General features: G+C 48.1%; 42 protein-coding genes and 1 pseudogene (1 of these 43 running past the window's edge). 39 read left to right on the top strand and 4 right to left on the bottom strand.

Going from position 1 to position 57,671, the window contains the following annotated elements; genetic code table 11:
* The 6 genes from AC58QM_RS28380 to AC58QM_RS28355 all read left to right on the top strand — a co-directional run.
* On the top strand, nucleotides 1-1,864 hold the 3' portion of the coding sequence (locus AC58QM_RS28380) for a fibronectin type III domain-containing protein (protein WP_497288152.1). The gene continues 1,178 nt to the left of window position 1, outside the view; 1,864 of the gene's 3,042 nt are visible here — the last part of the coding sequence; its start codon lies beyond the left edge, outside the window; it ends in the stop codon at nucleotides 1,862-1,864.
* A gap of 97 nt (nucleotides 1,865-1,961) precedes the next feature.
* A complete protein-coding gene (locus AC58QM_RS28375; protein ID WP_497288151.1) occupies nucleotides 1,962-2,918 on the top strand; it encodes an ABC transporter permease in 957 nt (318 codons plus the stop codon).
* An 11-nt stretch (nucleotides 2,919-2,929) separates the two neighbouring features.
* Nucleotides 2,930-3,820, top strand: a complete 891-nt coding sequence (locus tag AC58QM_RS28370) for a carbohydrate ABC transporter permease (RefSeq protein WP_497288150.1) — start codon at nucleotides 2,930-2,932, stop codon at nucleotides 3,818-3,820.
* A 26-nt stretch (nucleotides 3,821-3,846) separates the two neighbouring features.
* On the top strand, nucleotides 3,847-5,436 hold the full coding sequence (locus AC58QM_RS28365; RefSeq protein ID WP_497288149.1) for a type 2 periplasmic-binding domain-containing protein: 1,590 nt from the start codon (nucleotides 3,847-3,849) through the stop codon (nucleotides 5,434-5,436).
* A 163-nt stretch (nucleotides 5,437-5,599) separates the two neighbouring features.
* A complete protein-coding gene (locus AC58QM_RS28360) occupies nucleotides 5,600-7,429 on the top strand; it encodes a cache domain-containing sensor histidine kinase (protein WP_497288148.1) in 1,830 nt (609 codons plus the stop codon).
* Entirely contained in the window at nucleotides 7,419-9,059 is a 1,641-nt protein-coding gene (locus AC58QM_RS28355; RefSeq protein WP_497288147.1) for a response regulator transcription factor, read from the top strand. The genes AC58QM_RS28360 and AC58QM_RS28355 overlap by 11 nt, the downstream gene beginning before the upstream one ends.
* Before the next feature lie 75 nt (nucleotides 9,060-9,134).
* On the opposite strand, the gene AC58QM_RS28350 is transcribed toward AC58QM_RS28355, so the two are convergent.
* The gene (locus AC58QM_RS28350; protein ID WP_497288146.1) at nucleotides 9,135-9,971 is read right to left on the bottom strand and encodes a helix-turn-helix transcriptional regulator; all 837 of its coding nucleotides are present in this window, start codon (nucleotides 9,969-9,971) and stop codon (nucleotides 9,135-9,137) included.
* Between the two features lie 133 nt (nucleotides 9,972-10,104).
* Here AC58QM_RS28350 and AC58QM_RS28345 point away from each other — a divergent pair, with 133 nt between their 5' ends.
* Both AC58QM_RS28345 and AC58QM_RS28340 read left to right on the top strand, forming a co-directional pair.
* Nucleotides 10,105-11,376 (top strand): alpha-L-fucosidase, encoded by a 1,272-nt coding sequence (locus tag AC58QM_RS28345; RefSeq protein WP_497288145.1) that lies wholly within the window; start codon nucleotides 10,105-10,107, stop codon nucleotides 11,374-11,376.
* Nucleotides 11,377-11,389: 13 nt separating this feature from the next.
* A complete protein-coding gene (locus tag AC58QM_RS28340) occupies nucleotides 11,390-12,409 on the top strand; it encodes an SGNH/GDSL hydrolase family protein (protein WP_497288144.1) in 1,020 nt (339 codons plus the stop codon).
* Between the two features lie 102 nt (nucleotides 12,410-12,511).
* On the opposite strand, the gene AC58QM_RS28335 is transcribed toward AC58QM_RS28340, so the two are convergent.
* A complete protein-coding gene (locus tag AC58QM_RS28335; protein WP_497288143.1) occupies nucleotides 12,512-13,777 on the bottom strand; it encodes a TolB family protein in 1,266 nt (421 codons plus the stop codon).
* 151 nt (nucleotides 13,778-13,928) lie between these two features.
* On the opposite strand from AC58QM_RS28335, the gene AC58QM_RS28330 reads away from it, so the two are divergent.
* The 16 genes from AC58QM_RS28330 (at nucleotide 13,929) to AC58QM_RS28255 (ending at nucleotide 36,470) form a co-directional block, all read left to right on the top strand.
* Nucleotides 13,929-14,795 carry a helix-turn-helix transcriptional regulator gene (locus AC58QM_RS28330; protein WP_497288142.1) on the top strand — a complete coding sequence of 289 codons (867 nt, stop codon included), beginning with the start codon at nucleotides 13,929-13,931 and terminating at the stop codon, nucleotides 14,793-14,795.
* A 536-nt stretch (nucleotides 14,796-15,331) separates the two neighbouring features.
* On the top strand, nucleotides 15,332-15,991 hold the full coding sequence (locus tag AC58QM_RS28325; RefSeq protein WP_497288141.1) for a cyclase family protein: 660 nt from the start codon (nucleotides 15,332-15,334) through the stop codon (nucleotides 15,989-15,991).
* A gap of 178 nt (nucleotides 15,992-16,169) precedes the next feature.
* Entirely contained in the window at nucleotides 16,170-17,054 is an 885-nt protein-coding gene (locus AC58QM_RS28320) for a dihydrodipicolinate synthase family protein (protein ID WP_497288140.1), read from the top strand.
* A 17-nt stretch (nucleotides 17,055-17,071) separates the two neighbouring features.
* Nucleotides 17,072-18,091 carry a zinc-dependent alcohol dehydrogenase gene (locus AC58QM_RS28315; RefSeq protein ID WP_497288139.1) on the top strand — a complete coding sequence of 340 codons (1,020 nt, stop codon included), beginning with the start codon at nucleotides 17,072-17,074 and terminating at the stop codon, nucleotides 18,089-18,091.
* A gap of 227 nt (nucleotides 18,092-18,318) precedes the next feature.
* Entirely contained in the window at nucleotides 18,319-20,637 is a 2,319-nt protein-coding gene (locus AC58QM_RS28310) for a helix-turn-helix domain-containing protein (RefSeq protein WP_497288138.1), read from the top strand.
* 55 nt (nucleotides 20,638-20,692) lie between these two features.
* Nucleotides 20,693-22,273: an extracellular solute-binding protein gene (locus AC58QM_RS28305; RefSeq protein ID WP_497288137.1), complete on the top strand. Its 1,581-nt coding sequence runs from the start codon at nucleotides 20,693-20,695 to the stop codon at nucleotides 22,271-22,273.
* A gap of 165 nt (nucleotides 22,274-22,438) precedes the next feature.
* The gene (locus AC58QM_RS28300; RefSeq protein WP_497288136.1) at nucleotides 22,439-23,755 is read left to right on the top strand and encodes a neutral/alkaline non-lysosomal ceramidase N-terminal domain-containing protein; all 1,317 of its coding nucleotides are present in this window, start codon (nucleotides 22,439-22,441) and stop codon (nucleotides 23,753-23,755) included.
* 84 nt (nucleotides 23,756-23,839) lie between these two features.
* A complete protein-coding gene (locus AC58QM_RS28295; protein ID WP_497288135.1) occupies nucleotides 23,840-25,489 on the top strand; it encodes a type 2 periplasmic-binding domain-containing protein in 1,650 nt (549 codons plus the stop codon).
* Between the two features lie 80 nt (nucleotides 25,490-25,569).
* Nucleotides 25,570-26,532 carry an ABC transporter permease gene (locus AC58QM_RS28290; RefSeq protein ID WP_497288134.1) on the top strand — a complete coding sequence of 321 codons (963 nt, stop codon included), beginning with the start codon at nucleotides 25,570-25,572 and terminating at the stop codon, nucleotides 26,530-26,532.
* 15 nt (nucleotides 26,533-26,547) lie between these two features.
* A complete protein-coding gene (locus AC58QM_RS28285) occupies nucleotides 26,548-27,423 on the top strand; it encodes a carbohydrate ABC transporter permease (RefSeq protein ID WP_497288133.1) in 876 nt (291 codons plus the stop codon).
* 16 nt (nucleotides 27,424-27,439) lie between these two features.
* Entirely contained in the window at nucleotides 27,440-28,348 is a 909-nt protein-coding gene (locus AC58QM_RS28280) for a right-handed parallel beta-helix repeat-containing protein (protein ID WP_497288132.1), read from the top strand.
* Nucleotides 28,345-30,342: an Ig-like domain-containing protein gene (locus tag AC58QM_RS28275; protein WP_497288131.1), complete on the top strand. Its 1,998-nt coding sequence runs from the start codon at nucleotides 28,345-28,347 to the stop codon at nucleotides 30,340-30,342. Before AC58QM_RS28280 ends, AC58QM_RS28275 begins: the two co-directional genes overlap by 4 nt.
* Nucleotides 30,343-30,487: 145 nt before the next feature.
* Nucleotides 30,488-32,587, top strand: a complete 2,100-nt coding sequence (locus AC58QM_RS28270; protein ID WP_497288130.1) for a choice-of-anchor Q domain-containing protein — start codon at nucleotides 30,488-30,490, stop codon at nucleotides 32,585-32,587.
* 105 nt (nucleotides 32,588-32,692) lie between these two features.
* Nucleotides 32,693-34,006, top strand: coding sequence for a neutral/alkaline non-lysosomal ceramidase N-terminal domain-containing protein (locus AC58QM_RS28265; protein WP_497288129.1), 1,314 nt, complete (start codon nucleotides 32,693-32,695; stop codon nucleotides 34,004-34,006).
* A gap of 16 nt (nucleotides 34,007-34,022) precedes the next feature.
* Nucleotides 34,023-35,693, top strand: a complete 1,671-nt coding sequence (locus tag AC58QM_RS28260) for a glycoside hydrolase family 3 protein (protein ID WP_497288128.1) — start codon at nucleotides 34,023-34,025, stop codon at nucleotides 35,691-35,693.
* A gap of 18 nt (nucleotides 35,694-35,711) precedes the next feature.
* A complete protein-coding gene (locus AC58QM_RS28255; RefSeq protein WP_497288127.1) occupies nucleotides 35,712-36,470 on the top strand; it encodes a sugar isomerase domain-containing protein in 759 nt (252 codons plus the stop codon).
* On the opposite strand, the gene AC58QM_RS28250 is transcribed toward AC58QM_RS28255, so the two are convergent.
* Nucleotides 36,467-37,249 (bottom strand): IclR family transcriptional regulator, encoded by a 783-nt coding sequence (locus tag AC58QM_RS28250; RefSeq protein WP_497288126.1) that lies wholly within the window; start codon nucleotides 37,247-37,249, stop codon nucleotides 36,467-36,469. The two genes, AC58QM_RS28255 and AC58QM_RS28250, sit on opposite strands and share 4 nt — an antisense overlap.
* Before the next feature lie 106 nt (nucleotides 37,250-37,355).
* Between AC58QM_RS28250 and AC58QM_RS28245 the strand changes: the two genes are divergently transcribed.
* The 13 genes from AC58QM_RS28245 to AC58QM_RS28185 all read left to right on the top strand — a co-directional run bounded on the left by AC58QM_RS28245 (nucleotide 37,356) and on the right by AC58QM_RS28185 (nucleotide 53,514).
* Complete coding sequence (locus tag AC58QM_RS28245; RefSeq protein ID WP_497288238.1) at nucleotides 37,356-38,948, top strand: gamma-glutamyltransferase family protein; 1,593 nt, start codon at nucleotides 37,356-37,358, stop codon at nucleotides 38,946-38,948.
* Nucleotides 38,949-38,983: 35 nt separating this feature from the next.
* Entirely contained in the window at nucleotides 38,984-40,087 is a 1,104-nt protein-coding gene (locus AC58QM_RS28240; protein WP_497288125.1) for an alanine racemase, read from the top strand.
* Nucleotides 40,084-41,382: a M20 family metallopeptidase gene (locus AC58QM_RS28235; RefSeq protein ID WP_497288124.1), complete on the top strand. Its 1,299-nt coding sequence runs from the start codon at nucleotides 40,084-40,086 to the stop codon at nucleotides 41,380-41,382. The genes AC58QM_RS28240 and AC58QM_RS28235 overlap by 4 nt, the downstream gene beginning before the upstream one ends.
* Nucleotides 41,383-41,410: 28 nt before the next feature.
* The gene (locus AC58QM_RS28230) at nucleotides 41,411-41,794 is read left to right on the top strand and encodes a RidA family protein (RefSeq protein WP_497288123.1); all 384 of its coding nucleotides are present in this window, start codon (nucleotides 41,411-41,413) and stop codon (nucleotides 41,792-41,794) included.
* Nucleotides 41,795-41,796: 2 nt separating this feature from the next.
* On the top strand, nucleotides 41,797-42,549 hold the full coding sequence (gene budC / locus AC58QM_RS28225) for a meso-2,3-butanediol dehydrogenase (protein ID WP_497288122.1): 753 nt from the start codon (nucleotides 41,797-41,799) through the stop codon (nucleotides 42,547-42,549).
* Nucleotides 42,550-42,566: 17 nt separating this feature from the next.
* A complete protein-coding gene (locus AC58QM_RS28220) occupies nucleotides 42,567-43,913 on the top strand; it encodes a DegT/DnrJ/EryC1/StrS family aminotransferase (RefSeq protein ID WP_497288121.1) in 1,347 nt (448 codons plus the stop codon).
* A 552-nt stretch (nucleotides 43,914-44,465) separates the two neighbouring features.
* Entirely contained in the window at nucleotides 44,466-44,846 is a 381-nt protein-coding gene (locus AC58QM_RS28215) for a MerR family transcriptional regulator (RefSeq protein ID WP_497288120.1), read from the top strand.
* A gap of 2 nt (nucleotides 44,847-44,848) precedes the next feature.
* Complete coding sequence (locus tag AC58QM_RS28210; RefSeq protein ID WP_497288119.1) at nucleotides 44,849-45,820, top strand: oxidoreductase; 972 nt, start codon at nucleotides 44,849-44,851, stop codon at nucleotides 45,818-45,820.
* Nucleotides 45,821-46,729: 909 nt separating this feature from the next.
* Nucleotides 46,730-48,460, top strand: a complete 1,731-nt coding sequence (locus tag AC58QM_RS28205; protein WP_497288118.1) for a sensor histidine kinase — start codon at nucleotides 46,730-46,732, stop codon at nucleotides 48,458-48,460.
* A 4-nt stretch (nucleotides 48,461-48,464) separates the two neighbouring features.
* A complete protein-coding gene (locus AC58QM_RS28200) occupies nucleotides 48,465-49,817 on the top strand; it encodes a response regulator (RefSeq protein ID WP_173120182.1) in 1,353 nt (450 codons plus the stop codon).
* 163 nt (nucleotides 49,818-49,980) lie between these two features.
* Complete coding sequence (locus AC58QM_RS28195) at nucleotides 49,981-51,654, top strand: extracellular solute-binding protein (protein ID WP_497288117.1); 1,674 nt, start codon at nucleotides 49,981-49,983, stop codon at nucleotides 51,652-51,654.
* A gap of 66 nt (nucleotides 51,655-51,720) precedes the next feature.
* Nucleotides 51,721-52,611, top strand: a complete 891-nt coding sequence (locus AC58QM_RS28190; protein ID WP_497288116.1) for an ABC transporter permease — start codon at nucleotides 51,721-51,723, stop codon at nucleotides 52,609-52,611.
* Between the two features lie 18 nt (nucleotides 52,612-52,629).
* Nucleotides 52,630-53,514, top strand: coding sequence for a carbohydrate ABC transporter permease (locus tag AC58QM_RS28185; RefSeq protein ID WP_497288237.1), 885 nt, complete (start codon nucleotides 52,630-52,632; stop codon nucleotides 53,512-53,514).
* A 221-nt stretch (nucleotides 53,515-53,735) separates the two neighbouring features.
* Here the strand turns inward: AC58QM_RS28185 and AC58QM_RS28180 are convergent, their stop codons facing one another.
* Nucleotides 53,736-54,773, bottom strand: a complete 1,038-nt coding sequence (locus tag AC58QM_RS28180) for a YheC/YheD family endospore coat-associated protein (protein WP_497288115.1) — start codon at nucleotides 54,771-54,773, stop codon at nucleotides 53,736-53,738.
* A 203-nt stretch (nucleotides 54,774-54,976) separates the two neighbouring features.
* Here AC58QM_RS28180 and AC58QM_RS28175 point away from each other — a divergent pair, with 203 nt between their 5' ends.
* Both AC58QM_RS28175 and AC58QM_RS28170 read left to right on the top strand, forming a co-directional pair.
* Nucleotides 54,977-56,452: a collagen-like protein gene (locus tag AC58QM_RS28175; protein WP_497288114.1), complete on the top strand. Its 1,476-nt coding sequence runs from the start codon at nucleotides 54,977-54,979 to the stop codon at nucleotides 56,450-56,452.
* Between the two features lie 688 nt (nucleotides 56,453-57,140).
* Nucleotides 57,141-57,671, top strand: a pseudogene (locus AC58QM_RS28170) (hypothetical protein); the annotation flags it as partial.

Below are 57,671 nucleotides of genomic sequence, written 5' to 3'. Positions count from 1 at the left end.
TCTTTTTTTCTTAAGCGGGAGCGCTCTCCAAGGTGTTGGAAGAACAGGCATTAACGCTGCTAATCCGAGCCTTACTGGCACGGGTGAAGTGCGCCGGCCGCAATCCTATAGTGTTATAAGCAACTATGGGAATACAGTTACCGGACTGAGCACGGACATGGACGGGCAAACACGCAGCGGTAACCCGGATACAGGAGCAGATGAAATTTCGGGTAGCTCGGTTATATATGGGCCAAGAACCGCAGCAAATACGGGGGCATTATGGGCAAATGGGACGGATCTTCAGGCACCTACGGCTCCAGTAAATGTTACTGCGTCCAGTGTGACTGACACTAGTGCAGTCTTATCATGGACTGCTTCAACAGATAATACGAGTGTAACCGGCTATGATATCTACGTGAGTTCTGTACTCAAGGCAACATCAACAAGCCCCACATACACGATGACTGGTCTTGTGGCCAACAAAACCTACCAAATTACTGTGAAAGCTAAGGATGCTGCAGGCAACCGTTCCCCTGCATCCAATGTAGCGACGGTTGTCACTGCCGCATCGTCCATTGTGGACACGGTTGCTCCAAGTGCGCCTACCAATTTTAAAGCCTTTATGAGAGAGCCTGCCTATATCAGCTTTACATGGTCATCCTCGACTGACAATGTAGGGGTGAGCAGCTATGAAATGTACGATAACGGGGTGTTCGTCTCTTCAAGTGGCTCCTCCGTTAGTTCTATGCAATTAAGAAATGTGGATCCCGATACACACTACTATTCGATTAAAGCCAAGGATGCGGCAGGCAATTTGTCTGCAGAGAGCAACGTAGTATGGGTAACTTCATCCGGGCGTACCATCGCTCTGAATGGAAGCGCCGATCGCTATTTAGAGTCAGAATGGAATAGCTTTAAGACAGGTAACATTTCTTTAGTCAGCGATTCCGCTACTTCCAGCGGGAGCTACATGAAGATCAATAACGGAAACGGGGATGAGAATACAAACGTTCGGATGGAATATAGCCTCAATGTCAGCAATGGGGGCACTTTTTATTTATGGCTGTTGGGCAAAGGTGTCGACGCTAGCAGCAATAAGGTTTATGTCCAGGTTGATGGAGATACGAGAATTGAACATACACTAACGACCGCAGCATGGGGATGGACAAAGTCAGCCTCACCAATTACATTACCGGATGGTTGGCACTCGTTGAAAATCATTAATAAATTGGACGGCACTCAGATTGATAAGCTGATGCTGACCAAAAGCAGTGTGACTGTACCTAGCGGAATAGCGGATACGCCACTGGCTGTCGTTAATGATGGCGTCGCACCAACGGCACCTGCCAGCTTGGCTGCCACCTCAATTACAAGCAACTCGGCCCAGCTGAATTGGACCAGCTCTACAGACAATGTAGCCGTAAAACGTTATCTTGTCTCTAACAATGGAACCGAACTCATAGCCTCTACGACAGTAAATTCCTTGGCTTTGACCGGGTTGACTGCTAATACAACTTACAGTCTGACTGTATTGGCAAATGATGCCGCAGGCTTCATCTCACCCAATAGCAATACCTTGACGTTTACTACGGCTGCAGATTCAACAGCACCAACCGTTCCAACCAATCTGGTGTCGGATTCCCAAACCTCTACGAGTGTACACATTCATTGGACGTCATCCATCGATGATACCGGAGTCAAAGAATACGACATATACCGTAACGGAGTTAAGGTGAGCACGACCTCAACACCATTGGTTTACAGTTCTACGTTCTCTGGACTGACACCGAACACCAGCTATACCTTCAAGGTAGTCGCCAGAGATTTTGCCGGGAACGTGTCCGCTGCTAGCACGACCATGACTGTTTCAACGTTGCCTTGATCTAAGATTATTACACATTTTTGAAGAATGCATGGCTAGTTCCTCCTGTAGTCCCATCTTATAATTGAGATAGAAGATGACAAACAGGAGGGACGAAATGCTTAGTGAACGCACAAGTACGATGAAAATATCGAGTGTCACCAAAATAAAAAGAACCTACTCTCGAAGCTTAATACAGAACAAATGGCTATACCTGATGATGGTTCCTGGCGTTGCATTTTACATTATCTACAAGTACATCCCGATGATGGGATTATTGATTGCCTTCCAGGATTACAACATTATGAAGGGCATTATGGGCAGCCCTTGGGTAGGTTTTAAGCATTTTGAAACGATTTTTAACAGCCCGGATTTCTATGTTCTGCTTCGCAATACCATGGTGATCAGTCTTTATAAAATTGTGTTTGGCATGCTGCCGGATATTGCTATGGCACTTGCCTTGAACGAGATTCGCTCCCCTTGGTTCAAAAGAACGATTCAGACCATCACTTATGCACCGCATTTCTTATCCTGGGTAATTATATACGGCTTGGTGATGGCGTTCCTAGCTACAGATTCTGGTTTGGTCAATCAATGGATTCGCGGTTCTGGTGGGGAGTCCATCAATTTCTTGACCTCCAACAGCTGGTTCCGGCCCTTGCTGATTTTAACGGAAATATGGAAGGATACTGGCTTTGGGGCTATCATCTATCTGGCTGCCTTGACGGGCATCGACCCGCAATTGTATGAAGCAGCGATTGTAGATGGAGCTGGGCGCTGGAAACAAATCTGGCATATTACGCTGCCGGGCATTCGCAATGTGATTGTCTTGCTGCTGCTGTTGAAAATCGGGCATATCCTCGATGCCGGCTTCGGCCAAATCTATATTTTCTTAAACACTCGAGTCTATGAGACAGGAGATATTATCGACACCTGGGTATTCCGCCGGGGACTGGAAAGTATGGAATTCAGCTTTGCCTCTGCAGTCGGTTTTTTCAAATCCTTCGTTGGTTTGGTGCTTGTACTTGGGGCTAATAAGCTAGCCAAAAAATATAGCGATTCGGGAATCTGGTAGGAGGAGTACGTATGTCATTAGTTGTCATTAAAACAAAAACGGATCGTGCTCTGGACATCCTGCTGTATACTGTCCTTACTTTAGCTGGTCTGGTAACGCTGTTTCCCTTTTATTATGTCATCATTATGTCCGTGACCCCGATTATTGAAGTGTTAAAAAATGGTGGTTTCGTGCTAATGCCTACAACGTTTACGCTGGTTGCTTACAAGGCCATATTTCAAAGTGCACTGGTTCCGCGAGCTTTACAAATAACGGCTATCATCACCATAGTCGGTACGGCCTGCAATTTGCTGGTGACCACACTGCTTGCGTATCCCTTGTCAAAGAAGTGGCTGCCGGGAAGAAATATAGTGCTAATGATGATTGTATTTACCCTAATATTCACCGGTGGCATGATTCCTACTTATCTGGTAGTCAAGCAGACGGGCTTGCTCAACAGCATATGGGCCTTAATCATTCCATCGGTTGTTTCTACCTTCAACCTGTTGATTATGAAATCTTTCTTCGAAAGTTTATCGGAAGAAATTCAGGATGCAGCCAAAATTGATGGCTGTAATGATATGCAAGCGCTCTATCACATCGTGCTGCCACTGTGCAAGCCGATCCTGGCGACCTTGATGTTGTTCTATGGAGTAACACACTGGAATGAATTTTTTAATGGCATCATGTACATGAGTGATCCGAAGAATTATCCGCTTCAGGTGGTGCTGCGCAATATGCTGCAGCAGCCGCAGGTCAGTCAGGAATTGCTTGCCTTAAATCCGGAGGCGCGGGTGGAATTGCCACCGGAGACGCTAAGAATGGCTTTGGTGGTCGTCTCGACATTGCCTATGCTGGTGATCTACCCCTTTATTCAAAAGCATTTTACCAAAGGTATGATGCTGGGTGCGATTAAAGGGTGACAAAATATATTGATGGGGGTTTTTAGATGAATCGAAAGTGGAAAACAGGTATGATTTCATTACTGATGCCGCTAGTTGTGATTGCAGGCTGCTCGACGAAGGAAGGAACAACAGAACCCGCAGCTACAGGGACCGGACCGTCAGCAAAAGCCTCAAAAAAATATACGATTGAGGTGTTTCAGCAGAATGCCGGCTCGGTAACTCTTCCCCCGGCCGATCAGGATTTTGTCAAAAAAGCGATCGATGAGAAGCTGAACATTGATTTGAAAATAACATTTATGCCTGCTGGCCCCGACTATACGAACAAATTGAATGTGCGTTTCGCTTCTGGTGATGTACCGGATCTATTCACCATCGGAGGCCGAGAAATACAAACTTATGCCAACAATGGGTCTTTGACTCACTTATCAAGTTATTTAAATGATAAATATTTGCCGAATTATTTGAAATGGGCGGATGCCCCCTTACTGAAGGCGGAGCGGGACAAGAACAACCCAATGGGCTTTTGGGCCATGAGGCCGTATGCGAAGACCGAATATTCAACCTGGTATATCCGTAAGGATTGGCTAGACAAGCTTGGATTGAAGGTACCCAGCAACAATGATGAGCTACTGAATGTCATGCGGGCCTTTACGTTTAAAGATCCAGATGGAAACGGCAAGCAGGATACTTATGGATTCACGGCTACTGGTAATGGTGAACAGGTCGGGCAGGAATGGCCGATGTGGGCTAAATACGGAATGATGGGTACGTTTACGAACGATGGCAAGCATGTTAAGGATAATCTGGTTGCACCTGAAACTGGAAAAGTATTAGCCGAGATTAAGGCTGTTATCGATGAGAAAATCGTGGATCCTGATTGGTTCCTCAACAAAGGCGAAGCTGTGTTTGAGAAATTTGCTCAAGGCAAGGTAGGGATCGTAAACTCGCGGGGCATTAACAATTTTCTAGAGGGCAATCCGAACAGCTTCTTAAACAAAGGTAGAAAAATTAACCCCAAATTTGATATCGTGGCTTTTAATCCATACCCCGACCAAGCGACATGGGTAGAAGCGACTGGCAACACAGGATGGGCGATTCCCAAGGCGGTTGCTGACAAGGATCCAGACAAGGTACTGCGTATTCTTCAGCTAGTTGATTATTTGTGCAGTGAAGAAGGCTATCTGCTAACGCATTATGGCAAGCAGGATGTGCATTACAAGCGCGATGGCAACAAAATTTTACCTAATATGGTGGAGCTTGATAAAATAGCGAAAGAACAAGGCGATTTCTTGAAAATTTACGGAGCATTTTCCCCTACTGAGAGCGAAGCCAGACAAATTGGGCTTGACATTGTTAATCCCAATTTGACCGATCGTGACCGAGAACTTTATAAGCAGCTGGCCACTTATAAAAGGGCTCCGTATTCCAATGGTATTCAAGTGACGCCACCAGACGGCATCAATATTGCGGATTTCCGTAAGCAGCAGAATGTGTTTCACACCAAAATTGTGTTTGGCGAAATCCCGATCGAGAAATGGCCGCAATTGAGCGATGAGCTGATGAACAAATATCGTGGCAAAGAAATTTTCGCTAACTACGAGAAGCAAATGCGTGAGGCAGGCGTTTTAGAATAAATTGCCATAACAATATGGGGAGAGGGCTATTCATGCCTCTCCTTTTTCGAATAGGAAGATACCACAAACCAATTAGAAATGCATAGGTCATGCCCGATTTTTATGATACAATGTAAGGGTTTACATAGTAGGCTATAGATGGCACGCTACAGGAGGTACAAGGATGCCCACAAGAGCAAATCGGCTTCATTTTTTATTTACGAGCATCGGAACGAAGCTCTTTTTGATAACCTTCTTTTCGTTTTTGCTGGGGCTTTTATTGGTAGGAGGCATCGCATTTTACAATAATTCGGCTATTATTAAGCAAAATCAGGAAGAGTCGTTACAGCTATTGATGGGGCAGGTAGAGGGGTATCTGCAAATACATATGACAGCGATCCAGGAAAATTTATTATTTTTGACAGATAAAGAAATTTTCGATTCGCTCAAGTTAACTGATTACCAGGTACTGATGGAAAATATGGTTAAGCTGCACCCGGATACGATCAAGAGCATTTATTTAATTGTTGACGGCGAATACAATATTAGTGCCCCACAGTCAATGAAATATTTCGTGAACAAGGAGCAAATGGCAGAGGTATATAATCAAGCGAGGTTATGGGGCTTCTGGTGGAGCCAGCCTTATATATCGTCCTTTTCCAAAAAAACGATTACTGCCGCAAAAACAATTGAGTCTGCGAAAGTTAAGGGAGTGATCGCCATTGACCTGAACGTAGACAATCTGGCCAGCTCTTTAACCGTGCCCACGCTCAAGAAAAAAATGGATTTGTACCTGTTGTCACGAACTGGAGAATTGATCTCCACCAATACGCCGATGACCTTTGAGGAGAAAACAAACGGAGACCATCCGATGGTTCATATGATCAAGGATAAGGTCAGAAACAATGATTTGGAATTCGACCATGTGGACCTGCCTGATGGGCGGTATAAGATATTAAAAAGCAACCGTAACCGCTGGGATTGGGTTGTATTTGCCGCCATTAATGAGATGGAGGTTTATGAGATTCTACAGGTAGTCAAGAAGCAATATGTGTTGATGCTGTCGCTCTGGATTTTGCTTTCCTTGGCTATTTCCTATTGGCTTGGCCGGTACTTCCGCGCCCCGATCAAAGAGATTTCCAGGCAAATGAACTATGGAGCTTTAGGGAATTTGGAGCACCGCATCGATATGAAACGGATGGATGAATTCAGTTATGTAGTCGGCGGCTACAATAAGTTGATGGATCGGATCGGTACCTTATTTAAAGATCTACAGCTCATGGAGGATCAAAAAAGGTACCATGAGTTAAAAGTGTTGCAATCGCAGATTAATCCTCACTTTTTATATAATGCGCTGAATACGATTTATTGCTTGGTTGAAACTGAAAGAGTCAAGGAAATCGGTTCTGTTATTCAATCATTGGTCAGCATTTTGCGTTTCTCTATTGATAAGATCGATGAGGTAGTACTTCTGAAATTTGAAGTGGAATGTGTATGGAAATACGTGGACCTGATGAAGCTGCGGTTCGGAGATATTTTTGATATGGACATCATTATTCCAGAGCCGTTCGAGCAGGCGTATATTCCGAAGCTTACGCTGCTTACTTTAATTGAAAATTCGATATTCTATGGCTTGAACAAGCCGGATGAACGCAATCATATTATTATAATGGCTTACCAGGAGCAGCCTGGAATCATTTGCTTTGAGGTGTCGGATACGGGCCCTGGCATTGAGGAGGAAATGATTCGAAGATTGATTGTTAAGGAAGCTTCCAATGAATTCTTAAAGGATTCCTCACTGCTGGATCGTCCGGACAAGGAACGAAAGGGTTTAAATAATTTAGGCATACGCAACATCCATGAAAGGATTCAGCTGCATTTTGGCAAGCAGTTTGGCTTGGATATTGAAAGCAGCCTGGGTGAAGGGACGCGAGTGATGGTGCGTCTGCCCTTCAGATCCGCAGAGCGGAACAGCAGGCAAATAGAAATGGGGCAGAGACGGGATGCCAATTAAAGTACTCATTGTGGACGACGAACTACCAGTTCGTGAACGTTTCACCCAGCATATTCCTTGGGAGGAGCATGGCTTTGCATGCATCGGTGCAGCCGGGCATGGACAAGAAGCGTTAACGATGATGGAAAAGGAGCTTCCGCATCTGTTATTGGTCGATATCACCATGCCTATCATGGATGGATTGGAGCTTGCGGAGCTAGTACGAAAACGTTGGCCGGAGATATCGATTATTTTTTTGACGGCTCATTCCGAGTTTCACTACGCACGCCAGGCACTTCTTCTTGGAGCCAAAAACTATTTGCTGAAAATCGCCTTATCGAAAGAACAAATTATTGCGGCCTGTCAGGCAGCTGTGGAAGATTTAAAGTTTATATTGAAGGATAAGGCAGGCAAGACGGTGACCATGGATAGGGCAGAGGATTCGGAACAAAAGTCCATATATCATTCATGGAAGAGACGTGAAACGCTAATTGATCATTGGTGGGAGAGCAATGCGCATCAGAGAAAAGGTATTTGGAGTGAGATCAGTAAAGAGCTATCCACTGAGTTAAAGCGCCATGTGGCTGTGTTATGGATAGGTATAGATGTATTCGAGGAGCTTTGGAATCAATCAACTTGCCCTATTGGCGAGACTATCCATAAACAGCAAGAGCTAGCAGCGGGGATCGAAGCTCTAGCTACAGCTGACCAGGAACTAATTGTATTTCCAGTCGGGAAGACGAAGCTGCTTTGTGTTATAACCAGCGATGCTGATGCAAGCTCGAACAACTTTGAAGCTGCCCTCTACCAAACAGCACAGGTACTGTTGGCCAGGGATGGCGACGTTAAGCTATATATATGGAATAGCGGCAGCTTGGTAGGTGAGACTGCCGAGATGAGTACACAAATTTCGGAGGGGCTAGAGAAGCTAAGCCGATACTTTTATGAAAGGCAAGATTATACCTCATTGCATTCCACGCTAGTAAATGTGAATTTGCAGGAAATCAGTGTGATAGAGCAGGTGGAGTTACTTTCGAAGGCTACAAAAGCTTTTTATGGCGGTGGTGCGGTTATGTTACAGGAGGTTGTCCAACAGCTGACTACGCTTCCGCTGGGGGCATCGCCGTATTCACCTGCCCAGCTTATTCGACTATCTGGCGATATCATGCTGAAATGCCCGTGGCTGGAACAGGATTCGAGCCTCATTCAATTTCACCAAATGCTGCTGTTTATCGAGCGCTGGGACGACTTTATCCGTTGGTGGAACCGTGTGTTTGATTTGTTGACGGACCCAAAGCTTCATCCCGAAATGAATGTGACACGTTGGGAGGTCCAGCAGGTTTGCCAGTACATCCATGAAAATTATATGAAGGAGATTAGGCTGCCGGATTTATCCGAGCGGGTTGGCCTCAACACCATCTATTTGGGACAATTGTTCAAACAGATTACGGGCGAATACTTTAATGATTACCTGCACCGCACCAGGATGCAGAAAGCCCAGCAGTTGCTGCGGCAATCAGGCAAGAAGGTATATGAGGTTGCAGCAGAGGTTGGCGTTTCGGACTACCGTTATTTTTGCAAGCTATTTAAAAAACATATAGGCATCTCCCCCTCTGAGTATAAACATAAATATGTTGGCAACATGCGATAGCTGGAAAATGCATCAGCTAGCTCAAAGCATAATAAAAAGGGATAACGGTCTACGTTATCCCTTTTTGGTTTATCTTTACTTCTTGGTGAGGTCGTGCACGAGCATTCGGCGAAACTCCCTAGGCGAAAAGCCGGTAGCGTTTTTGAACATTGTTGAAAAATTATGATGTTCAATGCCGACGGCTTGGGCAATGCTGCCGATGGATTGGTCAGACGCCAGCATGGCACGTGCCTTTTCCATTCGCAAGCGATTAATATATTGAATGGGTGAGCAGCCAAGTACGGAATGAAAGCTGCGAATAAAGTAATTGGGGTGGTAATGAACCAGGTCGGCAAGCTGTTCGACACTAATCCTATCTTGCAGGTGCCCTTCAATATATTCAAGAACACGTCCCATTTTCTGGGTGGAGGCTGAAGGGGAGGCTGTCTCCTCAAAGCTTTGATCGACAACCATCCCCAAAAGATGCAGTAAAGAGGCTTTTATATCGAGAATCGTACCTAGTCCCGAACTGCTTATACCACGTACTATTCGCTCGAACCAAACTTCGACCTCCGATGATGAGGGGACGTCTATACAAACCGGGAACCGATACATCTCGAATAGATCACGATTTCCAACACGAGCTGTAAAGTGGCACCAATATTTATTAAAGGTATTGTCGTTAACCGTGGAATAGGACTGTAAAGTATGACAAGGCATTAGTACAAGTTGACCTGGCTTAGGATGATAGACAGCGCCATCAACTTCAATACGTCCTTCGCCACTCCGAATATAATATAAGCGGTTAAAACTGTGAACAAAATTGCGGCGCTGCCAGTCAGGGCCGACAGTTTGCAGATTGGCGATGATGACGTCCACCTGGATGTTGGTCAACACATTACGAAGCGAATGGTAGGTTGACAGATCTGACAAGTTCAGCACTCATTTCTTAATAATGAAGTTAGTATTCACTACAAATAGGTTAACAAATCGAAAGATTGCTGTAAATAGAAAAGGTATGATTGAAGCGTAGTCAGTAGTTATAACAACTAACAGGGGGTTAAACATGTTACCAAGATTTCATGATGCGCGAGACCGTTTTTTCGAACTAAGATTCGGCATGTTTGTCCATTGGGGCTTGTATGCGATCCCTGCATGGCACGAACAACTTCTATGGAGGGGCAATATTACCAGAAGCAAATATGAACAATTCATTCATGAATTCAATCCGCAGGAATTCGACCCAAACGCGTGGATTGATCTAGCCGAAGAAGCTGGCATGCAGTATTTATGTTTTACGACGAAGCATCATGACGGCTTCTGTATGTGGGATACTGCACATTCGGAATACAAGGTGACGAATACACCCTACGGTAAAGATGTGTTAGCGATGTTAGCGGAGGCATGCCAGAAGCGGAACTTTCCGCTAAGCCTTTATTACTCTTGTCCAGATTGGCATCACCCGAATTATCCTAACCTTGGTCGACATCATGAAATGTTCGGGCCCCGTCCTGGAGATGAACCGGATATTGAACGATATTACGAGTATGTGAAGAAACAGTTGCAGGAACTTCTCACACAATATGGTCCGATCTATCAGTTCTTCTGGGATGTCAATGTAGCTGAATACCACAATCCAGCGCTGAATGAATTTGTACGGTCGTTACAGCCGGACATTCTTATCAATAACCGTGGACCAGATAAAGGTGATTACAGCACACCCGAGAGGCATGTGCCTGATGGCGGATATTTCCGGACGCCGACAGAAGCTTGTCAATCTTTAGGACGAGAAAGCTGGGGGTACCGCAAGGATGAAGATTACTATTCATCCAAGTTCCTTATGCAGAGTATGGATAAAATCATGGCTATGGGCGGAAATTATTTGCTGAATGTGGGTCCTACCGCGAATGGTGAGATCGTGCAGGATAATGTGGATACACTGAGACGTATTGGTCGTTGGTATAAGAAGGTGAAGGAAGCGTTAGTTGATGTAACTCCTGCTTCTTACTTAGGCGGGAAAGACGAGTTCATCGACGGGAATGAAGTAGCTAACCGTGTTCTCCGTGAAGAGGTGCTGCTGACTCGCAGAGGTAACACCATCTATGCTCACGCCTATCGTGATTTGCAAAGCTCAACCATCATCTTGAAGCCACTGAATATGCTACCCAAGCGTGCTGTCTTGCTAAATGATGGACGGGAGTTGGAGACAGCCGTAGAGCAACTGCCTTGGTATTGGCGGGAGAGGCCTTACCTAAGGATTCGCAATCTGCCAGTTAATGAGATCACGGATGAGGTGCTTGTGGTAAAGCTGGAGTTCGATGACGATGTAGCTGAATAGGAGGAGGATCACGATGCAGTTTGAATCTATTGAACTTCATAATGTTGCAGAGGCGGAGGAAAACAAGCTTATACATGGCTTGACACTACAACGTTATCCGAAGGCAGTTCGCGAAGCGATGAGCGAACGTGGAGGCTTCGTTTCACAACAGGCCAGTGGATGTGAAATGAGGTTTGTTACGGATTCCCAGAATGTTCGGATATCTTTAACAGCTGTTGAAGGTGATGGAGAGGTTATCGTCTATCAGGGTGACTTTTACCATTCTCAATATACGCTGAGAAGCGGTGTACAACACACCTTGCATCTCGTACAGCGGCTAGACACTAGCAAAGTAAATCTTGATGCCATCACAAAGAAGCGCTTTGCACCACAAGTATGGCGCGTCATCACGGGACGCTATGCAGTGAGGTTTCACGGAATTGAGGTATTCAACGATTCCGTTCGTCCGCCGTTGCCAGATGAGGTGCCCGCTGTTCGCTGGCTCGCTTATGGTTCTTCGATAACTCACGGAAGTTCCGCCGTGCATAATTACAATGCTTATGTGCATAAGGCTGCACAACGATTAGGCATTGATGTTTTGAACATGGGGCTAAGTGGTGCCTGCATGTGCGAGCAGCAGGTAGCCGACTACTTATCTTCGCGAACCGACTGGGACATTGCTACGCTGGAGATTGGTGTGAATATGAGGAACTCTTATTCGCCAGAGCAATTTCGGGAACGTGCGGAATATTTGATTCAAGCCATGTGTTCGAAGCATCCAAATAAGCCTGTTGTGGTCATAACTGTATTCCTAAACGCGTCTACATATGACAGCAAAGGAACTACAGTTGGCCAGAATCAGGCAGCATTCAACGCCATTCTTCGTGAGATTGTCGCTAGTAGCAAGTACCCCAAACTTTATCTGCTGGAAGGCAATGAAATTTTGACCGACTTCGCGGGACTCACTTGTGATCTCATTCATCCCTCAGATTATGGGCATGAACTTATGGGAGAAAATTTAAGTAGGATGCTTGGCCTTATATTAGAAAAATAAAGATTACGACTTACAACATGAAGCATAATAATATGTCAAATAGCTTGCCGACGATTCGGCAAGCTATTTCCTATGTGCGACTAGTGTTAGCGAGTACTTTAGTTACATCACTTCGCCTAAATCAGCAATAAATACTCGCCGTGCTCCGTTAACATAGCCATTAAACACAATATGGCGATGATCAGGAGCCCAAGCGGGATGAGCATCTACGCGAAGTGAGCCGTTGAGGTTCGAAGCGGCATGGGCGACATTTATCCGTACTAGTGTTTGCTCGGAGTTTGTCTGAAGATCAATCCAACGCAGCGGTATGGTGCCGTCTCCAAATGAAGTTGACTCTCCGGCATACGTATCTGTTAGTATGTGACGGCCGTTCGGATGGACGGTCGGATGACCGGAGCCAGGCATATCATCTGTGATTGTACACAAATTTGTTCCATCATATCGGACACGGACAAGCTTCATCTGTTTGTCTCCATGAATGGCTAAGTTCATGGAGAGATGCTCGCCATCTGGAAACCAGTTAATATGATGGCCACCTTTTTCCCATTGCTCAGGGCCTACCGCAACACATACATCGGTTCCATCCGGCTTCATTGTCAGCACCCAAAAGTCAAGATGCTGCTTGATCTGATTCCAGGGCTGAGTTTCTTGGGAATGGAACCAACGCATGGTAAAGATCAGCCGGTCCCCCTGAGGATTAAATTTACAATGGAACCCATAACATTCGCCATGCTCGTACTTTCCTTTGTCTATTTGAGGAACAGCACGTTCAAAAATCTCCCGGATTGAGATGACTAGTGATCGCTTGCCTGTCTTTGTATCGGTCATAAACAAACCATCGTCAGCACGAAATCCGAAATTTCGCGCGACTCGTTCGTCAGGAATGACGACCCCGTATCCGTTCTGAGTCCGTCGCATGGTCACTGTATTGGCACAAATGATTTGATTTCCGTCTGGAGATATACGGTAAATAGAGCCCTCCAATTTACGCGTCACACCAGTAAGTGGGTCCATACAGACAATATAGGGTTCCCAGTTCGAAGTGTCTACGTTGTTAAAATAGAGGGAATGATCATCTGCGCCCCAATTAATATTAGCCCCCAATTGATACTCCCAACCAAAAGTCTGTGCAATAACCTTCTCTTCAGCGGTATGCAAATCAACAAGAACAACATCGGCGGCTTCGCCGGGCATATTGACACGGTCATTATCGGGCATACGGAGTACGGCTAGATACTGGCCAGATGGACTGACCGGAGAGGTGTCAAAGAAACGATGCAATCCGCCTCCTTCTCCAGGTGTTACGCACCAGACAGGCACGCTTGGATTGTACTCGGTGTATCGTGGGAATTTCTCGCTAATCCGCATATGGCTTGTTCTCCTTTTCGTAAATACGAAGTCAACTTTCCTTCCTAAAGTATATAAAATACGGCAGTGTTCTTCTTTGTCTGAGATTATGACATTTTTACCTCAGATTACGATATAATACCGATTACAGAGACATAAGAAGGGGGAAGGCATGAGTAACTTTGGGATTCATCTATTGTGGACGGCGCGTTATGATTATGAAAAAGGCGAAAATAGGAATCTGCATCAGCATGCCTTTCATCAAATTTTTTGGATTGCTAGCGGCAGCGGAGTATTTCAATGTGAAGACGTTATATTCGAGCTGGAGCCTGACACTATTTTCTTTATAAAACCGAATCAATTGCATGGATTGACAGCCGTTGATCATGTGAAAACCTTGGACATTAAATTTCAGATTGTATCGGAAGAACTTGAAAGCGCTACAGGGCAAATACCTGCGCAGATGCGCATTCGCAATAAAGAGGTAGCGCGGCTTCTTGAACTTGTACGCAGCGAGGGGCTGCAACGACAAAGTTATTTTCGAGAGTTGGCAGCTCTTCATCTGGCTGAGCTACTCTATGTATTGACACGGGCTGCTGAGCACTTGGAAAATGATGCACAATCAAATATTTTGGAGGCTCGTTCCTTGGCACCTCGAGTTTCCAATGCCAATGCCACAGCAGCGGAAAAAGCAGAGCAATGGATCTTGGAGCATGCGGATCAGGATTGGACGATTACGGAAATGTCCAAGAAGCTTGGATATAGCCCAAGTTATATGTGCCAGCTTTTCAAAGATTATAAAGGTCTTACAATCGCAGCTTTTCTGAAGGAAGTCCGGATTCAGCGGGCCAAGGAATGGATGGCATATTCAGACTGCAGTATCAAGCATATTGCGCAAACGGTAGGGTTCAAAACGGTGCATCATTTCACACGCGTATTTAAGGAAGTAGAAGGAATTACACCCGGGCAGTGGATTGCTCGGGAGATTTCAGGCATTCGAAATGGGATTTTTTTTGATGATACTAATAATTGTCTTTAAGAATCACTCTACACGGGGGTACTCCAGTTGAAATATTGTAACACCATGAGAGAAAACAGAAGAAGCTCAGTCAATTGTTATTACATCGGTAGGAAAGCACCTCTGTGAGAAACAGGAAGGACTTAAGAAAAAAGCACTCGTAGACAGAACTGATTATGGTTTCGAGACTAACTCTAGCTAGGCAGATTCTTGCAAGTTATCAAGAATGACAGTAGTTATTTTTTATTAGGGACGAAAAGAACTTATATTGTGTATGACAACATTATTGATAATCTATCAATTGCACCTCGAAATGCTCGCTGTGAGCTTTATGATACAACGCCTCTTCCAATTGGGAGAGGTATTTTTTTTTATAAGAAAAATTATTTTGTAATTACAAAAATATTCAGAGTATTTACCGAAAACGTCTTGAACAAAAACATGGATAATGTTAAATTAAAATTATTAATTGATATACTGAATTTATTTTTGTTATTACAAAAATAATGGGATTTGAATGTAGGCAAGGAGGTGACTCGCCTCATTGGGGGCATGCCATGATACTGGACATTACAGGACCAATTCGAAATGGGATGTGGACATATGGCGACCCACTTCCTTCGGTAGAAATCGAACAAGTGGCAACGCTCGAGGGTGAAGGTTGGAAAGGCCACCGTTTACAGCTGCACACATTGGCCGGAACGTACATCGAGTCAGCTGATCACCTGCTGCCGGGGAGGAAGACGATCGGCGAGCTGCCAGTCGAGAGTTTCGTCCGCCGTGCGTGGGTAGCACAATTATCGGATAAGCGGGAGCTGGAGACAATTACGGCGACGGAACTTGCGGCAGCTTGTGAGGGTCATGCCCACCGACCGGGGGATGCGCTGCTGATCGCGACCGGTTGGGATAGGCGATGGCAGGAGCCTGGGTTCGTCACGCATTGCCCGTTCTTTACGAATGAAACGATGAACTGGGTGATCGAACGGGATGTCGGGCTGCTGGGGGTGGATGTTCCTTGCATACAGGATCCCCGCTCGGACGACGGGACGCTGGGCCGGCAGTTTTTCCAGCAGGAGAGATTATTGCTTGCGCCGCTAGTCGGCTTGCGGCAGGCGGCATCGGGGCCGTGGACGCTAGCGGCGTTGCCGCTGTCCATCCCCGGCGTCTGCGGCGCGCCTTGTCGGGCGATCCTTATGCCAATCCCGGACGGAGGATGACTGGCTCTATGAACATGCAGGTAACTACAGAAGAGCTTGCGCAAAGGAAGCAGGCCCTGCTCGAAGCGAAGGCCGAGCACGGATGAGATACAATTCGATTCGTCGTTCGCATCCACGGACCTGAGAATCTTACTCGGTTTGACGAAGGTTGGTAAACAAATATTTGGAGGGACGCGTCATGACATTAACAGGCAACATTCCTGTAATCCCAACGCCATTCCTGAATGGTGAAATAGAATACGCCGGCTTGGATCGGCTAATGGAACGAACGATTGACCAACTCGAAGGCTATGTCGTCTGCGGCAGCACGGGAGAAGCGCCAGCTTTGTCGATGCAGGAGCGGATCGACATCGTCAACTATATGGCCCCGAAGATGCCGGCGGGCAAAGAGCTCGTCATTGGTCTTGGCCACACGAATTTGCAGGAAGCGATTCGAATCGGAAATGCAGCCAAGGAGAGAGGCGTACGAGCTGCGCTTGTGCCAAGTCCGTATTATTTTCCGAATTCGCCAGCTATGGTGACCGATTATATAGGGCGGCTAGCAGAAGGCACGCAGCTTGACCTCGTCTTCTACGACAATCCAGTGACAACGAAGACGCACTTTACAGTTGATGAGCTCCTCCAATTGGCGAGCGACATTCCCCAGATCAAAGCGATCAAAATGACTGACCATCACTTCGAAAAAATCCGTCAGCTCAAAGCTCGTTCGAGCTTGACCGTTTTCGGCGGAGACGACATCATCTGCTTCCGTTCCTTCGAGGCGGGGGTGGACGGCAGCATGATCATTGCGCCGATCATTTATCCGGAAGAGTTCCGCGCTTGCTGGCAAAAGTTCCAGGCTGGAAAACGCGAAGAGAGCTATCGCATCTTCTCCGAAGTGATACTGCCATTCATTCATATGTTCGGGCCAGGGGATGAAATTCCAACGACAAAGGCGCTGTTCCAGCAGCTAGGCATCTTCACTAGCAACGAGACGAGGTCGCCACTGCTCCCGGTCACGGAGCACCGGCTGCAGGAGGTTATGCTCGGCTTTAATGCGCGGCTTGTGCATAAGTCTGTTTAGAAGGGATGGGTAAACCGATGAAAGCATTGGTGTATGAAGGTCCACGAGAGATGCATATCCGGCAGCTGGCAGCCCCCGAACCGATGGAAGACGAGGTGCTGATCCGGGTCGCGTACTCTGGGATATGCGGCTCTGAGCTGAGCGGGTTTTTGGGCCACAATGCGCTCCGCAAGCCGCCGATGGTGTTCGGTCACGAGTTTTCGGGTACGATCGAAGCGATTGGCGGGAGCGTAGTCCGTAACGGACTGCAAATTGGCGCACGCGTGACAGCGAACCCGCTCGTGACATGCGGAGAGTGCCGCTTCTGTTTGAGCGGCCGGCAACAGCTGTGTCCAACACGACGGTTGCTCAGCGCAGCGCTTCCTGGGAGCAACGCCGAGCTGGTCAAAATCCCGGCGCGCTTCGTATACCCGCTGCCTGATGGTATGCCGCTAAGGCGCGGGGCGCTCGTCGAACCGGTCGCCTGCGGCGTGCGGGTAGCGGAGCTGGCTGCTCCGAAGCCCGGCGAACGGGCGGTTGTGGCCGGCATGGGACCGATCGGACTATTCGCGTTGCAGGCACTGAAGCTGTATGGCGTCACGGATCTCTACGCGATTGACCTAAGTCCTGAGCGGCTCGAAATCGCCGAGTCGCTTGGTGCGGTCCCCATCATGCCGAACCGCTCCTCTGACGTGGCGGCTGAAGTGCGGCGCCTCACAGACGGTGGGGCGGACATTGCCGTGGATGCCGTCGGCGCAAGTGTTACGCGCCGGCAATGCATCGACTTTACCGCGCCGGGCGGCCGGGTCATCGTAACGGGACTGCACGAAGCAGAATCGCTGCTGCAGGTTAACACGATGATCCGCAGCGAAATTTCGCTGCTCGGCTCGTTCGCCTACTCAGCCGTTACATTCGAGAAGGCGCTTGCTTATCTCGCAAACGGTTCGTTCGTACTCGACGAGTGGGTAGAGGAAGCTTCTTTGGAGACAGGTGCTGCTTGGTTCGACCGGCTCATCGCAAAACCTGGGAAAACAGCGAAGGTGCTGCTCGTACCTTAAACCGAGCACGGATCCGCCGGAATGCGCTCATTCCGGCTCTTTGCGATTGGGCAGATCTGGAAGAAATAGTCTTGTCTCCGGAAAGAAGGCAGGTTATTATATTGGAATAGGAAGTCCGAGATGAATCAATCCGGACTTAAAAGTCAGACAATTCAGAATAGTTTTTAAATTTGTCGTAATTAGTATGTTCTCCTCGAAACATGACGAAATAGGGAGGGTGGTTTCTGTTGAATGGACTGCGTAAATCGAATCGAAGAAAAAGTATCCTGCTTACAATACTTATCTCGTATATCGCCATCCTCCTCTTTCCCGTCACGACCGGTGTATATCTATATCAGCGTGTAGAGCGCATCATGGTGGACAATGCGAACCGAACGAATCTAGGCTTGCTCGAGCAGATCACGCTCGTTGTGGAGGACCGGTTTAAAGAGGTCGATAGCATGGCCGTACAGCTCGCCTTTAATCCGAAGCTTCAGTGGTCCCTCAGCAACCTGGAAAGCGATTATACGAAAAACGAGTTCGATTTGGCCGACATCATGAAGGATTTCCGCAATGTCAATAAAGCCAGCAGCTTCATCTATGATTTTATGGTCTACTTCAAAAATTCGGATATGATTCTCACCTCCTCCGGCAAAGCCGATTCCTCCTTCTATTTTGATAAAATCCTCAACTTTAACGAAAAAGGCACTGCTTGGGTAAGAGATACGCTGTTAACTGGAGCTCATTACAAAACGTATTTGCCAGTCACTTCGATTAAAGAAGGCGAGCGGGTCACCAACGTCTTGACGTATGTCCAGTCCCTCCCGTTTGGAGAAACCGTGAATGTAAAGGGAAATATTGTCATTCTCATCAATGAAGCGGAGTTCGACCGACTGATTAAACAGATTGAAAAGGTGAACCAAAGCTCGATTTATATTCTCGACGAACACGGGCAGGTTATCATGACGACGGCAAAGCAGCCCCCATTGGAAAGCGGGGTGTTTGCGCAGCTTGGAAACGACTCTGGGTACCAAACCTTTCAGCAAAACTATAAATCGATGATGCTTTCCTACACGACAGGGCAGAACGGTTGGAAATTCGTCTCGGTCGTACCGATGCATGTGGTGTTAAAGCAGGTGAACACAGTAAAGGAAATCGCGCTGCTACTCCTCTTGCTGATCGTCGTTGCTGGAATTATTGCATCTTATATTATGGCCTACCGTAATTACTCTCCGATTCGTGATGTCGTCCAAACCATTATGAAGGAGAACACCGCGCATAAGCAGGATATTGATGAGAATGAGCTCGAGTACATTAAACATTCCTTCGTCCGCACATTTAGCGAGAATAAGGAAATGGGCCAAACATTAAAACGGCATGCGCCCGTCATCCAGGCAAATTTCCTGTCCCGACTGATCAAGGGACACATTGACGAATCGTCGCTAAGTGACGACTCCCTTGCCTTCATGGACGTTCAATTCGAATACGACTATTTCGGTGTAGTCGTGCTGGATATTGAGGATTGCCGCGATTTCATTAAGGATAATACGGAGCAGGAATGGGCTCACGTGCGATTTATACTGTCCAATATAAGCAATGAGCTGTTAGGCAGCAGAGGTTTGATCGTAGAGATGGATCGCAGCCGTATGGCCATCCTACTCAATGTTAGCGCCAAGGCCGGACCGATGAAGCAGGAAGTGTCGGAGTTCATCGACCAACTGCAGAAAACCGCGATCAATCGGTTTCATTTGAAAATATCGATCGCCATCAGCCAATTCCACAAGGGGCTTGAGGAAATCGGGCGATGCTATCGAGAGGCATTGATCGCACTCGACTATCGAATGATCAAGGGCTCTAACGCGATCATCTATCATGAAGAAATAGCGGGCTTTGAGCCGCGCTTTTACCATTATCAGCTGGAGGATGAAGTCCAGCTGATGAACTTTGCCAAGAGCGGCGATTTCACGAGCGCAGAACGACTCCTAAATCAGATTTATATCGCAAATTTCCAATCGATCGTCATGACCCCGGAGATGGGGAAGTTTCTTTTGATTGATCTGCTCAGCACGGTTGTGAAGGTGATGAATGGCTTGCAATTCGCCGACAAGTCGCCGTTTGAGGGCTCGTTCGATCCTGCGAGAGTCTTGGTTGAATGTACGACTGCCGAGGAAGCGATTCAGAGAACCAAAGACATTTACAAAACGATTTGCACGTTTACCCGAGAAGAAAAAACCGACCATGGAAATCGGTTGTATTACCGTATATGCCATTATATCGATGAGCATTATTCGGAAAACGGCTTAAGCCTTGCTTCTATGGCTGATCATTTCCAAATTAGCCTTCAATATTTGTCGACGTTCTTCAAGCGGCATAGCGGGGAAAATATTACAGACTATATCGCCAACGTACGGATTCGGCAGGCGAAAAACATGTTATCCGATCCGACTATCACCATTGCGGAAATCGCGATCAAGGTCGGCTATGCCAATGCGGTCGGCTTCGTCCGATTTTTTAAGAAGGTGGAGGGCGTGCCACCAGGCAAGTATCGCGAAATGCTGAGTCGATAGGCGGAAGAAAGGGGATGGGCGTATGTTCCGATATCGAGGGAAGGGGGGTGCCTCGTTGCTGAAATCGGCGTTGCTGGCCTGCGCGATGATCAGCCTGGTCGCGGCCTGTAAAGATACCGCTAAGCCGCCGGCCGGGCAGTCCCTGCTTGAAGAGTCGAGTCCATACCTATCTTCGATTACCTACTGGGTGCCAATGGATTCGGATGCGGCGGTTACACTTAAAAACTATGGTGAAATGGGACTATACAAGCAGTTGACGAAAATCACGGGAACCAGGGTCACCTTCCTGCATCCGCCCGCAGGGGCAGAGCAGGCGCAGGATCATTTCCATTTGATAATGGCGTCTGGCGAACTGCCTGATGTCATCTATACGGATTGGTCAAAGAATAGTCCGGATAAAGCGATTCAAGACGGAAAGATTGTACGGTTAAACGAGCTCATTGAACGGTACGCGCCGAACCTATCCAGACTTCTGGACGAGAAGCCATATCTTCGGAAAGAATTGACGAGCGACGAAGGGAATATTTACATGTTCCCCTCGATTGGCGACGATCCTCCGGTATTTGCGTACCACGGGTTAATGCTTCGCAAGGATTGGCTTGATAAACTGCATTTGAAGACGCCGGTTACAATCGACGACTGGGAGAAGGTGTTAACGGCTTTTCGCGATGGGGATCCTAACGGGAACGGACGGAAGGACGAAATTCCGTTTTTCTATCGTCAGACGGATTTGGAAACGAGCTATCCCTTCATTGGAGCATTCGGCATTACAACAGGCTTCTTTCAGGATGACGGCGTGGTCAAGTACGGTCCCGCCCAGCCTGGCTTCAAGAGTTTTCTGACCTTGATGAACAAATGGTATGCAGAGGGGCTGATTGATCGCAATTATTTGACCTCTGACATCAAAATTAGGGATGGGAGGATGCTGGATAATCAACTGGGTGCGGTGGCCGGTTGGGCTGGCAGCGGACTCGGCGCTTATATGCAGGCCATGAAGGAGAAGTTGCCCGATTTTAAGCTGATCGGCGTCCCATTCCCTGTGCACAAAGAAGGAGAAATGGCCGTATCGCTAGCAAGACCGCTCATTATTGGCCTCGGTGCAGCCATCTCGGCAAAAGCGAACCATCCGGAACGCATTGCGGCATGGCTTGATTACGGCTACAGTAAAGAGGGGGCGATCTTGTACAATTTCGGCGTGGAAGGTCAAAGCTACACCATAGCGAATGGAAAGCCTCAGTATACCGATCTGATTTTACATAATCCCATAGGATTGACAGTTTCTCAGGCTCTGTCGAACTACTCGCTACAATCGTCCAGCGGTCCGTTCGCTTCGGATTCGGATGCAGACAAACAATGGCATGCCGATCCCGAGCAGGCCGACGCGATGGTCAAGTGGACACAAGCCGATCATTCGAAAGCGCTGCCGAATGGGCTGCTGAATGCAGGGGAGCAGGAGCAATTTGCAGCAATCATGGCCGACCTTCTAACCTATAAAGATGAAATGGTCAATAAATTCATTATGGGTAAGGAACCTTTGTCAGGGTTCGACGATTATGTCCGTAAGTTAAATAAACTCGGGTTGCATGAAGTTGTTAGAATAAATCAGACCGCATACGACCGATATTCGAAGAAGTGAGAAAGAAGACGCTCCCAGGCGTCTTTTTTTGTTTTTGGAAGAAGTAAAGGGGATAACCGATGTTTAAAATGGACTATTTGGTGGGAAGCGCCTCCATTATATAGTCGTAGAGATGGCCTCATCCCGATCAGGCCTTTACAAAATTAGCGAGGAGTCGATAAGAGTATGGAAATGATGGAGCTTCTGCTGGGTACAGCGAAGGTGGATATTACGCCGCAGAGCCCGATGCCGCTGGCCGGATTCGGTCATCGGCACGGCAATTTCGAAGGTATTGCTCATCCGTTATATATGAAGGTTTGGTTTTTTGAACAAACGGAAGCCTCCGGCACGACAAGGAAAGCACTGCTGGTGCAGGCGGATATTCTTGCGTGGAGCACGGAACGGACGGAAGCGGCCCAGCGCCTCTTATCCGAACGTTACGGTCTGGAACCTGCGGCAATTATCCTGCATGCGACCCATACACACTGCGGTCCGAGAACGATCGATATTCTCGATCCTATAAACACCGGCTATGTGGAGGCTTTGGAGTACTGCCTGTTGGAAGCGGTCGAAGAGGCCTACCGGAAGCGGGAGCCCGTCACCATCGAGCGGGGAGAAGGTGAATGCCGGTTTGGCATTCACCGCCGTAGGCTCGTAGGCGGTGTGATGACCATGGCCCCGAACGAGGCGGGGCCGATCGATCCGGAGGTCAGTGTGATCCGATTCAGGTGCAGGCGAACGAACGAAACGGCAGGCGTATTGTTCCATTACGCCTGCCACCCGACCACAACCGATCATAATCTCATTAGCTCGGAATTTCCAGGCATTGCAATGGAGCTCGTGGAGCAGGCCATCGGAGGCGGGGCGATTGCCTCTTTCCTGCAGGGCTGCTGCGGCGATATCCGTCCCGCTTTGATCAACGGAGATGCCTTCTACCGTGGGGACGATGAGGACGTTCGGCGGCTCGGCACGCAGCTATCCGACGTCGTTCTGCAGGTGCTGCGACAGCCGATGCGGCAGCTATCGCCCGGACGGATCGAGGCGGAAGCCGTTGAGGTGCTGCTTCCATTCGAGTCGGTGCCAGAAGTCCCGCAACTGCAGCAGTCGGCGGACAAGTCGGGCATGGCTGGGGCATGGGGCCGGCGAATGCTGGAGGATCCTAAACGACTCACATCGCATATTCCGCTTAAGCTTAATCGGGTTATGATCGCGGACGATTTCGTCTTCTTGGCGATGAACGGAGAAGTGATGGTCGAGTACGGTCTGTTCGTCAAGAATCTGCATCCTGGTGGCGTACTTCCACTCGCTTACAGCAACGGCATGGTGGGTTATATTCCGACAGATCTGCAGCTTGCTGAAGGAGGCTATGAAGCAAAGGAGTCTATTTTATACTTTCTCTTGCCGGCACAGTTTTCCCCAGGAATCGAAAAAGCTATATGTGACGCGGCTTCCCGGCTTCTCAATAGAACAATGCTTAATCCGGATAACCCATATATAATTTAGGCTATTTGCATATGACTATGCTCTTTATATAGTGAAATCGAGCAGAACAGCTCACGTATTCACAATTTAAGGGGGGTTCACGGTATGAAGTTTAATCGTAAGAAACAGATTGCGGCAGTACTTTCAATTTCCATGCTTGGGGGGCTGGTGGTTGCCTGCAGCAACGACAACAAACCGGCAGAGGGCTCTGCGAGTCCGTCGAACGAAAGCCCGAAACCAACGGCGGCCCAGACGGTCTCGGGTCCGAAATATCCGGCTTCATTCTCTTATTGGACCACGATGGATACGGATGCGGCGGTTTCGATCAAAAATTACGGCGAGATGGGCATCTACAAACAACTAGAGAAGATTACGGGGACGAAGGTAGAGTTTCAGCATCCACCCGCAGGCGAGCAACAGGTTAAGGATCAATTCAATTTGATGATGGCGACCGGTAAGCTTCCCGATGTTATGGGTTACGCGTGGAAAGCGAATTCCCCAGACAAAGCGATCAAGGACGGCAAGATCCTCCGTTTGAATGAGATTATCGACAAATATGCCCCCAATTTATCGAAAATGCTTAAGGATAAGCCCGATTTGAAGCGTCAGCTAACCAGCGACGACGGCAATATATACGCATTCCCGTTCGTAGGCGAAGACAATCCGGTATTTACATTTCACGGTTTGTTTTTGCGTAAGGATTGGCTCGATAAGCTCAAACTTCAGCCGCCAACGACAGTTGACGATTGGGAGAAGGTTCTGACAGCTTTCCGCGACGGGGACCCGAACGGCAACGGCAAAAAGGATGAAGTCCCTTATTTCTACCGCCAGACGGATTACGAAACGAGCTATCCGTTCCTCGGCGCATACGGCCTCAACGCCGCTTTCTACCAGGAAAACGGCGTGGTCAAATACGGCCCATACCAGCCGAAGTTCAAGGATTACTTGACGCTGATGAATCGCTGGTACACTCAAGGCTTAATCGACAAGGATTATTTAACCTCGGATGTCAAGCTTAGAGACAGTAAGACACTGAACGATATTATCGGCGCGCAAGCCGGCTGGGGCGGAAGCGGATTAGGTGGGTATTTGCAGCTCAAGCGGCAGCAGGATCCGAACTCGAGCTTCAAATTAATCGGCGTTCAGGTCCCATCTCTTAATAAGGGCGAGCTGGCGGTATCAGCTGGCGCATCCACCGCCCAATGGAGCGGCATCGGCGTAGCCATCACCACTTCGGCCAAAAATCCGGAACAGATTGCAGCATGGCTCGATTATGGTTACAGCAAGGAAGGCAAGATCCTGTACAACTTCGGTGTAGAAGGTCAAAGCTATACACTTGATAACGGGAAGCCGAAATACACAGAGACGATTACGAAAAATCCGAACAAATTATCGATCACGCAAGCGCTCGGCATATATACGATTGTGGCCTCCAGCGGTCCGTTTCAAGCGGATGAAGACGCCGATCTGCAGTGGCATCCAGACCCTGATACGCAAAGTGCCATGAGAGAGTGGACGAAGGCGGATCACTCGAAATTCATGCCGTCCAATCTCAATTCGGATGAGCAGGCTAAAATCGCGTCCATTATGACGGATCTGCGGACGTACCAGTACGAAATGATCAACAAGTTCATTATGGGCCAAGAGCCGCTTTCAAAATTTGACGAGTTCATCGCTACGCTCAAAAAGCTGGGGATCGAAGACGCTACGAAAATTTATCAAGCGCAGTACGAAAGATACATGAAGAAATCGTAAGCATCATGCAGATGAAGGAGGCGGAAGTCCGTTATGTGATGCGGATTTCCCTTCCTCCTTCGTACTAGGAGGAATCGTCTATGCAGCTTGGATCGAAGGCGGTGACGACGCTCCCGAAAGTAGACCGAACGAAATACGGCTATCGGTTGAAGCGGGATTTGAAAGTGAATCGTTATCTGTATCTCATGGTATTGCCGGTTGTCATCTATTATTTATTGTTCCATTACGTTCCGATGTATGGCATCCAGATCGCTTTTAAGAACTATTCACCGGGCACGGGCATATGGCACAGCGATTGGGTAGGTTTTAAATATTTTAACGAGTTTTTCCATAGCTTTTATTTCGGAAGGCTGATTCGGAATACGCTGATCATCAGCTTCTACGAACTCATTTTTCAATTTACGGCCCCGATTGTACTGGCGTTCCTGCTGAACGAGCTTCGCAGCGCTTTGTTTAAACGGATCGTGCAAACGATCGCTTACCTGCCGTACTTTATCTCAATCGTCGTCGTGGTTGGCTTTATTGTCGATTTCTTGGCGAGAGACGGTTTGCTTACCAACATACTGCATTTCCTGTTCGGCATGGAGAAGGTGGCGTATCTGAGCAAGCCCGAATGGTTTCGCGCGATATTCGTCAGCTCAGGCGTCTGGCAGAACGTCGGATGGGGCACCATCATCTATTTGGCTGCGATGGCGAACATTGACCCTTCGCTCTACGAAGCGGCGAAAGTCGATGGGGCTAGTCGGCTGAAGATGAGCTACCATATCACGTTGCCCGGCATTATGCCGACTATTATCATCATTTTGATTCTGCAAATCGGCAGTCTGATGTCGGTGAATACCGATAAAATACTGCTCTTGTATAATACAGCCACCTATGAATCGGCAGATGTGATCGGTACCTATGTTTACCGAAAGGGCATATTGGAGGCTAACTTCAGCTACAGCGCCGCAATCGGATTATTTAACTCTGTCATTAACTTTATACTTCTCGTGATGGCGAATGCGCTCAGCAAACGCGTAACAGAAACAAAACTTTGGTAGAAGGGGGGAAACGCGATGATTAGGCGGTCCACGGGAGAACGAATTTTTGATATCGGCAATGTCCTTTTTATGCTGCTGCTCGTGTTTTTCACCTTATATCCGTTCTGGTACGTGTTCATCTCCTCGATCAGCGACCCAGCATGGGTGGCGCGTACACGCGGGTTGATCTGGCTGCCGCACGGTTTCAACCTGAACTCATATAAAGCAGTTTTTCAAAATCCGATCATTCGATCGGGTTACTTGAACACGCTGTTCATCGTGGTCGTTGGTACGACGCTCAACATCATCATGACCTCGCTGGGAGCCTATGTGCTTTCCAGACAGAATGTCATGCTTAAAAACGGCATTATGTTTTTGATCGTGTTTACGATGTTTTTTGGCGGTGGCTTGATTCCGAATTACATTCTTGTGACCAGCCTCGGCATGCTCGACACCTTGTGGGCGCTCATCATCCCGGTGGCCGTAGGCTCCTTCAATTTGATTATTATGCGAACCGCTTTTCAAGCGATACCCGTCAGCCTCGAGGAATCGGCGCGAATGGACGGAGCGAACGATTTCACGATTTTGTTCCGTATTGTGCTTCCGCTGTCGCTGCCTGTCGTAGCCGTCATGATCTTGTTTTACGGCGTCGCCCATTGGAATTCCTGGTTCGGTGCGCTCATTTATTTGCGGGACCGCACGCATTATCCGTTGCAGCTGATCTTAAGGGAGATCCTCATTAGCAACAGCACAGACAGCATGACGGCGGATTCCAGCGGGGATAAGTTGCAGGTCGCGCTGACGATCAAGTATGCGACGATCATCGTGGCCACGGGTCCGATACTCATTCTTTATCCTTACTTGCAAAAGTTCTTTGTGAAGGGCGTTATGATAGGCGCCATAAAGGAATGATGAGGAGAGTGAATTCATGTTCGTCCGAAAAATTATTACGGGAAGCTTAGGCCTTGCCATCATTTGCAGTCTAGCCTTTACGGGTGAGCCGAAGGCGAATGCAGCCGCAACGGATTATTATGTTTCCGCAACAGGCAGCGATTCCAATCCCGGCACACAAGCGCAGCCCTTTCTAACGATCCTTAAAGCGTCCCAAGTTGCGGCGCCAGGCACCACCGTTCATGTCGCGCCGGGGACGTACACGGGCGGTTATCAGACGAAAGCGAGCGGGACGGCTTCTGCCAGAATCAGGTATGTGTCCGATACATTGTGGGGAGCGCGTCTTGTACCACCTGCCGTGAACGCCAGTGGCTATGTCTGGGATAATCAGGGCAGCTATGTGGATATCGACGGCTTCGAGGTGGATGGGAACGGCAGCGACACGCGCAACGGCTTATATAATGAAGGTTCTTATGTAGCGATCAAGAACAATCACGTCCACGATATTGCAACGAACATCCCATGCACGGGGAGTGGCGGAGCGGCTATTAACACCGATTATTATCATTATGGTGTGGAAACAGAAATCAGCGGCAACATCGTCCATAACATCGGCTACGCCGGCTGTAGTTACATACAGGGCATCTATGTCAGCACGTCAGGTACGGTGAAGAATAACCTTGTCTACCAGAACGGCGGTGCTGCTATTCACCTATGGCATGACGCCAATCATGTAACGATTGCGAACAACACCGTTTTCTCTTCTTGGTTTGGCATGGTCATCGGCGGTGGTGACTTCTGGCATACGCAAGGCCCGGCCGATGATGTTCATGTGTCGAATAACATCGTATTGACAACAGTTATGGGATCTCAGAGCAGGGGAAAACCGGAACAAATAATACATACACAAACAATCTTATTTTCCAAAACAGTACTTACGACTTGAGTCTGCAGAATGGCTTAACGGCTGTCGGTACAATTACAGCCGATCCGCAGTTTGTGCATTACGACCCGGCTGGCGGTGGCAATTATCACCTGAAATATACATCGCCAGCTCTCGACGCGGGGGTGCCGGATGATGCGCCTGCGGTCGATTTGGATGGGAAACAACGGCCGCAGGGCACCGGCTTCGATATCGGGGCTTATGAATATGATCCGAACAGCTTTACGATTCAGGCGGTATCTCGTGCGCTTCGAATGGGGGAAACAACGCAAATTGTATCGTCCTCCAATTTGAGCGGTGCGCAGTATACGAGCGACAATCCAGCCGTCGCCGTAGTTAGCGATAATGGACTTGTCACAGCCGTCTCGAACGGCGTCGCGACGATCACAGCTGTCATCGGCGGAAATGGGACACCGAAGAGCAGTGCGGTTCAGATCAAAGTGGCGGAGCGTTTGCAGTCCATTGCGCTGCAAACGGGTGATCCAACGCCGGAAATCGGGCAAACCCAGAAGTATTCGGTATCCGGGTTGATGAGCGACGGCAGCGCCGCCAATCTGAGCGCCGCATCGATCCGCTACTATATGAAAGGCAACGCCATTGCTTCCGTCAGCTCGACCGGTTTGGTAACGGGACTGAATAGTGGAACGGACACGCTCAATGTTGATGTGACGTTGGACGGTGTAACGAAACGGACGAATAAGCCCGTCACCATCGCTACGCCAACGATTGCATCCGTCGCGCTTTCCGCTCCGGTCAGCTCTCTAGTCAAGGGACAGATAATGCAGCTGACCGTTTCGGGAACATCGACAAATGGGAAGCCGACATCGCTAAAGACGTCTACCATCGCCTACCATAGCAATAACGCCGCAGTCGCAACCGTCAGCACAGCGGGACTCGTCACGGCGGTATCCCCGGGGACAGCCGAAATGACAGCCAACGTGACGCTGAACGGAGCAACGCATTCGGCCTCATTCACAATTACCGTGCAACCTGGCTTATCGGTCGTATATGGGTTCACTAAGTTGCCGATCATCGCCAAGACCACTGGCACGATCATCTACGCACCAACGCTGCAATTCGAGGCCAATGCTGCAGGGCAATCCATCACATTCGGTGTGGATGTGCCGGAAACTCACCTTTACCAGCTTCGCATGACGGCCTTCAAGGCTACCAGCTATGGCAAGTATACGATCAGGCTGGACGGTCAGCCACTTTCTGACTATAACTTCTACGGTTCGACGGGAAAAGGAACAGTGTTCGAGCCGATCGGGTCGACGCTGCTGACGAAAGGTGTTCATCAGCTTACTTTCGAGAATATCGGGAAGAACGAGGAAGCCACCAATTACAAAATGGGGATCATCGATCTGGAGCTGCTCGCGTTGCCCGATACCACACCGCCAGTAACGATCGCAGCGGTACAGGGTGACTCCCATAACGGATGGTTTACGTCCGTCGTGAATATTAGCTTAAGTGCGGCGGACGGCGATACGGGTGTTAACCGGTTAGAGTATCGTCTGGACGATACTGTGGATTGGGCAGCGTACAGCGGACCGATCGCAATCTCGGCAGATGGTGCCCATACCCTCGCTTACCGTTCAATCGACGCAGCGGGCAACGTGGAACAGGCGAAGCTGCTACCGATCAAGATCGACCAAATGGCGCCAGGCTTAACCGTTACGCTGGACCCGTCGACACTGTGGCCTGCCAACCACAAGATGGTGACCATCCATGCGCAGCCGAACGCGGTCGACACGGCTTCTGGCTTAGCGGCGGTTACCTTAACCTCGATCACCAGCAATGAACCAGATAGCGATGGGGACATTGTCGCAAATATCGGCTCGTCGGACGTTACTTTCCAATTGAGGGCGGGACGCAACGGGAACGGAACCGGACGGATTTATACGATCACGTATACAGCCGTCGACCAAGCAGGTCATCAAACGTCGTCTTCGGCCACCGTATCCATACCTCACGATCGATCAAAAAATCAACAATAGACAACTAGGGGGACTTCGAAGCACATTCAAAATTCAATTAGAAAGGGGTGAGAATGATGTAGCGATTTAACCGGCTCGCTGAAGACAGTCGGACATCCGTGAATTGGCAGGGAAAAGATGTTTTTAAACCTGAAGGAGGAAACGTATGTTGATGAATGGTTATGTTGAAAGGAAATTGGGGCTTGGAAAAGTTTCGGCCGTCTTCTTGTGTCTGACGATGATGTTCAGCCTGCTCATGATGGTGCCGCTGAAAGCTTTTGCCGCAGCGGACATTTGGGTAGCGCCGTCGCCTGTAGGCAACGATTCGTCTCCGGGCGACGGTTCGCAGGCACATCCATACGCAACAATCGGCAAAGCGTATACCGTCGCGTCTTCAGGCGACACCATTAAAGTCAAAGCGGGGACGTATACGGTAGGCACATCATCGGCAGGGTTCAAAACAACAAAGAACAATATCAACTATGTGTCCATCGATGGACCCTATCAAGCTACCATCCTACCTACGGACTCCACCAAAGAATTTAACATTTGGGAGAACTGGGGAAACAATGTCGTTATCGATGGATTCGAAATTGACGGCACAGGCGCTAAGGCAAGAAACGGCCTTTTAAATCAAGGTTCGTACGTCACGATAAAGAATAACGATGTCCACAATATCATGCAATCATTTTGCGACAGCGGTGGAGGCGCCGGCATTAACATCACCGATTACAACACGACCACCACTAGCTTCATGGTAGGTACGGTAGTTACCGCCAATAGAGTTCACGACATCGGCAATGGAACTTGCGGTTATGTCCAAAGTATTTACATCAGCACAAGAGCGACTGTAACGAACAACGTTGTCTATAACAATCCAGGTGGGGCAGGCATTCATCTATGGCATGATGCCCATCAGGTCACAATTGTGGGAAACACAGTTGTCGACCATAAGTTCGGCATCGTAGTAGGCGCCACCAATGGTACCAGCGGTGGATACAAAGCCTGCACCGTAGAAAGTTGGGGTTGTTCAGCTGACAATGTCTATGTATCCAATAACATCGTGCAGAACAGCAATTCCGGCACTACTTATGGCATTGACTTATCCGGGACTGTGGGTTCAAGCAACACCTACGATTACAATCTGTTAAACGGTACCACCTACTATTGGTACCCAACTGCGATGACGCACGGTACCCACAACATAACAGGGCAAAATCCATCATTCGTGAACAGCGCAGGACATGATTACAAGCTTATTTCCACCTCTCCGGCAAAAGACGCGGGAAGCACGACGAATGCACCTTCTGTAGATTTTGACGGGAATAACCGTGACTCGTCACCTGACATTGGGGCTTATGAATACGGTGCATCCGGCAACAAGTCGCTGACGTTCTGGGAGAAAGACAGTGAAGCAGGTTCAACCTCTACTTACTGGTATAAACAGGCACTGGTGGACGGCGTGGTCGTCTGGGAAAGCGACGTAACGGCAGACGGGACGGCGTGGCAGTCGCATACAGTAACGATCAATCCGTCCAATCCGACCTTTTCATTGCAGTTTAGGCTGATCAGCAAGAAGGCTGTCACCAATTACCCGATTTCCCTGTACGTCGACGATGTTTCGGTGAGCGGAGCGACGATCACGAACGCGGACTTAGAGGGGACGACCGGCTGGACCTACAGCGAAACCCCGGCAAGTTCTCCGTTCACCGGCGCATATGATACGACGTTCCATGGCGGAGCCAAGTCATATAAGATTTCGTATCCCGGTTCAACCGCTACTTCTGCAGGCGATAACGCCTCGATCTCGCAGTCGGTGACGACCAACAGTCGGACGCTGATATTCTGGGAGAAGGACAGCGAAGCAGGTACCACTTCGACTTATTGGTATAAACAGGCGCTGGTGGACGGCGTAGTCGTTTGGGAAAGCGACGTAACGGCGGATGCGACGGTGTGGCAGTCGCATACCATCACGATAAACCCGTCAAGTTCGAGCTTTACACTGCAGTTCAGGATGATCAGCAAGAATGGCGTCACGAACTACCCGATTTCCCTCTACGTTGACGACGTTTCGGTGAGCGGAAAGACGATTACGAACACAGACTTCGAGGGGACGACGGGCTGGTCCTACAGTGAATCAAATTCTCCGTTCACCGGCGCATACGATACGACGTACCATGGCGGTGCTAAGTCGTATAAGATTTCGTATCCCGGTTCAACCGCTTCATCGGCAGGCGATAACGCCTCCATCTCGCAATCGCTGTAAATCTAACGGAGAAATCACGGAGTGAGTTTCAGAAGGGGGCAGGGCATAATCCTTGTGCTGCCTCCTACTGTTTCCCTATAAAACTTATGTAAAGGGTGGATACGTATGAAATTTGGCATGTCCAGAGCGGATATCACGCCGCAAACTCCTGTTTTTATGTCCGGCTTCGGAGATCGGACGCACGAAAGTGAGGGGATCCACGATCCTGTTTATGCGAAGGCTGTGCTTCTGCAGGCAAACAAAACGCTTCTCATCATTACCTTGGATTTGTCGGGGGGCGATCGTAGCTTCATCGATGGGATTAAAAGTACGCTAGAACATACGTTCGAACTGAAGCATGACGAAGTGCTCATCAATTTTTCTCATACGCACCATGCCATTGCCGCAAGAGGGGAAGGAAATGCGAGCACGAACAGCGTGGTTTACCGAAGCGCGATTGATTACAACTTTATTCGCGATACGATCGTGGGCCTCGTGAACGAATGCTATTCTCATTTGGAGGAAGGTCAGCTTCAGCTCGCGCGTGGAACCTCCGTATTCGGTGTCAGCCGCAGAAAACTGACAGACAGAGGCGTCCTGTGGAAGCCAGCCTACGATGTCGAGATTGATCATGATCTTTTCGTGCTGAAGTTAGTCGATCAGACGAACGATCTCAAGGGCATTCTGTATAGCTACGGCTGTCATCCGACCTCGATGAGCTCGGACAATTATTTGATTTCGAACGATTATCCCGGAAAAACGAACAGCTATCTCGAAGAAACCTACCCGGGCGTGACTGCTGTGTTTCTGCAGGGCTGCGCCGCCGAAATCAAGCCGCTGAAATGCGCGGTCGACGACGATTTTATCAGCTGTAACTTCGCGCAAATGGAGGAGGCGGGCGTGGATCTGGCCAAAGACATCATTCGTGTGCTGGAGGAGCAGAAGTTTAACCCGATCGAAGGTGTCTTCAAGACGATTTTGGTTGAAGCAAACCTACTTATGGAGCAAACGCCAATCGAATTTTTCGAAAACATCGTGGGCAATCCGGCAATTGGCGAAGTTCGGCGAAGAGGGGCGAAGCGCAAAATCGAGTTCATGAAGGAAGGCCTTACGAAGGATCGGACATCGATTTATATCAGTGTCTGGCAGCTTGACGAGGAGACGCGCCTGATTGCGATGGAAGGGGAAATATCGACCGAGTACTCGATCATGCTCAAGAAGCTATTCCCTGGCGGGAAAACGATCGTTCTCGGTTATTCGAACGGCGTTACCTTCTATGTCCCCACCCGCAAAATGATCAGCGAAGGCGGCTATGAAGTCGACTATAACCATATCGGTGGTACGTTCAGCGGCATCTTTTTACCGGAAATCGAAGATATCATCGTCGGACAAATTGCGAAGGCCGATTTAGCGCTTCGTCTGGCGGACACAGCAAAATAGAAGGGATGGATAGAGGATGCAGGTGGAAACCAATGCCGAGAAGTGGTTAAAGCGTCTGACGCTTGCGCAAAAAATCGCGCAGATGATCGTGGTTAGAGGACATGACTACGCGCAAAAAGCGAAACAAATGAACGCAGAAGGCCGATTAGGCGGCGTGGGGGCCGTCATGCTGACGATCAAGGGTTCGCGTGAGCTGGAAGATATCGTCTCGTGGGTCAATGAGTGCCATGCGCAATCCACCGCTCCGATTCTCTTTTATTTGGATGCGGAGCACGGCCTTGCCGACACGTTCAATTTCGGCACTCCGTTTCCGACGTTGATGGCGCTCGGCGCGACCCGCTCTAAGGAGTTGGCATATCAAATGGGGCGCTGCATTGCGAGAGAAGCCCGTTCTATCGGCTTCGGCGTCGTAAGCAATCCGACGGTCGACGTCAACTCCAATCCCGACAACCCGATCATCAATACGCGTGCGATCAGCGACCGGACGGAGCTCGTCGCTTCGCTTGCTGGGGAAGTGGTTCGCGGTATGCAGGAGGAGGGTGTCGTTCCGACTGCTAAGCATTTTCCCGGACATGGTGATACGCAGGAGGACTCCCATGTATCGATGCCCGTCGTGACGCGGGATAAAGCTTCCCTGTTGGAGCTGGAGCTGGCGCCGTACCGGGAGCTGATTGCCGAGGGACTGCTCGGCATCATGACCGCGCATATTCTGTATCCGGCGCTGCTAGGCCCGGATGAAGAGCGCGTACCCGCCACGCTGTCGAGGGCGATCATGACCGACCTGCTGCGAGACGAGCTCGGGTTCGAGGGGCTGCTCATCTCCGATAGCTTGACCATGCGCGGCATCAAGGTGGAATACGGTATCGAGCGGGCAGCCGTGTTAGCGGTGAAAGCCGGCCATGATATTATTCTGCAAGACTACGAGACAGATCCTGAAATTACGTTTCAAGCGCTTTACGCTGCGGTGCAGTCCGGAGAGATTCATATCGATCAGATCGATTCGTCCGTTAAACGTATATTAGAGATCAAAGAAAAGCTCCAGTTGCTCGAGCATCGCCCGATCTCGACGGAGGAAGCGTCGATCGTCGTCAATTCCCCGGAGCACGCGGCCGTTTCAGCTGAAATCGCTGACAAGTCCGTTACGGTGTTGGAGGCGGCCTCGTTGCCGTTTTCCAAAAAATCAACGTTGATCATTGCAACGATTGGCGAAGAAGAAGGATTGGAGGCGGAGGACCTCGGGTATGTTGTCAAAGGCAAAACTTCCTACCTCCGCGAGCAAATGAAGAAATATGTAAGTGATCTCGACATGCTGCTTGTCCGAGAGCATCCGACAGAAGAGGACTTCGCCAACGTTGGGCAAGCGCTTGCGGCACGCCCCTACGAGCATGTCGTATATGCGACATTCGTCCGCGTGTTGTCCTACAAAGAAGGGAGCGGTACGGTTCCGGACTCCCAGCTTGCATTGATCGAATCGATCAAGCGGCATGATCCTGAGGCGGCATTGCTCTTATTTGGAAGTCCCTATATTTTGCGGAAAATGACGCCGCCGGGCAATTGCATTTGCACATACGGCGACTGTGTATATTCGATCGATGCAGCACTTAAGGTCTTATATGGCCGACTTACGGCGGAAGGAAAGCTTCCGGTAACGGTGAACGAACAATATCCATTTGGCTACGGCTTATAAGGAAAGGGGAGCTGACGCATGAGCTTGTCTCCGATGACGCACTATTTGGCGCTTGTGACGGAGCATCTGTCACGGCTGCATGAAGAAGAGAAAGAGGCGGTTCTGAAGGCCGCCCGTTTGGTTGCAGATCACGTCAAACAGGACAAAATCGTATTCGCTTACGGTCCGGGGGGACACTCCAACCTTGGCTCACAGGAAATATTTTTCCGGGCTGGCGGCTTGATGCACGTCAGTGCAATCCTTGACGAAGGCACGCTGCTGAGCGGAGGTGCACTCCGATCGATGGCGGTCGAACGTACACCGGGCTATGGACGTATCGTGGTCGAAGACTATGGGCTTCAGGCAGGAGATCTTCTGATCATCATCAATGCATACGGGATCAATTCGGCTGTCATCGATACAGCGCTTGAAGCGAAGAAAAGGGGGGTGACGACGATTGGCGTCACCTCGGTTGGACACGCGAGTCAAACGCCGGCGGAACATCCAGCACGCCATCCGTCAAAGCAGAATCTGCATGACCTAGTCGACGTCGTGCTGGATTGTAAAGTAGGCGTTGGCGACGCCGTTTTGGAAATCGATGGTTTGGAGCAGCGGGTAGCCGCGATATCGACGTTTGCCAACGCGTTTCTACTAAATGCGCTGGTTGCGGAGACCGTTAACTTGCTTGTGGCGGAAGGCGTTAAACCGCCGATTTGGATGAGCGGTAACGCATCCGGCGGCGACGATTGGAACAGGCAGTTTATCGAGCGATTTAAAGGCAGGATCAAAAAGCTTTAGCTGGTAGGAGCTTGTCCTTCATAACCCAACTGTTCGGAAATCCGTAGTGCGGCATCCCGAACCTTCAGTCCGACATCCTGATAAGACATGCTGGGCAACTCGCTTCGCAGTGCCGTAATGCTAATGGCGGCATAGATTTGACCCAAATGATCAAAAATGGGCGCCGCCAAGCAGCGGATACCGACTTCACCTTCCTCGTCCTCGATCGCATAGCCGACTTCTCGAACGTTCACGAGGAATCTACGGAACGTGTCAAGGTTCGTGATTGTATGCTCAGTCATGGCAGGCAGACCGTGCATCTCCACATATTGCGCCAGGGAGTCCTCCGGAACGTACGCGGCAAGCGCCTTACCCACTCCGGAGTTATGCAGATGGAAGGATTGCCCCACTTCAGTTGAGAATTGCACGAAGCCAGGACCTTTAACCTTCTCGATGTAGCTGGCTTTGCCGTTCTCCAACATGGCTAGATGCACCGTAAAGCGGAGCTCAGAGGCGAGCTTCTCCATGTAGGGGCGCGCGATATTGCGTATATCCAGCCTGGACAACATTTCCATGCCGAAGTTGTATAGCCGGAGTGTAAGCCAATACTTGCCGTCATTGGCCTTTTGCACGTATTTTAAGTCTTCCAAAGTTGTGAGAATCATAAAAATCGTAGATTTCGGGATCTTGTTCATCTCGTAAATATCGGTAACGCCGAGCGGGACCGGAGAACGGGCAAGCATCTCGATGATCGCAAGACCTTTCTCGAGCGCAGGGACTGTATACTTCCTTTTCATCATATCAATCGTCCTTTTGTAATTTTGAATAGATTCAACCTAATTATAAACCTGAGTTCCATCTCTTACAACAACCGTAGAGGAGAGGCTATCGTTGGATTTCGATGTGATGAATGATCCGTACTCATCCCGCCGTTCCGCCATATTTGCTGGAAACGGGATGGTTGCAACTTCGCAGCCGCTTGCGGCCCAAGCAGGTCTTGACATGTTGAAAAAGGGCGGAAACGCCGTTGATGCAGCGATTGCTGCAGCAGCGGCCCTGACCGTTGTGGAGCCCACCTCCAACGGGATTGGAGGAGATGCATTCGCCTTGGTCTGGTATCAAGGAAAGCTCCACGGCTTGAATGCTAGCGGGCCAGCTCCACAGCGTATATCAATTGATTCGTTACGGGAAGCGGGATTTGATCGAATGCCCATGTATGGTTTCAGCCCGGTTACCGTTCCGGGTGCTCCTGCCGCTTGGGCGGAATTGGCTGCAGCATTCGGGAAGCTACCCTTAGCGGAAGTGATGCAGCCAGCCATTCGATATGCGGAAGAGGGATTCCCGCTTTCCCCTGTTGTTGGGAGCTCCTGGCAAGGAGCGATCGGATATTTTCGCGAAAGACTGCAAGGACCTGAATTTCAAGCATTGTTTGATACGTTCGCACCGAAAGGCAAGGTTCCGGGAATCGGAGAAATCTGGTCTTCTCCGGATCATGCTAAGACCCTTAGGATCATCGCGGAAACGAACGCCGAAGCTTTCTACCGCGGTGAATTAGCAGAAAAGCTCGACCAATTCTCCAAACAGTACAATGGGTATTTACACATAGAGGATCTAGTGGCTTACAAGCCGGAATGGGTCGAGCCGATCAGTGTGAACTATCGCGGGTATGACGTATGGGAGCTTCCGCCTAATGGGAGCGGGTTGGTGACTTTGATGGCGCTCAATATTCTCAAAGGATTCGAGTTTACGCAGCGCGATACCGTCGATACGTACCATAAGCAGCTAGAAGCAATGAAGCTCGCGTATGCGGACGGAAAGGCGTACATATCCGATCCGCGGACCATGTCCGTACGGCCGGAAGAGCTGCTTTCGGATGCCTATGCAAAAGAGCGCCGCCGCCTCATTGGATCGTCGGCGCTGCAACCGGCGCCCGGTCGACCGCCGCAAGGCGGGACGGTTTATCTATGCACTGCGGATGGGGACGGAAATATGGTTTCCTTCATCCAAAGCAATTACATGGGTTTTGGGTCCGGTCTTGTCGTTCCGGGTACGGGAATCGCTCTGCACAACCGGGGGTACAGCTTTTCGCTGGAGAAGGACCATTGCAACTCGCTTGAACCGGGCAAGAAGCCATATCACACCATCATACCCGGTTTTCTCAGCAAAAATGGCCTGGCAGTCGGACCGTTCGGAGTGATGGGGGGAGCAATGCAGCCGCAGGGCCATCTGCAGGTCCTGATGAATACCATCGATTTCCATCTCCATCCTCAGGCGGCATTGGACGCCCCGCGGTGGCAATGGGTAGAAGGGAAAACCGTAGAGTTTGAACTTACAACTCCCCGCAGCATCGTCGACAAGCTCGCCAGAATGGGCCACGATATCCGATGGTCCCCAAACTCCGGAAGCTTTGGCAGGGGCCAGATCATCTGGCGTTTGGAGAACGGCACGTTGATTGGAGGTACCGAGCCCCGGACGGACGGTCAGATTGCGGCTTGGTGAATTGTGACAATCTTTTCATTCAGGAGGCCAACATCATGCAAATTAAGGAACTGGACACCCCGTTCGTCTTGATCGATCTAGAACGCTTGGACGCAAATATCCGCGACATGCAGCAGATCGCAGATTTGGGAAGGGTCAGGCTGCGGCCACATGCCAAAACACATAAGCTGCCCGAGGTCGCCCGCCTGCAAATCGAGGCTGGGGCGGCGGGCATCACCGTCGCTAAGCTTGGGGAGGCGGAGGTGATGGTGGACGGGGGCGTTCGCGACATCCTGATCGCCTATCCGATCATTGGTCGCCGAAAGATCGAGCGACTGGCCGCGCTACTGCCGCGGGCGGCGATTACCGTTGCGGTGGAAAGCGAGGAAGGTATTGAGGCGGCGGCGGAAGCCGGCCGGCTTGCGGGACGCCGAGTTGCAGTCCTGATCGAAGTGGACAGCGGCTTCGGGCGGGTAGGTGTAAAGCCGGATTCAGGCCTCTTGCGCGCGATGGCAGCCCGCATTACGAAGGAGCCGTCGCTTGAGTTGAAAGGGCTTCTTACGTTCGCCGGCCAGTCTTATGATACAGAAAGCGACGAGGAGCGTCGGCGGATTGCAGCTCATGAGGCGGGGACCGTCGAACGGCTGGCCGCCTTGCTGGAGGCGGAAGGCTACCAGATGGAGATTGTAAGCGCGGGATCGACGCCTTCCAGTCGTTTTGTCGCCGGCTTGCCCGGTGTTACGGAGCTTCGGCCGGGTACGTACGTGTTCGGTGATCTGATGCAAGTGAAGCTCGGCGCACATCAGCTGGACCATTGCGCGCTTTCCGTATACACCACCATAATCAGTAGGCCTGCGCCGGACCGTGCGGTTGTCGATGCTGGAACGAAGCTGTTCACGAGCGACGGAGATGACTCGCCAATTGGGACGGGACGCGGCTATGCGATCGGTCATCCGGACGTGACGCTCGAATGGATGACTGAGGAGCACGGTATGCTGCATCTTGGAGAAGCCGCACGCGGACTGCGCATCGGCGACCGGCTGGCCTTCATACCAGTCCATTGCTGCGGGGTTATCAACATGACGGACCGTGTAGCCACCGTGCGTGGCGGCGAGGTCGAAGCATTCTGGAACGTCACTGCGAGGGGGAAATTTCAATGACACTATTCGAACACATCTTACCCGATCTGGATGCGCGCATTGCCGAATGGGTGTCTTCGAACAAGGATGACCTGATCGAGTTGACATCCGTTCTTATCCGCCAATCGACGGTAAATCAGGTGTTCGACGGGACCGAGCAGGAATGTCAGGAGTTGCTGTATGACTTGATGCGGCGATGGGGACTCAAGACGGAGCTGTATTCGCCGGAGGATGTACCAGGCTTCCGGGAGCATCCCGCGTATTTCCCCGGCAAAGATTACCGACATAGACCGAACGTGCACGGCAGGCACCGAGGGACGGGCGGTGGCCGTTCGCTTCTATTCTCGAGCCACATCGATACAGCGGTCGTTGCTCCCGGATGGTCTGTTTCCCCGTGGGAGCCTTATGTAAGCGAGGGGCGCCTGTACGGGCTGGGCTCATACGATATGAAGGGGGGCTTGGCAGCTTCAATGATGGCCTTACGCTGCGTAAGGGAGCTCGGCGTGCCGCTGGCTGGCGACGTCATCGTGGAGTCAGTCGTCGACGAGGAGTTCGGCGGAGCGAACGGTACGCTAGCCGGGCGCCTGAAGGACGTTCATGCCGATGCGGCTATCGTGCCGGAGCCGACGAATTTGGTTGTCTGTCCCGCTGCGCGTGGCGGAGCCTTATGGCGATTGACGTTCTGCGGAAATACCGGGCTTTCGTTCAATGGGGAAGCGATCCATAACCCGCTTTTCGACGTCGGCCGCTTTCTCGTCTTCTTGGAGCGGCATGAACGTGAACGGAGTGGGCTGCCCGGTCCTTCGCCATGGTATGGGGAGCCGGCGTCGCTGCCGATCATCCCCACCCGGCTGGAGGCGGGCGACTTGAGTGCTGCGCTGTGCGACGTTGGTCCCGAAGTCAGCCTTCTCGACATTTGGGTCGAGTGCTATCCGGGCGTGACCGAGGAAGAACTACGCAGTGAGCTGGTTGCCGGCTACCGGGAGATGTTCGGCGATATGGTATCAATTCCCGAATTTGCGAAGCTCATCCGTTTTCTGCCGGGCTCGGCGCTACCGCCGGAATCGCCCATTCTGGCAACCGCCATTCAGCAGACACAAAAGGTTCTGAACGCCGCCCCGGTCGTGCGCGGGGCACCCTTCGCTTGCGACTCATTTATGTTCAACCTGTACAGTCCAACGCCTGCACTCGTGCTTGGCCCAAGCGGTGCCAAAGCGCATGCGGCTGATGAATATGTCGAGCTGGAGTCCCTTTACCGTCTTACGGAGATATACGCCCGCATCATCGTGGAGTGGTGCGGCCCTAGGCACGACTAACGAAATTTTTCTGAGGAGGTACCCTACAATGAGAAAACCGGTTGTAACCGAGACCACTTCCAAGGGAGACGGCCCGTATTCGCAGGCGATCATATCAGGCGGACATGTGTACATATCCGGACAAGGTCCGCTTGATCTGGAAGGTCAGATCATCGGTGTCTCGATCGAGGAACAGGCGGAGAAAACGCTGGAGAACGTGCGTCGGATTCTGGAGGCCGCGGGCAGTTCGCTGGACGACGTTGTGAAAGCGAACGTGATATTGTCCGATATGGCCGACTTTGAGCGGTTTAATTCGGTGTATCGAAGTGTATTCTCTGCGCCTTACCCCGCTCGCACCTGCTTCGGCGGTCAGTTAGACGGCATACTCGTCGAGATAGACGTCGTCGCCGAGCTAGCGGAAGGGAAGGGATGACGATGCGCAGATTTGAAGGAAAAGTCGTCCTTGTCACTGGGGCAGGGCGGGGAATTGGCAGGGCTGTGGCTGAGCGGTTCGCCCTGGAAGGTGCGGCACTGGCCTTGGTCTCGAACGACGAGGCCAATTTAACGGAAGCTGTCAAAGAGCTGGAGGCGGTCGCAGCGGACATTTTTGCAGTTACGGCTGACGTGTCTGATACCGAACAAGTCCGTGAAGCAGTGGAACGGACCGTGAGCCGCTTCGGCCGAATCGATATATTGGTCAACAATGCTGGGATAGCTTGGGAAGAGCCGGTTCTGGATATTACCCCGGAGCATTGGCGCCGGATCATCGACGTGAATTTGAACGGCATGTTCTGGGTGGCTCAAGAGACGGCCAAAGTCATGGTTCGTCAACGGGAGGGCGTCATCCTGAATATGGCCTCCACCAACGGCCTCGTGGGTGAGGCGAAGTACGCACATTATAATGCGTCTAAAGGCGGCGTTGTGTTACTGACGAAGACGATGGCGATCGAGTTGGGTGCAAGCGGTATCCGTGTAAACGCGGTTTGCCCGGGCTACATACAGACGCCGATGTCCGAAACGATAGATGACACGCAATTTATCGAACAATATATTCGGGAAAAAATCCCGCTTGGACGTACCGGCAAACCAAGCGACGTGGCTGGCGTATTCGCATTCCTCGCTTCGGAGGATGCGGCGTTCGTTACCGGTGAGTGTCTTGTCGTGGACGGCGGGCAACTCGCCTTCTAAAGAAAGGGGGAGCACATGTGAAACAGGTAGAAGAAAAGCTCGCTCTACTGGGCGGACCGAAGACGGTTACAAAGGCGCACGAGGAGTTGTTTCGTTGGCCGATCATTACGAAAGAGGATGAAGAAGCAGTGCTGGAGGTGCTGCGTCGCGGCGGGATGTCGGGTACAGATGTCACCGAGCAGTTCGAACGGGAAATCGCCGATTGGCTCGGGGTTCCGTTTGCGCTTGGCTTCCATAACGGAACCGCTTCGCTGCAAGCGGCTATGTTCGGCTGCGGGGTCGGAGTCGGCGATGAGGTCATTGCTCCGGCGCTCACCTACTGGGCGACCGCGATGCCAGCGTTCTCGCTAGGTGCCTCCGTCGTATTTGCCGACATCGATCCCGTAACGCTAGGCCTCGATGCGACGGATATCGAGCGGAGGATCACGAGCCGCACGAAAGCGATCGTGGTGGTCCATTACCTGAGCCATCCAGCAGATATGGACCCGATTCTAAGTGTAGCAGCTAAGCACGGGGTGAAGGTGATTGAGGATGTCTCCCATGCGATAGGGGGACTCTATAAAGGACGTCCGCTCGGCACGATCGGGGACGTCGGCGCCATGTCCATGATGACCGGCAAAGCGTTCGCGATCGGCGAAGGCGGCATGCTGGTGACGAGGGACCGGACTGTGTATGAGCGGGCGATTGCCTTCGGCCATTACGAGCGGTATGGAACGAAGATCGAGACGCCGGAGCTCCAGCCGTATATGGGGCTTCCGCTCGGCGGCATTAAGTACAGGATGCATCAGCTCAGCTCGGCTGTCGGCCGCGTGCAGCTGAAGTATTATGAAAAGCGCATCGCCGAAATCGAGCGGGCGATGTCTTACTTCTGGGAAGGGCTGAGCGGGCTGCCCGGAGTCAAACCTCATCGTCCGGAAGCAGGATCCGGCAGTCGCAACGGAGGGTGGTACGCCGCCCGCGGTCGATATGAGCCGGAGGCGCTAGGCGGCTTGTCTGTGACCGGCTTTTGCGCCGCCTTGCGAGCAGAGGGAGTGTTTAGTGTAAGTCCAGGATGCAATTTGCCTTTGCATTTGCATCCCTTTTTCCAGAATGCAGATGTATACGGACATGGCAAACCGACGATTTTAGCCCATGCGAACCGCGATTTGAGGCAACCCGAGGGCAGTCTGCCGGTGACGGAGTCAATCTCAGCGCGACTGTTCGCGCTTCCCTGGTTCAAGCACGAGTGGCGCGACCAAATCGATGAATACGTGCTAGCCTTCCGCAAAGTGATCGCCCAGCATCGGGAGCTGCTAACCGTCGACACCGGCAACCCGCCTACTTTAGGTGGCTGGCACTTTTTTAATCACAGCTCGGAAAATTAATAAATAGGTCGCCGCAGGCAAGTTTGCAGAGAATACTACAAAGAGAGAAGTAGTAAGGTGATAATTCCGCAGGAAGTGTCCAATGACACAAATGTGCCTACATAATTTTAAATGCAAATGCCTGAGGAATCAGGCTTTTTTATTTTTATGTGAGAGGATTTGTGCCATTAAAAAATGAGCAATTGTTTTAGCATGTAGTATTGCGACACAAATTCACCTACTTTATAGGATTTCGATTTTGGGATTGGATCACACAAGGAATTCTCCGATTGCCAACAAGATAAACTTAACCGATCCGCTAACGAGTAGAATAACTCAACTTCAGTCGGATAAACTATCCAGTAATAATGAGCTTTCCTTCTATTGTATTGATATTTCATATTTCATATTTCATTGTGATCTCCTGACGCATAACCTTTTTATCATCGTCGAGAAAAACGCTCTCATCCGAAAATAGAAGTAAATATGTTAACATGGAGTAAACTCCATATCTTAAGATACGGATACGGTTGAAAAAGAACAGCTTAACGGGGATTAGAGAGGAGGCAGAAGTTGGAGCTTACATTTTCAATCGCAGAGATTTCGGAAAAGTCAGGACTCAGTTACGACACGATACGGTATTATGTAAAGATTGGCCTACTACCGCCGACGAAGCGAAAGGAAAACGGACAGAGGGAATATGGCACAATTCATCTCGAACGTCTAGTTTTTATTTCACATCTCAAACGAACCGGCATGCCGTTAAGCGAAATTAAACATTACATGTCCTTGGCAACTGTTCAAAATTATGAGAAATGCTATGACGTACTTTATAAGCATAAACTCGAAATTGAATCGCAAATGGTGGAAATAAAGGCAACGTTGGAATTAATGAATTATAAGCTTGATCATTTTATGGACCTAATGAAGAAATCCAGACTAGGAGGAGAATGAACATGCAAGAAGATAACAACTATCAAATTACACCTCAAGAACCAATCCATTCGGGCTTTGGTTCCCAAACAACAGCACGGAAAGTACTTGAAGGCTATGATTTGAATGGGAAAATCGTCATCGTAACTGGCGGGTACTCAGGCGTTGGACTTGAAACAACCCGCGCCCTAGCTGAGGCTGGTGCAACAGTCATTGTACCCGCACGTACACCAGAGAAAGCTCTGACATCGGTTGCAGGCATCCCAAGAGTTGAGCTAGAAGAGTTGGATCTGATCGATCCAGCTTCAATCGAGGCATTTGCGCAGAAGTTTCTGGACTCTGGACGGCCGCTGGATATCCTTATTAATAATGCCGGTATCATGGCTCCTCCCTTAGAACGTGACGCACGCGGTTACGAATCCCAATTTGCAACCAATCATTTGGGTCACTTTCAGTTAACGTTACTACTATGGCCGGCCTTGAAAAAGGCAAAAAACGCGCGGGTAGTTTCTGTTTCGTCAACAGGTATCCGCTTCGGTGGCGTTGATTTCGAGGATCCAAATTTTGAACACAGGGAATACGATAAATGGAAGGCCTATGGCCAGTCCAAATCTGCTAACGCGCTTTTTGCCGTTGCACTGGACAAGCGCGGTCAAGCGCATGGTATCCGAGCGTTTTCTGTACATCCAGGAAGAATTATGACCGATTTAGTGCGTTTTATGTCAGAAGAGGAAAGGGCTGCAGCAACTGGAGAACTAAAGACAACTGAGCAGGGTGCTGCTACTAGCGTGTGGTGCGCAACCAGTCCTCAACTTGAGGGCAAAGGAGGCGTTTTCTGCTTAGATGTTGATATTGCCGAAGTCATTACGGCAGAAGCTCCACAAGGATTGAGTCAAAAGTTAACAGGTGTATTTCCTTGGGCGATTGATCCGGAATTTGCGGAACGACTTTGGCAAATTAGCGAGAAGTTGACCCGCATAAAATTTACGGATTAAGCAGTTATGTTTGAAGATTGAAAAATGTCCGAGATTTAATCAAACTAACGACGTAACTTATCAGAAATGTTATTTCGCTAACATAGCTTTCCAGCACTAGAGAAACGAAGTCACTATGAAAGACTTGATTATTAGAGGAAATCTAATACAAAATACAGAACATATGCAAAACTTAGGTTATCTAAGTTCACGATATAATTCTTGCTTCTTATTTTAATGAAATAACGTATGTGAAATTTTTAAACAGGGGGAGATAATATGTTGCTTTTAATAGCAGCCATCGTATCTATTGTTACATGGATTGCGGTATCCCGAGAACTTGTAAAATCTTCAGAAGAGAAAAACAAAGGAAAAATAATAACTTTAATATCCGCATGTACCTTATCAACGATAGTTCTGACCATTTCATTTTTTTGAAATATCCAGTATTAAAAATCACCTATAAATAGTTAGATGTATTACTAAAGGATAGGTTAATATAATAAGCAAAAAAATAAAAATAGAACTTCCAATTTTATGGAAGTTCTATTTTTAACTAGTTCATAGACAGAAATTATAAGAAATTTGTTGAAAGTGATGGTCATTTGTTTAAAGGTATTCAAGATACTCAATTTCCGTCGGATCTTGAAGAATTAGGTCGCTGAAAGACACCACTTCAAAATATAAATTACAAATCAATTTTATAAGAAAAGCCAGCAAACCCTTGAGCCCTTGAGTTTGCTGGCTTCTTGCGCTTCAAAACTATTTGTCATCGAACACAACCACCCATCATCATCCCGTGAACGCCTATTTATTTTCTTGTATGTATGGAGGAAGTCATTAGTCATAACACCACCTATTATATCGTTTAGGGAGTTCTAGTTAAAAACAGTGATCCATGGTAATATCTTTTTTGAACGGAGGAGACTCATGAATCTAAACTCATTAGCAGCTCGCTTCAAACAGGTCACTTTTAAGAAAAGAATTATTTCTATTTTTCTCCTCAGCATTCTAATTCCTTTTATATGTCTTGGAGTTGTATCTCTCTACACGATTAATTCGATCATTACCAATAAAGTTGAAAGCTCCATCCAGAGCAGCTTGAAGCAGGAATTGTTGGCAATGGAAAACACATTGAATAACGTAAACCATGTTTCACAACAGATCGCTTTTGGCGGTGGGACCAATAGGCTGTCTGAACAGCTGCAGCATGAGACCGACCCCTATGAGCTGATAAGACTTCGTAATGAGATTAAGAGTGAACTGAATGTTATTACCTTCTCCAATCCGAATGTAGGTTTAACGATGTATTACTACCCGGATAATGGTTCATACGATTTCGAGAATTTTGTAGTCAGGGATCAATTTAATCCGGAACAGCTTCCAATTATGTCTAAATATCCGGAAATTACTTACTATGGTCCTCACAAAAGCTACAACAGGTCCATTAATCAGTTGGTATTTAGCACAATGAGGAAAGTAAATTTACCGGAACAAAACGTTTATTTATACATTGAGACAGGTTTTAACGCCACCAAAAATTTATTTGCTTCTGAAAGCCAGCAAAATAAATCGCGACGGCTAGTTATTCTGGATAATGACGGAAGAATTGCTTTTAGTCAAGATAACCAAAATTTCCATGAAAATAGTTTGTTTCCCGATTTTAGCCCAGAGGACGAATCAGGTACTTATGGTCAATACGTTTGGTATAAAGAAACAAGTAATCAAGGTTGGAGCATCGTTTCGATTCTCCCCAAGAATATATTGAATCAGGAGAAGAACCAATGGTTATTCCAAATGACCGGTTTCTTCTTGATATTCGTTTTAGCAGCGGTACTGATGGCATGGTTATTGTGGAAAATGTTATATAAGCCTTTGGACAAGTTCAATACGGAAATTAAGTCCTTTATTCAGTCTAATTCCGAGGAACGCACAGATTTAACGTTTATACCGGAATTTGATTATTTGCTCTATCAAATACGTAACATGAAAAGGAAAATATGGGAATTATATGGGGAGATTGAACAGAAAGAAAAGCGGAGAGCGGATCTGGAGGTTGAGAAGCTACTGTATCAAATTAATCCGCATTTCCTTATGAATACGTTGGATACCGTCCATTGGCTGGCTATGATGAATGGGCAGGAAGAAATCGATAAACTAGTTCTATCCTTAAATAAACTGTTGAATTATAATCTTGGTAAAATGGGTGAAGCAACTACCATTGGCGGTGAGATTCAAGCCTTAAAGGAGTATCTGCAACTGCAAAAAATCCGATATGATTTCCAATTCGATGTCGACATTGATGTAGATGACGATGCGATGGCGTTTTCGATCCCCCGTTTTATTCTTCAGCCTTTGGTAGAGAATGCCCTTTATCATGGTGTTAGCGATGATGGATATATTCATGTAGCTATCCAGTTAAACGATGAGCTTGAGATTACCATCCAAGATAATGGCGCGGGGATGTCGCAAGAAAGGATCGATCAGTTGCTGCAAGATGATACGATGGAAAGTCAGAAAGTAGGAATGGGAATCGGCATGAAGTATGTGAAGCGTATCCTAGAAGCAAACTACGGGGAAAAGTCAAGATTTGAAATTAAAAGCGAGATTGGAAAAGGGACTGTCGTTTCTCTGCGCGTTCCTGTTTCAGGAGGTAATTAAAACTATGATTCGCGTGCTGATCGTAGACGATGAGAAGATCGTTCGTAAGGGACTGGTCTCCTTCATGCCCTGGCAGGATTTCGGAATGGTTGTTGCGGGTGAGGCCAATAATGGGGAGAACGCCCTGCAATTCATGGAGTCCAACAGGGTTGATTTATTACTTACAGACTTGTCTATGCCTGTTATGTCAGGAATCGAATTAATGAGAGAAGTGCGGCAAAGACATCCACATATTCAGATTGTGGTTTTGACGCTGCATCAGGATTTTGAATATGTGCAGGAGGCACTTCGACTGGGAGCCATTGATTATATTGCGAAGACTCAGCTGGAGAAAGAACAGTTTGAAGATGTATTGAGTAGAATTGCTTCACTCATGGTTATGAAGGATTCGTTAAATGGCCCTCCTATCCAACAGTATGAAATCGGCCGCGTGGATGAGTTGTTTGTATTATACGCATTACATCAACAAAGTGATGATTTGAAGTCGGCTATTTCCCTGCCTAAAGAAGCGGTTGAGGCCGATGTTGGCGTATGGTATTGGACGGACATGATGTCGAATGCTGTCGCGCCAAATCCGAATTATGCTCTTATTTGCTTTAAGGATCTGAAAGATATGGACCGGAAATCGCTTCTACGGCTTCTTCGGGTCTATCGAAAGAACGACTTGTTTTATGATTATGATCCATCCCTGCCCATTCAGTTCGTTAACAGCAGAATCATACTGAGTAGGGGAAATGATGAAATGGGTTATGAAATGAATACGGTGAAACAAAGATGGTTATCCTCAGAATGGATATTGGACGATCAAATTTTTGAACATATGATTCAAGAGCTAAGATTAATGAAGCTTCAACCTATTAGATTGACTAGAATTTTCTTTAGCTTAACGGATGAATGGAACCGACTTTATTATCAAATTCTTTCTAACCCCATAGTAGTGGAAGATTTCTTCTCCAGTTGGGTTCAATTTGAAGCATGGTTAAGAGCTTCAAGGGAAACGATACGACAAGCAAATTCAAAGCCTCAATATTCCATTGAGATTCAGAACAGCATTACGAAGGCGATGAATTTGGCACAACAAATGATGGATCAGCCTGTCAGCGCTGGAGAAATGGCGAAGATGGTCAATATGAGCAGCAGCTATTTTAGCCAGTGTTTCAAACAGATCGCAGGACAAAACTACACCGATTATATTCGGTATATACGCATGGAGAGAGCAAAGGAATATTTGAAAAATACAACAAAAACCATACAATGGATTGCGGAACAGGTCGGTTACAATGATGAAAAATATTTCAGCCGTTTATTTCGAGATCAGGTTGGTGTGCTGCCAAGCGATTATAGACAAAAAAAATAATAATAGGGTAGACATTCGTCCGAAAAAGAGGTAGAAATCTTTCGGGCGTTTTTTCTATTTTTGTGTATTTGTCAACCTGATTAGATATGGTCATCTAACTTGAGAATATGTGTTCAATGATAAAATGAGATTGTAAAGACGAATCGTTAGAGGGGGAAGGGCAATGAAAAAGATTTTGATGACGATAATAGCTGGGCTGCTTGTAACCACAAGTTTAAGTGCATGTGCCGATAAAAACGAAAGTACTAGCCCAAGTAGCAGTCCAACAAGTAAAGATGCCGAGGTGAAAGTGGATCTCATGGCGAAATTCCCAGAGCCTGTACAGGTTGCAATAGGTAGAGGAATTGACCCAAATTATAAGTATGGAGGCAGCGATACTGCAGAAAGCAACATTTACACGCGATGGATGAAAGATACGTATAACATTGCTGTCACACATGCGTGGGAAGCATCAAATACAGATTACAGTCAAAAAGTAAGCTTGGCTATCGCCAGCAATGATCTGCCGGATGCGATGTTGGTTAACGAATCCCAATTAAGGCAAATGGTGAAGGCAGGACAATTGGCCGATTTATCGGAAGTTTACAAAAAGTATGGAACCGACAGATTGAAAAAAATCTATGATTCAAATCCAGGACTGTTGGATGGAGTGACCTTTGACGGCAAATTGTATGCACTTCCTGAAACTACGCTGCCTTCAGCGCCGATGACCTGGATCCGGAAAGACTGGCTCGACAAGCTAGGGCTGCAGCCGCCTAAAACACTGAAAGATCTTGAGATCATTGCGAAAGCATTTATAGACAACAAAATGGGTGGAGAGAACACGCTTGGCATCGTTGGTACACAACAGGGAGGAGCTCTGTATTCCAACTTCCTTACTTCTGGAGACCATTATTTAAATTTCTCGCCGATGTTCTTTGCTAATAACGCTTACCCAGGTATCTGGGTCAAAGATAAGGACGGTAGTGCTGTATACGGATCCACCCTGCCGGAGACTAAACAATCGTTAGCCACAATGCGCGATTGGTATGCCAAAGGAATCCTGGATAAGGAAATGGGACTCCGGAAAAGCACGCAAGAGGTCATCTCAAGCGGGAAAACGGGAATATTCTTCGGACCATGGTGGTCTCCTTACAATTTGACGGATTCAATCAAGAACGATCCGAAAGCTAACTGGCGGCCATATGCGGCACCATTGGACGCATCAGGGAAATTTAACTCCAATCAAGCAACTGGTAGTTCGTTTATTGTTGTGAAGAAGGGATATAAACATCCAGAAGCCGTTATGAAAATGCTCAATATCCATGTAAACGAAAAAGATCCTAGTTATAAAACAGCTGTCGGCAAAGAAATGACTTCCCAGGAAATTCCTTTGTTCCTCATCATGGGTCATGGTGATCAATTGCAATATGCGGTCAAATCCAGCCAGAAGGTTCTGAAGGGCGAGATGAAGCTCGAGGAAGTTGATAAACTGAACTATGGGTTTGCTTTTGAACTAGCTTCTCATGTCAAAGCTGTTAAGAAAGAGCCTTTTGACAACTATGACATTCCAAATTGGAACCAAAATGATGAGTTCTTCACTCACCTGTATGCGCATTTGAACGGTGGATCTGCATTCGTTGATGCTCTTCCCAAAATCAATTGGGTGAAAAGCCTTGCAACTGCCCAAACGAAAACGATGCAATCCAGATGGGCAAACTTGAAGAAGATCGAAGACGAGACTTTCCTGAAAATCATTATGGGAAGCGCTCCAATCGATGAGTTTGATTCTTTCGTGAAAAAATGGAATGAACAAGGCGGCGATCAGATCACTAAGGAAGTAAATGAGTTGAAATAAAAATAGAATGAACAAGACGGGTGCCTTGCTCACTCGTCTTGTTCGATTTATTAAGGGGAGATTGACATGCTTAAACGAGGAGTCTACAAGCATTACTACCTCATGCTTCTGCCTGGATTGTTATGGCTTTTCTTTTGTAATCTGCTCCCAATGTACGGAATACTGATTGCATTTAAAGATTTTAACCCAGGTATTGGCTTATGGAAGTCATCTTGGATCGGATTGGAAAATTTCCGTTATATGTTCGAACTTGATGATAGTAAACAAATATTTCAGAATACGATTGTTATTGCTTTAATGAAAATGATTGGTAACTTGATCGTTCCCTTAGTATTTGCTCTTATGTTAAATGAAGTGAAAAACAGGTTGTTCAGCCGTTCGGTTCAAACAATTGTGTATTTGCCTCACTTTTTATCGTGGGTCATAATTGCTGGCATCATGCTGGATATTTTCTCTCTGACGGGTCCAATCAACCAGATGTTGTCTGGTCTCGGTGTTGACCCCATTCTGTTCTTTGCAAATGCTAATATTTTCCCTGGTCTCGTAGTCGCAAGTGATATTTGGAAGGAATTTGGTTTTGCCGCAATTATTTTTTTCGCGGCACTGACGTCCATTAACCCTGAAATGTACGAAGCCGCAGCCATAGATGGGGCTTCCCAGTTTAAACGGCTGATTAGCATTACGCTTCCGAGTATATTACCGGTTGCTGTTCTGCTGGGCACATTAAGCTTGGGAAACATTCTAAATGCCGGGTTCGATCAAATATTCAATCTATATAATCCGATCGTATATTCGACAGGTGATATTATTGATACCTGGGTCTATCGGGCAGGCTTACTTGATATGCAGTATGGATTGGCTACAGCGGTTGGACTTCTTAAATCGGTTGTCGGTCTAGTCTTGATATCCATCTCGTACGGATTAGCATACCGCTTTGCGAATTATCGAATTTTCTAATAGAAAGGTTTGATGATGATGATTGAAGAACGCTCATTTCTTTCTAGGATAGGAAATGGTGTTAATGTACTGCTTCTTATATTGATTACGCTCCTTTGTGTTTTACCCGTTTGGTACACATTAGTGGTCTCTCTGAGCGATAAAGCGGCAGTAGCTGCAGGGCACGTGTTTCTTTGGCCTCAAGGTTTTACATTTGGCTCATACCTAACAATTATTAGTGACGAGCAATTTTTTAGATCGTTCTTTATTTCCGTACAGCGTGTACTCTATGCAACCGTCATTACATTTTTCGTCGTGTTATTAATGGCATATCCGCTGGCCAAAACATCGAAAGATTTTAAACCGAGAAATGTCATCATGTGGCTTCTAATTTTTTGTATGCTATTTAACGGCGGGTTGATTCCGTGGTATATGACAATGAAAAGCCTCGGTATGATTAATAGTATTTGGGGTCTTGTGCTCGGAGGCGGCTTACCTGTTTTTAATGTCATACTGGTCATGAATTACTTCCGGAACTTGCCGAAGGAAATGGAAGAATCCGCTCTGATGGATGGCGCGGGACCGTGGCGTATTCTATTCGGCATATTTTTACCTTTATCAACACCTGTGCTGGCAACGATTCTGGTGTTTACCATTGTAGGTCATTGGAATGAATTTTTTCAAGCTCTCGTATTAATGACGAAGAATGAGAATTACCCTCTGCAGTCTTATATTCGGCAAGTAGCGCTCGTTATTGACCCTTCCAAAATGGACGCGGAATCCGCCAAGAGAATGACAACCTTATCCAACCAGACGTTGAATTCGGCGAAAATTTTCATTTCCATGCTTCCTCTATTGATGATTTATCCGTTTTTCCAAAAATACTTTGTTAAAGGAATAACGCTTGGTTCCGTCAAAGGCTAAATGTTTAGATTGGAGTTCATACCTATGCAAACTAGCGAAACGATTCATCCGGATAAAGGTAGTCTAAAATCGGTACAAACCAATGATTGGGAAATCGGTGAACGATAGCTAAACATCTGAAGGGCTGCCGACGTGGTAGCCCTTCACTCCGCTAACTGGCAGTTATCTTCAATTTTCAATTATATTTATTGAAGAGTGAGAAGGATATAAATAGTTACTTATCAGAGCTTAGAGAGATAATAAGCATATTCCAATGGTCTACTATGAATTAGTTTTTTATTTTTAAAATTCTTTAAGTCATTGTATATACTTTTTTGTGGTTGTCCATTAAGTTCTATAATCCTAAGATTACTATCTTGGTCAATGCCAAAATCCACGCTCAATTCTCCCAATGTACCCAAATGAATTTCTGCTTCTTGTGCGGCTTTTACACTTACATCTAGCAGTGATTGAAGAATGTCATTCACTTTTTCCTGCGAAAATAATTGGAGGAGAACCTCATCAACATTATAAATATGTTCACACATACTAGTGTTAAAATATCGTTTGTGCGCTACTCTACATGTTATTGTGGGGATCGTCCATTCTCCCGTAATTCCCTTTTGAACTAGGACGCGGACATCAAAATACTGATGATCAAGTTGACACATTGGAATCCCTTGCTGGACTATGTATGTCGTTGGTCCGAGAAGTTCATCCAATTTCTCCTGAATGCTTTCATTTTTTCTACAAATATATCTTGGAGCTAAGCTATGCAATGAAATGTGTATATCTTCATTTTCCATTATCTCAACCCGATATACCGACGTTCCTTTATTTCCATAAATTGGTTTTAAGTAGACGAGTTTATAGGACTCTAATAGTTCTGATATGTTCACTTCATTATATAGAAATGTCTCTGGTACATATGGTTCTAGATTAGATTGTACTAATAGGTTATAGAGATCCCATTTGTTGAAAAAATTGATAGTGTTGAAACACTTATTCCTGCCTATTGCTGCTTCAAAGCGTTGAATGTTGATTGGTTTTTTATTATAACAGCGGTTGTAGACGGCATTAGGAAATGGGAATGAACTTTGTGTCCATTTGCCTTTTTTTAAGCTAATTCCTATAATACGTTTTTTTTTCCACTGTATATCTGTTGGCGTGAAGGCGTAAAGTTTAATGTTGAGATTCACATATCTATGACAAAGATTCAATATCCTTTTTCTGCTACGCCTATTACTTACCATAATACCTATCAATGGGCGCTCGTCCATTCTTTTCACTCCCTAGTCATCTATCCTAAAATTATATAATGCAAACGCCATTAACTTTGTATGGGACACTCACATAGAAGGTCTAAAATATAAGAAAAATGGGTTTTATTCCCACTATTTTATTTTGGTAGGCATATACTGTGTCTATCTTTTTAGGCTATTAATATGATGAAATAGACTGACTACAGGGAGATGAGATTAGTATGGGAAAATGTAATTGCCCTCCAGGACCTCCGGGTCCTGAAGGACCGCGAGGCCCCCAAGGAGCAACAGGATCAACAGGACCAACAGGACCCGAAGGACCGCGAGGACTCCAAGGAGCAATAGGGCCAACAGGACCAAGAGGAGCAGAAGGACCACGAGGACCCGAAGGGCCAACAGGACCAAAAGGACCAACAGGAGCAGAAGGGCCGAGAGGACACCAAGGACCAGAAGGACCGCGTGGACCACGAGGATTCCAAGGCGAAACAGGAGCAGAAGGACCACGAGGATTCCAAGGTGCAACAGGAGCAGAAGGACCACGAGGATTCCAAGGTGCAACAGGTGGAACTGGAGCAACTGGAGCAACTGGAGCAACGGGTGGAGGAGCAACTGGAGCAACAGGAGCAACTGGTGCCACTGGACCTGCGGGTGGCCCAACCGGCCCAACTGGCCCAACTGGGGCAACAGGTGGAACAGGAGCAACAGGTGGAACAGGAGCAACAGGGGCAACAGGTGGAACAGGAGCAACTGGAGAAGCGGGAGCAGCAGGAGCAACGGGTGGAACAGGAGCAACAGGGACAACAGGTGGAACAGGAGCAACTGGAGAAGCGGGAGAAGCAGGAGCAACAGGGGCAACAGGTGGAACAGGAGCAACAGGTGGAACAGGAGCAACAGGGGCAACAGGTGGAACAGGAGCAACTGGAGCAACTGGAGAAGCGGGAGAAGCAGGAGCAACAGGGGCAACAGGTGGAACAGGAGCAACAGGGGCAACAGGTGGAACAGGAGCAACAGGGGCAACAGGTGGAACAGGAGCAACAGGGGCAACAGGTGGAACAGGAGCAACAGGGGCAACAGGTGGAACAGGAGCAACAGGGGCAACGGGTGGAACCGGAGCAACTGGGGCAACAGGTGGAACAGGAGCTACGGGAACATCAGGAGGACTTATTCCATTCTCTACAGGCATCATTCTGAGTGGTGCTACTGTAGTATCTGCTGCTCCAATTTTAATGGGATTTGGTAATCACACGGTTGAAGTTATCAACGGCTCTGGAGAATCAACGAGTCCACCCGAAGCAGGTGGTTTTGCATTCCCAATTCCCTTTGCGGGAACTATTCGGAATTTACAAATAAGCGCAGATTTACTGGTTGCTTCAGTGGTTTCAATAAATACGCTCGGTCTTCAATATGATTTTACTGTATTCCTAGCACCTTCCGTTCCAAATAATGGCATTGATCATATTTCTTCACCTTACGTGACAACTCCGCTGACTAGTTCAGTTAGATTCGGATTTCCAAATAATATAATTACTGCCGGCACTTTCCGTACAGCAACCAATATAAATCTGGTGGGAACATTAACAGTCGCAGCGGGTGATCGTATTGGAATTCGTGTAAGGACACTTGCTTCGACCGATCCCTCAGCAGCTGATGTTACTCAACTCTCATTTAGCGCTAGTTTATCTTATACTCCTTCTTAATAATAGCGTGCCCACCAAAATATGGGCTCCTTAATCAACAACCTTTAAAGAAAACGATTATTTTGTGTGATATGAGAAGGATCTGTCGTGGCAGATCCTTTTGTATTTACTTCTCAATAAGTATCTGTCATGAAGCCATTGTAATTTTTAAGAAATAGCACAAAAACTCCAAATATTATTTAATTTCGAAATATATTTTCACTAATATCTTCTAAAATAACGGAGTATTATAGCTCAATAAATATCAAAGTAGATTTTTCTTACCTTTGGAATATTAACCAAAAAAGAATTTTTTCTTAATTGTGTTAAACTGTCGGTTGTTATTCTTAACTGGAATTTATTGGAAATATCTGATTTATTTTTAAGTTATATCCAAAAATAAGGATAATTGCACGTATAGCAAACCGTAGCACAAGAAAAACACCATTATCTTTTCTAATTGAGACAAGTGTCTATTCCAGTCAACGATTGTCCACATACTTTATTGCTATGGAGGTGACATATGTTGAGTGTGTTCAGTACTGTAGAAAAAAAAGATCGAATATCTCAAAAATCTAAAATAATTCAAAGTACAAAATCAAAACTTAATAAAAAAGAGACTAGCCCAAAAAAAAAGAAAAAAACATCTGTAAGGTGTATGAAATGCCGTGTGAAGCCTTGTAAGTGTAAATCGTTTAAGAAGAAGGAAATGAATAAGTGTTGTAAAAGAGGCCCAAGAGGTTTACGTGGGGTTAAAGGCGATACGGGTACCGCTGGTACAACTGGTGCCACAGGAGCTATGGGAAAAGCTGGAGCCAATGGTGCGGCAGGAACTGCGGGTGTCACGGGTCTAACAGGATCCACTGGTGCAACTGGTGCCATGGGAGCTACGGGAAAAGCTGGAGCCACCGGTGCTACAGGAGGATTAGGTAGGACAGGAACTACGGGGGACACGGGTCCAAAGGGATTCATTGGTGCAACAGGTGCCTCAGGTGTAACAGGAGCAACAGGTTCCACTGGAGCTACCGGTGCAACTGGTGCAACTGGAGAAGCAGGAGGAGCGACAGGGAACACAGGTGCAACAGGTGCCACAGGTTCCACAGGTGTAACTGGAGCTACAGGAGCTACAGGGGTATCAGGAGCAACAGGATCTACTGGTGACACAGGCCCAATGGGATCTATTGGTGCAACTGGGGCAACAGGATCTACTGGTGCAACAGGGGTCACTGGTGCAACTGGA

The sequence above is a fragment of the Paenibacillus sp. J22P165 genome, assembly GCF_059692015.1.
The sequence above is the reverse complement of the archived record's forward strand: the minus strand, read 5'-3'. Positions and strand labels throughout refer to the sequence as shown.

What these genes read in the sequence shown, in the direction of transcription:
- AC58QM_RS28315 (WP_497288139.1), top strand. Translation starts at nt 17,072, where the DNA reads ATGAAAGCATTGGTGTATGAAGGTCCACGAGAGATGCATATCCGGCAG.
- AC58QM_RS28335 (WP_497288143.1), bottom strand. Translation starts at nt 13,777, where the DNA reads ATGCGGATTAGCGAGAAATTCCCACGATACACCGAGTACAATCCAAGC.
- AC58QM_RS28300 (WP_497288136.1), top strand. Translation starts at nt 22,439, where the DNA reads ATGGAAATGATGGAGCTTCTGCTGGGTACAGCGAAGGTGGATATTACG.
- AC58QM_RS28255 (WP_497288127.1), top strand. Translation starts at nt 35,712, where the DNA reads ATGAGCTTGTCTCCGATGACGCACTATTTGGCGCTTGTGACGGAGCAT.
- AC58QM_RS28375 (WP_497288151.1), top strand. Translation starts at nt 1,962, where the DNA reads ATGCTTAGTGAACGCACAAGTACGATGAAAATATCGAGTGTCACCAAA.
- AC58QM_RS28180 (WP_497288115.1), bottom strand. Translation starts at nt 54,773, where the DNA reads ATGGACGAGCGCCCATTGATAGGTATTATGGTAAGTAATAGGCGTAGC.
- AC58QM_RS28230 (WP_497288123.1), top strand. Translation starts at nt 41,411, where the DNA reads ATGAGAAAACCGGTTGTAACCGAGACCACTTCCAAGGGAGACGGCCCG.
- AC58QM_RS28250 (WP_497288126.1), bottom strand. Translation starts at nt 37,249, where the DNA reads ATGATGAAAAGGAAGTATACAGTCCCTGCGCTCGAGAAAGGTCTTGCG.
- AC58QM_RS28235 (WP_497288124.1), top strand. Translation starts at nt 40,084, where the DNA reads ATGACACTATTCGAACACATCTTACCCGATCTGGATGCGCGCATTGCC.
- AC58QM_RS28370 (WP_497288150.1), top strand. Translation starts at nt 2,930, where the DNA reads ATGTCATTAGTTGTCATTAAAACAAAAACGGATCGTGCTCTGGACATC.
- AC58QM_RS28340 (WP_497288144.1), top strand. Translation starts at nt 11,390, where the DNA reads ATGCAGTTTGAATCTATTGAACTTCATAATGTTGCAGAGGCGGAGGAA.
- AC58QM_RS28210 (WP_497288119.1), top strand. Translation starts at nt 44,849, where the DNA reads ATGCAAGAAGATAACAACTATCAAATTACACCTCAAGAACCAATCCAT.
- AC58QM_RS28195 (WP_497288117.1), top strand. Translation starts at nt 49,981, where the DNA reads ATGAAAAAGATTTTGATGACGATAATAGCTGGGCTGCTTGTAACCACA.
- AC58QM_RS28200 (WP_173120182.1), top strand. Translation starts at nt 48,465, where the DNA reads ATGATTCGCGTGCTGATCGTAGACGATGAGAAGATCGTTCGTAAGGGA.
- AC58QM_RS28245 (WP_497288238.1), top strand. Translation starts at nt 37,356, where the DNA reads ATGAATGATCCGTACTCATCCCGCCGTTCCGCCATATTTGCTGGAAAC.
- AC58QM_RS28185 (WP_497288237.1), top strand. Translation starts at nt 52,630, where the DNA reads ATGATTGAAGAACGCTCATTTCTTTCTAGGATAGGAAATGGTGTTAAT.
- AC58QM_RS28365 (WP_497288149.1), top strand. Translation starts at nt 3,847, where the DNA reads ATGAATCGAAAGTGGAAAACAGGTATGATTTCATTACTGATGCCGCTA.
- AC58QM_RS28355 (WP_497288147.1), top strand. Translation starts at nt 7,419, where the DNA reads ATGCCAATTAAAGTACTCATTGTGGACGACGAACTACCAGTTCGTGAA.
- AC58QM_RS28190 (WP_497288116.1), top strand. Translation starts at nt 51,721, where the DNA reads ATGCTTAAACGAGGAGTCTACAAGCATTACTACCTCATGCTTCTGCCT.
- AC58QM_RS28240 (WP_497288125.1), top strand. Translation starts at nt 38,984, where the DNA reads ATGCAAATTAAGGAACTGGACACCCCGTTCGTCTTGATCGATCTAGAA.
- AC58QM_RS28205 (WP_497288118.1), top strand. Translation starts at nt 46,730, where the DNA reads ATGAATCTAAACTCATTAGCAGCTCGCTTCAAACAGGTCACTTTTAAG.
- AC58QM_RS28280 (WP_497288132.1), top strand. Translation starts at nt 27,440, where the DNA reads ATGTTCGTCCGAAAAATTATTACGGGAAGCTTAGGCCTTGCCATCATT.
- AC58QM_RS28265 (WP_497288129.1), top strand. Translation starts at nt 32,693, where the DNA reads ATGAAATTTGGCATGTCCAGAGCGGATATCACGCCGCAAACTCCTGTT.
- AC58QM_RS28360 (WP_497288148.1), top strand. Translation starts at nt 5,600, where the DNA reads ATGCCCACAAGAGCAAATCGGCTTCATTTTTTATTTACGAGCATCGGA.
- AC58QM_RS28285 (WP_497288133.1), top strand. Translation starts at nt 26,548, where the DNA reads ATGATTAGGCGGTCCACGGGAGAACGAATTTTTGATATCGGCAATGTC.
- AC58QM_RS28320 (WP_497288140.1), top strand. Translation starts at nt 16,170, where the DNA reads ATGACATTAACAGGCAACATTCCTGTAATCCCAACGCCATTCCTGAAT.
- AC58QM_RS28175 (WP_497288114.1), top strand. Translation starts at nt 54,977, where the DNA reads ATGGGAAAATGTAATTGCCCTCCAGGACCTCCGGGTCCTGAAGGACCG.
- AC58QM_RS28290 (WP_497288134.1), top strand. Translation starts at nt 25,570, where the DNA reads ATGCAGCTTGGATCGAAGGCGGTGACGACGCTCCCGAAAGTAGACCGA.
- AC58QM_RS28345 (WP_497288145.1), top strand. Translation starts at nt 10,105, where the DNA reads ATGTTACCAAGATTTCATGATGCGCGAGACCGTTTTTTCGAACTAAGA.
- AC58QM_RS28260 (WP_497288128.1), top strand. Translation starts at nt 34,023, where the DNA reads ATGCAGGTGGAAACCAATGCCGAGAAGTGGTTAAAGCGTCTGACGCTT.
- AC58QM_RS28270 (WP_497288130.1), top strand. Translation starts at nt 30,488, where the DNA reads ATGTTGATGAATGGTTATGTTGAAAGGAAATTGGGGCTTGGAAAAGTT.
- AC58QM_RS28325 (WP_497288141.1), top strand. Translation starts at nt 15,332, where the DNA reads ATGATACTGGACATTACAGGACCAATTCGAAATGGGATGTGGACATAT.
- AC58QM_RS28295 (WP_497288135.1), top strand. Translation starts at nt 23,840, where the DNA reads ATGAAGTTTAATCGTAAGAAACAGATTGCGGCAGTACTTTCAATTTCC.
- budC (WP_497288122.1), top strand. Translation starts at nt 41,797, where the DNA reads ATGCGCAGATTTGAAGGAAAAGTCGTCCTTGTCACTGGGGCAGGGCGG.
- AC58QM_RS28330 (WP_497288142.1), top strand. Translation starts at nt 13,929, where the DNA reads ATGAGTAACTTTGGGATTCATCTATTGTGGACGGCGCGTTATGATTAT.